This window comes from Caballeronia sp. ATUFL_M2_KS44 (assembly GCF_023630965.1).
Lineage (GTDB): Bacteria > Pseudomonadota > Gammaproteobacteria > Burkholderiales > Burkholderiaceae > Caballeronia > Caballeronia concitans.
This window is the reverse complement of the sequence record NZ_JALQEA010000016.1, coordinates 57,326-113,924: the sequence shown is the minus strand read 5'-3', so window position 1 is coordinate 113,924 and position 56,599 is coordinate 57,326. Positions and strand designations below refer to the sequence as shown.

Genomic DNA, 56,599 nt, shown 5'->3' with positions numbered 1-56,599 from the left:
ACGATCTTCAATTCGCCGTCGAAGGTCTCGACGAGCGCGGACAGGCTTTCGACCCAGTCGCCGTCGTTGCAATACAGCATGCCGTCGATGTCGCGGATTTCCGCCTTGTGGATATGACCGCACACGACGCCGTCGCAGCCGCGGCGGCGCGCTTCATCGGTCATCACGCGTTCGAACTGCGAAATGAAGTTGACCGCGTTCTTCACTTGATGCTTCAGGTACTGCGAGAGCGACCAGTAATTGAAGCCGAGCTTCGTGCGCACGCGATTGAACCAGCGGTTGAGCAGCAGGATCGCGGTGTACGCGGTGTCGCCGAGATAGGCGAGCCACTTTGCGTGCTGAATGACGCCGTCGAAGAGATCGCCGTGCACGATCCACAGGCGCTTGCCCGCGAGCGTCGTGTGGAACGCTTCGCCGCGCACGTGGATGTCGCCGAACGCGAGATCGCAGAACTGGCGCGCGGCTTCGTCGTGATTGCCGGGGATGTAGACGACCTGCGTGCCCTTGCGCGCCTTGCGCAGGATTTTCTGCACGACGTCGTTGTGCGCCTGCGGCCAGAACCAGCCTTTGCGCAACTGCCATCCGTCGATGATGTCGCCGACGAGATACAGATAATCCGAGTCGTGGTGCCGCAGAAAATCGAGCAGATAGGACGCCTGGCATCCGCCGGAGCCTAGGTGGATGTCGGACAGCCAGATCGCCCGATAGCGATGCGGGCCGTCCGCGGAATCGCCTTCAGTGACCGGGTCGGACGTTTCGGGCGGACTGGACGGCAGCGTGACGCCGGTGCTGCGAAACCAGTAGGCCGGGGAGGGATCGATGGCCGGCGTGACAGACGAGTTCGAGGGCATTGGCTCGCGCATCGGGTTTTGGTATGCGCATTGCGCCACGCGGCCGTGACCGAGCCGTGACAGTCACGAGAAGTTCTTATTACGCGGGATTTTTGCCGACGGCCGCCTGCGCCGCGACGATGCGCGTGCCGGCGAGACGATCGTGCAGAAACTGGCGCGCCGGATCGAGAAAGACGGCGGCGGCCCAGAGCGCCACCCACGCCGCGAACACGACGAGCGTTTGCGGCACGGCGAGCGAGAGGAGCGGATGCAGCGCGAGCGGCGGCAGGAACCACAGCCACGCGAGCGCGTAGCGGGCGAGGGCGCGGCCGGGTTTGACCGGCTGGCCGTGGGCATCGACGACCTTGAGGCGCCAGGTTTTCATCGGCAGGGTCTGGCCGCCGTGGGTCCAGAACCACACGAAGTACGCGGCGAGCACGACGCCGATCCACGACATCAGCAGATTGTGATGCGTGAGGCCGTCGCGCTGCTGCGTGAGCGTGCTGAAGAGATAACCGGCGAGGAACACCACGCCGAACAGGATGACGCCTTCGTAGACCATCGTCGCGAGACGGCGGCGCAGCGCGGGCGCGTGAAGCGGCGGGACGGCGGCGGGGGCGTTCACTCGGGCGCGCTCACGATCCGTCACGATCCGTTGTACATCGACGGCGCTTGCTGCGGGGAAACGGGAATCGGCGTGGCGGGAACGATGCTGGCCGCGTTCGGGATGGCCGGCTGCGACGGCATGGCCGGCACCGACGCCCCCGCGCCCGGTTCACCGCCCGCGCGCGCGGGGCCGTGGCCTTGCTCGCGCGCGGTCACGAGGCGGTTGATGTCCTTCACTTCGGTCTTGCCGGTCGGCGGCGCGCTCACGACGGTCGGGCGGCGATTGTGCTCGCTCGCGGCGAGCTTTTTCTTCTGCTCTTCCGGCAGCTTCTGATAGGCGTCCCACGCCCGCTCGCGCTTGTCCAGCGGCACGGACTTCGACACCTGATAGTTTTCCCGCGCGACCTTGCGTTCGTCGGGCGTCATGCGAACCCACTCCTGCATCCGCTGTTGCAGGCGCTTCTGCGCTTCCGGCGACATCCGGTGATACCGCGACGCGATCTTCAGCCACTTCTGCTTGCGTTCGTCGCTGAAGGAATCCCACTGCGTGGCGAACGGCGCGAGCGCGACGCGCTGCGCCTCCGTCAGCCGGCTCCACGAAAGCGGATTCGACGACAGCGCGGCGAGCGGCAGGATTTCGGTATCCGCGCCGGTACTGGCGCCGATGGGCGCAGCGGCGGATGCAGGCGCGGCGGCGGGGGACGAATAGAAGCGCGGATAAGTGGCGGCGAACGCGACCAGACCCGCAATCGCGCAGCCGAAAACAATCGCGAGACCGCGCTTGTAACTCACCCGAAAATTCCCCCGCTCCGTTGTTGCTTGTTGACTGATGCTTAGTGATTGCGCGTCAGATACGCGTTGAAGCCGTGATCGAGATAGGCGTCGAGCGGCAGGCTGTCGCTCATCATGGCAGCGTCGATGTCGGCGAGTTCGGCCTTGCGCTGCTGGTCTTCCCAGTACGCGACGCCCGCGAGCGCGACGGCCAGCGCCACCACCGGCCAGGCCAGCCCGAAGCCGCCGAGCCGTGCGAAGAGGCTCTTGCGGGCGCGCGGGTCGTCGCCGGGATCGCCCGCGCCGCCCAGACCGCCTGCCGCGCCAGCGAACGCCGGCGTGAATGCGGGTGTGAACGCGGCGACGGCCACTTTCTCGGGCTTCTTGCGCGCAATGGCCGCGCGGCGCGCGAGCGCGAGGCGGTCGGCGGCTGCGGCGGGAATGTTCGACGTGCTTTCGTCGAGCGCGCGCACGACCTTCAGCGCGAACTCGTTTTCGTTTGTTTCAAGAGCGGAACTCATAGCGTGATCCCTTTGGCTTTCAGGGCTTGCGCGAGTGCGTGCGTGGCGCGTGAACAGTGCGTCTTCACGCTACCCTCGGAGCAGCCCATCGCGGCGGCCGTCTCGGCGACATCCATATCTTCCCAGTAACGCATGAGAAAAGCTTCTCGTTGACGCGCCGGTAACTTCTGGATTTCCGCGTCGATCAGGTTCAGCACCTGTTCACGCTCCAGCCTGTTTTCGCTGCTCTCGCTGCCGGTGCCGCTTTCCGCCTCGAAAGTTTCGAGCGGATCGAATTCGTCGTCGTCCGCGCTGCCGAACGACGAGAACAGGCTCACCCAGGTGTTGCGCACCTTCTGACGGCGAAAGTAGTCGTGCGTCGCATTCTGAAGGATACGCTGGAACAAAAGCGGAAGCTCGGCGGGAGGACGGTCGCCGTACTTTTCCGCGAGCTTGATCATGGCGTCCTGGACGATGTCGAGCGCCGCGTCGTCATCGCGCACGGTGTAGACGGTCTGTTTGAACGCGCGTCTTTCGACGCCCGCCAGAAAGTCGGCGAGTTCCTTGTCTGATGCCATCCGTTGGGGACCCGGCGCAACGAATTTGCGTCGAAAGAGATTATGGAGTTGCAGGGAAACCTGCGGATGCTAGCAAATTTTCGCCGTCCCCGGAAACAGCCGGAGCAATTTGTTGCGCCGGGACGGTGCTCTTTTTCGCCAGTCGGCTTGCGCGGCCGGCGGTTTTTCAGCGCGACGCCAGCCCTGCGGACAATCGTCAGGAAAATTTTCGCTTGACCCGTTTCGCAAAATCGGGATATCTTTTCCGACTCGCATCATAAAGTGAAATGTCTGCTTTGAGGCGAGCCCAAGAAGCACGCCTGTCAAACCAAGACGCGCCGCTTGAACCCGAGCCACAAGCCCGGCAGAGAGCACCCGATCAATTTTTTGCCGAAAATTCGAAAGGTGATGAATGAATATGCCCAGCGCGGAATTCTCCACGTCGGATACCACTCCTCCCCACGACGCTGACTCCATCGGCGGCACCGTGCTCATGCGCGCGCTCGCCGACGAGAACGTCGAGTTCATCTGGGGCTATCCCGGCGGCTCGGTACTCTACATCTACGACGAGCTGTACAAGCAGGACCAGATCCAGCACATTCTCGTGCGCCACGAGCAGGCCGCCGTGCACGCTGCCGACGCGTATTCGCGTTCGACCGGCAAAGTCGGCGTGTGCCTCGTGACTTCGGGTCCGGGCGTCACCAATGCCGTCACCGGCATCGCCACGGCCTACATGGATTCCATTCCGCTCGTCGTCATCAGCGGCCAGGTGCCCACTGCGGCCATCGGCCTCGACGCGTTCCAGGAATGCGACACCGTCGGCATCACGCGTCCGTGCGTGAAGCACAACTTCCTCGTGAAGGACGTGCGCGATCTCGCCGCCACCATCAAGAAAGCGTTCTACATTGCCCGGACAGGCCGTCCCGGCCCCGTGCTGATCGACATTCCGAAGGACGTGTCGAAGGCGCCGTGCCAGTACGAGCCGATCAAGAGCGTGTCGCTGCGTTCGTACAACCCGGTCACGAAAGGCCATTCGGGCCAGATCCGCAAGGCGGTGCAACTGCTCTTGTCGGCGAAGCGCCCGTACATCTACACGGGCGGCGGCATCATCCTCGCGGATGCGTCGCGCGAGCTGAACCAGTTCGCCGATCTGCTCGGCTATCCCGTCACCAACACGCTGATGGGCCTCGGCGGCTACCGCGCGAGCGACAAGAAGTTCCTCGGCATGCTCGGCATGCACGGCACGTACGAAGCCAACATGGCGATGCAGAACTGCGACGTGCTGATCGCGATCGGCGCGCGTTTCGACGACCGCGTGATCGGCGACCCGAAGCATTTCGCGTCGTCGCCGCGCAAGATCATCCACATCGACGTCGATCCGTCGTCCATTTCCAAGCGCGTGAAGGTGGATATCCCCATCGTCGGCGACGTGAAGGAAGTGCTGAAGGAACTGATCGAGCAGCTTCAGCACGCCGAGCACGGCCCGGACGCCGAGGCGCTCAAGACGTGGTGGACCGACATCGAGGGCTGGCGCTCGAAAGACTGCCTGGCGTACGACCGCAAGAGCGAGATCATCAAGCCGCAGTACGTCGTCGAAAAGCTCGCGGAGCTGACCGACGGCAACGCGTTCGTCTGCTCGGACGTCGGCCAGCACCAGATGTGGGCGGCGCAGTTCTATCCGTTCAACAAGCCGCGCCGCTGGATCAACTCGGGCGGTCTCGGCACGATGGGCTTCGGCCTGCCGGCCGCGATGGGCGTGAAGATGGCCTATCCGGACGACGACGTCGTCTGCATCACGGGCGAAGGTTCCATCCAGATGTGCATCCAGGAACTGTCGACGTGCAAGCAGTACAACACGCCCGTCAAGATCATCTCGCTGAACAACCGCTATCTCGGCATGGTTCGCCAGTGGCAGCAGATCGAATACAAGAAGCGTTACTCCAGTTCGTACATGGACGCGCTGCCTGATTTCGTGAAGCTCGCGGAAGCGTACGGCCATGTCGGCATTCGCGTCGAAAAGACGGCGGACGTCGAGCCGGCGCTGAAGGAAGCGCTGCGCCTGAAGGATCGCACCGTGTTTCTCGACTTCCAGACCGATCCCACCGAAAACGTATTCCCGATGGTGCAAGCCGGTAAAGGCATCACGGAAATGCTGCTCGGATCTGAGGATCTATAACGCGGCTTTGTCTCGCGAGGCTCGCGCGCGCCTGTCTTCAAAAAGGACACGTGCTGCGCGCGGGTTTTTCGGATGAATGCCAACTGGACATACTCGGGAAAAACACATGAAACACATCATCTCCGTTTTGCTGGAAAACGAGCCGGGCGCGTTATCGCGTGTCGTCGGACTCTTTTCCGCGCGCGGCTATAACATCGAAACGCTGACGGTGGCGCCGACGGAAGACAGCTCGCTGTCGCGGCTCACCATCGTCTCCATTGGCTCGGACGACGTGATCGAACAGATCACGAAGCACCTGAACCGCCTGATCGAGGTGGTGAAAGTGGTCGACCTGACAGAGGGCGCCCACATCGAGCGCGAGCTGATGCTCATCAAGGTAAGGGCGGTCGGCAAGGAACGCGAAGAAATGAAGCGGATGGCGGATATCTTCCGCGGCCGCATCATCGACGTGACCGAAAAGACCTACACGATGGAACTGACGGGCGCCTCCGACAAGCTCGACGCGTTCATTCAGGCGCTCGACGCCACGGCGATCCTCGAGACGGTTCGCACGGGCAGCTCCGGCATCGGCCGGGGCGAGCGCATCCTCAAGGTGTAGGACCACACGCGATTCCAGATTCATTGCATCACGCAAAACCACAACCCCGATTCAGGACCCAGCAAGGAACCACCATGAAAGTTTTCTACGACAAAGACGCCGACCTCTCCCTCATCAAGGGCAAGCAAGTGACCATCATCGGCTATGGCTCGCAAGGCCATGCGCACGCGCTGAACCTGAAGGAAAGCGGCGTGAACGTGACGGTCGGCCTGCGTAAGGGCGGCGCATCGTGGAGCAAGGCCGAGAACGCCGGCCTGCCGGTCAAGGAAGTGGCCGAAGCCGTGAAGGGCGCCGACGTCGTGATGATGCTGCTGCCCGACGAGCAGATCGCCGAGGTGTACAAGAACGAAGTGCACGCGAACATCAAGAACGGCGCAGCGCTCGCGTTCGCGCACGGCTTCAATGTTCACTACGGCCAGGTGATCCCGCGTGCCGATCTGGACGTCATCATGATCGCGCCGAAGGCGCCGGGCCACACGGTTCGCAACACGTACAGCCAGGGCGGCGGCGTGCCGCACCTGATCGCGGTCGCGCAAGACAAGTCGGGCTCCGCGCGCGACGTGGCGCTTTCGTATGCAGCGGCGAACGGCGGCGGCCGTGCCGGCATCATCGAAACGAACTTCCGTGAAGAAACCGAAACCGACTTGTTCGGCGAGCAAGCGGTTCTGTGCGGCGGCACCGTCGATCTGATCAAGGCCGGCTTCGAAACGCTGGTCGAAGCGGGCTACGCGCCGGAAATGGCGTACTTCGAGTGCCTGCACGAACTGAAGCTGATCGTCGACCTGATCTATGAGGGCGGCATCGCCAACATGAACTACTCGATCTCGAACAACGCCGAGTACGGCGAGTACGTGACGGGGCCGCGCATCGTCACGGAAGAGACGAAGAAGGCGATGAAGGCCGTGCTGAAGGACATCCAGACCGGCGAGTACGCGAAGAGCTTCATCATCGAGAACCGCGCGGGTGCGCCGACGCTGCAATCGCGCCGCCGCCTGACGTCGGAGCATCAGATCGAGCAAGTGGGCGAAAAGCTCCGCGCGATGATGCCGTGGATCGCGAAGAACAAGCTCGTGGACCAGGCAAAGAACTAAGGTCTGCGCGTCACGTTTTTTGCTTCGCTAAAAGCCGCCCGGAAGCCGCTGTGCGCCGGGCGGCTTTTGCTATCCTACGGTTTTTAAAAAACACAGAACACGTTCATGAACTATCCTCATCCGATCATTGCCCGCGAAGGCTGGCCGTTCATCGCCATCGCGGCCGTCGTTGCCATTCTCGTGCAGGCGATCGGCGGCTTCGGCTTCGCCTGGATCTTCTGGCTGATCGTGATCTTCGTCGTCCAGTTTTTCCGCGATCCGCCGCGTCCCATTCCCACTCAGGCCAACGCGGTGCTGTGTCCGGCCGACGGGCGCATCGTCGCGGTCGAAACCGCGCACGATCCGTACGCGGGCCGCGAAGCGCTCAAGATCAGCGTGTTCATGAACGTGTTCAACGTGCACTCGCAGCGTTCGCCTGTGGACGGCGCGATCACCAAGGTCCAGTACTTTCCCGGCGCGTATCTGAATGCGGCGGTCGACAAGGCGTCCACGGAAAACGAGCGCAACGCGATCGTGCTGCAGACGGCGGCGGGGCATACGGTGACGTCGGTGCAGATCGCGGGTCTGATCGCGCGACGCATTCTTTGCTACGTGCACGCCGGCGAGCCGCTCACGCGCGGTCAGCGCTACGGCTTCATCCGTTTCGGCTCGCGCGTCGACGTGTATCTGCCGGTCGGAAGCCGGCCGCGCGTGTCGATCGGCGAGAAGGTGTCCGCCTCGTCGACCATCCTCGCCGAGTTCGCGGAATAACGCGGGGGTTTCGATGGCGGCATTCAAGACGCGCCGTAACCGGGCGAACGCGACGCCACCGCGCGCGTTTCGCCGCAACAAGGCCATTCAGGACGTCGGCGTCGTGGAGACGCGGCGCGCGAAGCGGCAGCAGTTCCTGAAGAAGCGCGGCATCTATCTGCTGCCGAACGCGTTCACCACGGCCGCGCTGTTCTGCGGCTTCTTCGCCGTCGTCCAGGCAATGAACGTGCGGTTCGAGATCGCGGCCATCGCCATTTTCGTCGCGATGGTGCTCGACGGCATGGACGGCCGCGTCGCCCGCATGACGCACACGCAGAGCGCGTTCGGCGAGCAGTTCGATAGCCTGTCCGACATGGTGTCGTTCGGCGTCGCGCCGGCGCTCGTGATGTACGAATGGGTGCTGAAGGACCTCGGGCGCTGGGGCTGGCTCGCGGCGTTCGTCTATTGCTCGGGCGCGGCGCTGCGGCTCGCGCGTTTCAATACGAACGTCGGCGTGGTCGACAAGCGTTACTTCCAGGGCTTGCCTTCGCCGGCCGCGGCTGCGCTGATCGCCGGTTTCGTGTGGCTCGCAACCGATAACCGCGTGCCGCTCAAGCTCGTGTGGCTGCCGTGGGTCGCGTTCGCGCTGACGATTTACGCGGGCGTCACGATGGTATCGAACGCGCCGTTCTACAGCGGCAAGGCGCTCGACGTGCGGTATCGCGTGCCGTTCGCGGGCGTGCTGCTGATCGTGGTGGCGTTCGTGCTCGTTTCGTCCGATCCGCCGGTCATGCTCTTTTGCCTGTTCGTGCTGTATGGCTTCTCGGGATACGTCTGGTGGGCTTACATGGCGATACGCGGCAGGCCGAACCCCGCGCGCAGTTCGCAACGGGATCACTAAAGCGCATTGTTCGATGCAAAAGCGGCGGGGCGCAAAGTCCCGCCGCTTTTTTTATCCCCGCGCAATATCCGATCAAGCCGATCAACCCGCCTCCAGCACGCCATTGCGCACGCGCACATGCTGGCCCTGCGCGAACGGCGGCTGCTGCTTGTACGTGAAGTAGCGCGTCTTGCCGTTTTCCATCCGCACGCGCACGGAATAGTCGGTTTCGCTGCGAATGTGCTTTTCCACCGAGTTGCCCGCGAGGCCGCCGCCGAGCGCGCCGAGCAGCGTCATCGCGGTGCGGCCACCGCCGCGTCCGAATTGATTGCCGACGACACCGCCCGCCACCGCGCCGCCCACCGCGCCGATGCCGGTGCCGTGCCCCTCGCGGCGCACGGCGGAAATTGCTTCGACGGTGCCGCAAGTCGAACAGTAAGCGGCTTTGGGCGGCGGCTGTTGCGCGTAGGAAGGCTGCACGGGCGCTTGCTGAACAGGCTGCGGCGCGGTTTGCTGAACCGGTTGAGGCGCCGTTTGCTGTGCCACCTGCTGCGTTGGCGCGGGAACAGCCGGACTGACGACCGGCTGCTGCTGCGCGACCGCTGCGGTTTGAGTTTGCGGACTCTGCGCGGACGTGCTCGACGCGCCCGGAAACAGCCCGGTGATCGCGGCTGTCGCGGCGAGACTCGCGACGATGACCGCGCCCGCCGCCGTCGCGATGAGCGGATGCAGACGCCGCTGCGGCGGCTGGCCCGCGCCAGGCGACGGCGAGGGCGAAAATTTGTTGGTCCCGTTATCCATTTCGAACCTCCGTTCGAGGCGAACTGCCGACTACGTTTTATTTTGATCGAAACGCCTGATCGGCGCTTTTTCGAGTTGTAACGACCGTTTTCAAAGAGTCAGAAGCACATCCGGTGCCACCCCGGACGCGGCGCGGCCTTTTCGGGAAGTACTTTCGGTACAGAGACACAGCCAGAAACAAAAAAAGCGCGCCCCGAAGGACGCGCTTTATCGCTACCAAGACCGAGCCTTCGCTCAGTCTTCGCGCCGCAGATGCGGGAACAGGATCACATCGCGGATGCTCGGGCTGTCGGTCAAGAGCATCACCAGACGGTCGATGCCGATGCCGCAACCGCCCGTCGGCGGCATGCCGTATTCGAGCGCGCGGATGTAGTCGGCGTCGAAATACATGGCTTCTTCGTCGCCCGCGTCTTTCTGATCGACCTGCTTCTGGAAGCGCGCGGCCTGATCTTCCGGATCGTTCAATTCCGAGAAGCCGTTCGCGATCTCGCGCCCCGTGATGAACAGTTCGAAGCGCTCCGTGATGCCCGGCACGCTGTCCGATTCACGCGCGAGCGGCGACACTTCGATCGGGTAATCGACGATATACGTCGGTTCCCACAATTGCGATTCCGCCGTCTCTTCGAACAGCGCCAGTTGCAGCGCGCCGATGCCGGCGTTCAGGAAAGCGGGCTGCGCGGTATCGACGCCGAACTTCTTGAGTTCCGCGCGCATGAACACGCCGTCGTTCAACTGCTCGTCGGTGTAATTCGGCGCGTATTTCTGAATCGCCTGATTGATCGTCAGACGATGGAAGGGCTTGCCCAAGTCAAGTTCGCGCCCCTGATACGTGATGGTCGCGGTGCCGAGCGCATCGATCGCGGCTTGGCGGATCAGTTGCTCGGTGAAGTCCATGAGCCACTGGTAATCGGTGTAGGCTGCGTAGAACTCCATCATCGTGAATTCCGGATTGTGACGCGGCGACACGCCTTCGTTCCGGAAATTGCGATTGATCTCGAACACGCGCTCGAAGCCGCCGACGATCAGCCGCTTCAGATAAAGCTCCGGCGCGATGCGCAGGAACATCTGCATGTCGAGCGCGTTGTGATGCGTGACGAAAGGCTTGGCCGCCGCGCCGCCGGGAATCGGGTGCAGCATCGGCGTTTCGACTTCCATGAAGTTCGCGTGCGCCATGAAGTTGCGGATCGACGTGACCGCCTTCGTGCGCGCCATGAACGTCTTGCGCGATTCCGGCGTGACGATCAGATCGACGTAACGCTGGCGATAGCGCATTTCCTGATCGGCGAGGCCGTGGAACTTGTCCGGCAGCGGACGCAGCGCCTTCGAGAGCAGACGCAGTTCCGTGCAGCGCACCGACAGTTCGCCCTTGTTCGTGCGGAACAGCACGCCGCGCGCCGCGACGATATCGCCCAGATCCCACTTCTTGAACGCTTCGTAAGTGTCCGCGCCGACGTCGGCGGGCGTCACGAAGAACTGAATCTGGCCGCTGCCGTCCTGAACCGTGGCGAAGCTCGCCTTGCCCATCACGCGCTTGAGCATCATGCGGCCGGCGAGCGCGACGGGCAGGGGATTCGCTTCGAGCGCTTCCTTGTCGATGTCGGCGTATTCGCCTTGCAGCGCGGCCGCCTGATGCGTCGGGCGGAAGTCGTTCGGATAAGCGACGCCTTGCTCACGCAGCGAGCGCAGCTTGTCGCGGCGCTCGGCGATGATCTGGTTGTCTTCCAGTTCGGGAGCGGCGCTCGGTTGAGTCGGTTCGGTCATGATGATTCTTGGATTTTGATGCGAGGCGGATGCGCGATGAGTCGAAACGAATTGCGCGGATACCGGAGCCGATATCCGCGCCGGCGGTTTAAACGCCCTGTTTCAGGCTCGCGCTGATGAAGTCGTCGAGGTCGCCGTCGAGCACGGCGCGCGTGTTGCTCATTTCCACGCTGGTGCGCAGGTCCTTCACGCGGCTCTGGTCGAGCACGTAGGAACGGATCTGATGGCCCCAGCCCACGTCGGTCTTGCTCGATTCGAGCTTGTCCTGTTCGGCCTGGCGCTTGCGCATCTCGAATTCGTAGAGACGCGCCTTCAGCATCTGCATGGCTTCCGCGCGATTGCGGTGCTGCGAGCGGTCGTTCTGGCACTGCACGACGATGCCGGTCGGCGCGTGCGTGAGACGCACGGCGGAATCCGTCTTGTTGATGTGCTGGCCGCCCGCGCCCGACGCGCGATACGTGTCCGTGCGGATATCGGCGGGATTGATTTCGATTTCGATCGAATCGTCGATTTCCGGATACACGAACACCGACGAGAACGACGTATGACGCCCGCCCGACGAGTCGAACGGCGATTTGCGCACGAGGCGGTGAATGCCCGTTTCGGTGCGCAGATAGCCGTACGCGTATTCGCCTTCGACCTTGATCGTCGCGCTCTTGATGCCCGCGACATCGCCTTCGGATTCTTCGAGCACTTCGGTCTTGAAGCCCTTGCGCTCGCAGTAGCGGAGGTACTGGCGCAGCAGCATGGACGCCCAGTCGCACGCTTCGGTGCCGCCCGCGCCCGCCTGAATGTCGATGAAGCAGTTGTTCGGATCGGCCGGGTTCGAGAACATCCGGCGGAATTCCATGTCTTCGACGCGCAGACGCAGCGCATCGGCGTCGGATTCGCAGGCGACGAGCGTGTCTTCGTCGGCTTCCTCGCGCGCCATGTCGAACAGATCCTGCGCGTCGCGCAGGTCGTTGCCGAGCGCGGTGAGCGTGGTCACGACGCCGTCGAGCAGCTTCTTCTCACGGCCGAGCGCCTGGGCGTTTTTCGAATCGTTCCAGACGTTCGGGTCTTCGAGTTCCTTGTTGACTTCGGCTAGACGCGCGGACTTGGCGTCGTAGTCAAAGATACCCCCGTAGCTCGCCCGCGCGGCGGCGCAGGTCGGCCAGAAGGCTTTCGATCGCGTTGAGACGTTCTGCTTCCATTGTCGATCTTCGGCTTCGTAAAAAGGTGCAATTATAGCCGATCGACGCCTTACGCCCGCCTGCAAACGCGCACGCGGAACGCGCGCCGGTGCAAGCGGCGCGGGTCTTTTCAACGGGCGCGCGCCGGCGCCTCGCGCAGCGCTTCGAGCGCCGCGATGTGCTTCGCGGACTCTTCGGGCGTCGCGCCGATTTTCGGGTTGCGGAAAATCTCTTCGATTTGCCGTGCGCCGACGTAAGTCCGCAATTTCGAATACAGCGTGCCCGCGACCGATGTTCTGCCTTGCTTGAGACAACTCAGGCAAAGATCGATGAAATCGATGGTGAGCACCGAACTTTGCCGGGCGTTTTGCGCGAAGAAAATCAGATCGTCGTCTTCGACATGGCGATGCATATTGAAAACGCCGTGAAATCCGAAGGTGCGCTCGCGCGGCCGGGCGAATTCGGCGGAAAACCGGTCGGCGATATGCTCCGGCGCGAAACGAATGCCGTATTCCGCCTCCAGCATCGGGCGATATGTCCGGCAGATCAGTTCGTCTTCGACAATTTCCGAATGCGGCGTGAATCGTTCGTCGCTGGCGATAATCTGAAGAAGCCGCCTGGAGCGCAACGTGAAACCGCCGTTTCCGACCGCCATGCCGTCACGATGATTCGGCCAGCGCGCGCCGATGTAATCGTACGCGAGGAAATCTTCCGACCAGGCGGACGGATTGGCGACGAATCCGTCCCATTGAACGAGCAGTACCCAGGGCGTCGATATGTATTCGAGGAGTTGCCTCATGACGAAGACGCTATATTCTTCCCGGGATTTGATGCGCGGTATCAGACCGATGCGCACATTGGCATCGATTCGTTCGTCGGTCAGGAGAATCGTGTCGCCAAACAGGCAATGCCTTCTCGAAATATCCAGCGCACGGGCCGCGAGCACGGGATTCAGGCAGTCCACTGCGCAAAGCGTGATATTGCGCAGGTTGATTTTTTCATTATTCATCGACAAGCAAGAGCATAGGCATCCGCAATCGCGTGATTATATTTGCGCAGACGGGACATTCGCGGTGAGATTCGCGAAAATGAGAATTGACTGATTCGTGTCAATCAATTCTCGTATGCAATGCTTTTGGCCGATCGTTTCGCCGATGCAATTACGCCGCGTGCTCGACGATCAATTGCACGCGCGCCACGCCATTCCACGAATCGCTGACGAGCCGGTACGCGACGGTCGCGCGCGGCGGCAGCGGATCGACGTGATTGAACCAGATCGCATTGAAGCGCTGCCGTCCGCGCAACAGCGACAGCTTCAGATGTTTCTCCTTCACGAGCGCCTGCGAGGCGACTTCGAACTCGCCGGAGAACGTCGGCGCCGGAAAGCCCTGGCCCCAGACGGCGGCATCGAGCAGTTCCACGAATTGCGGCGTGAAATACGCGTCCTCCAGCTCGCCGTCCGTTTCGACGGTGCGCGCGAGCGCGTCGGCGGTGAGCCATTCGCGGCCCACGCGCTCGAACGCGTCCGTGAAGCGCGCGATATCGGCGGTGGCGAGCGTCAGGCCCGCCGCCATCGCGTGGCCGCCGAACTTGTGGATGAGGCCGGGCTCGCGCTTGCTGATCAGATCGACGGCGTCGCGCAGATGGAAGCCCGGAATCGAGCGGCCGGAGCCTTTGCAGAGCGATCCGCTGTCGTCGGCGTGCGCGAACGTGAACGACGGCCGATGAAACCGCTCCTTCAGCCGCCCGGCGACGATGCCGATCACGCCCTGATGCCAGCCCGGATCGAAGAGCGTGAGCGTCGCGCGCTCGCCGGGCTGGAAGCTCTGCAATTCCGCGAGCGCCTGTTGCTGCATGCCGGCTTCGATTTCGCGCCGCTCGCGATTCATCGAATCGAGTTGCTGCGCGAGTTCCCACGCGCGGCCAATGTCGTCGGTCGTCAAACATTCGATGCCGAGCGACATGTCCGAGAGCCGTCCCGCCGCGTTCAGCCGCGGCCCCAGCGCGAAGCCGAGATCGAAGCCGGATGCCGCGCGCGCATCGCGGCCCGCCGCGCGAAAGAGCGCCGCGATGCCCGGCTGCATGCGTCCCGCGCGAATCCGCTTCAAGCCTTGCGCGACGAGAATCCGGTTGTTCGCATCGAGCTTCACGACATCCGCGACGGTGCCGAGCGCGACGAGATCGAGCAGGCCGTCCAGACGCGGCTCCGGCGCGTTCTCGTAAGCGCCGCGCCGGCGCAACTCGGCGCGCAGCGCGAGCAGCACGTAAAACATGACGCCCACGCCCGCGATGCACTTGCTCGGAAACGCGCAGCCCGGCTGGTTCGGATTGACGATCGCGCGCGCGGCGGGCAGTTCGTCGCCGGGCAGGTGATGATCGGTTACGAGCACGTCGATCCCGAGCGCATTCGCCGCCGCGACGCCCTCGACGCTGGTAATGCCGTTATCGACGGTGATCAGCAGTTCGGGCAGTCCGAGCGGCGAGCGCGCGGCCAGTTCGACGATTTCCGGCGTCAGTCCGTAGCCGTATTCGAAGCGATTCGGCACCAGATAGTCGATGCTCGCGCCGAACATCCGCAAGCCGCGCACGGCGACGGCGCAGGCGGTCGCGCCGTCGCAGTCGTAATCGGCGACGACCAGCATGCGCTTGTTCGCGGCGAGCGCATCGGCGAGCACGACGGCGGCATCGTCGCAACCTTTCAGGCCGACGGGCGCGTGCAGGCGCTTGAATTCGGTCTCGATTTCGTCGGGCGACGTGACGCCGCGCGCCGCGTAGAGCCGCGCGATCACGGGATGCAGGCCGTGGCGCATCAGCGCTTCGGCGTCGGCGGGGGAGGAGGCGCGCGTTACGATTCGCGTCATTCGGGGTTCGCCTTTATTCGATGCTTTATTCGATGAAAAGCGCCGCGATCGGCCGGCGGCGCCAGAACTTGCGCAAGTCGGCGCGCGTGACGGAGAGCGTGACCGAGCCGGTGTCGCCGCAGAGCGTGAGGCCGAAGCGCCTGAGCGATCCGTTCGAGAGCGCGTTCAGCGCGGGCGCGAACCAGTCGTTCGCGAGCGCCTTCAGCGATGCGTTCCAGCGCGCCCAGTCTTGCTCGATGAAGGGCGCCGAGAACGGATCCAGTTCGACGAGCGCGGCGCCTTCCTCGTTTCCATTCGACACGTTCGCAAGCGCGGCGAAACTTTCCGGCGGCCTTTCGGGCGCGATGCCCGCGGCAAGAGCAAGCCCGCGCGTCGCGGCGGCATCCGACATCACGCGCGCGAACGGGCTCGTCACCGGGCGCATCGCGCCTTGTGCGTGCAGCCAGATGGAATTGATCGCGGGCAGTCCGCGCGACTCGCGTTCGACGTTGAGCGGATGCTCGAACCACGCCATCTGCACTTCGTTCTGCAGCTTCATCCACGCGCGCGAGCGCTCGCCGGTGCGGGCTTCGTGCGGCAGCCAGATTTCGATGTTGCGCCCCGTCGCGCGCAATGGCGACGCGCCCGCGAGCGCGCCGAGCGCTTCGCCGGACACGTACCAGCGCAGCGGCGTGGGCGCTTGCAGCACGATGCCGAGATCTTCGATGACCGGCCGCGCCGTTTCCAGCAACGCGCGCGCTTCCTCGGTGCGCACGCCGAGCGTGGCGGGATCGATCAGCACGAGATGATCGTGCGCGATCCGCACGTGGACCGGCTCGATGCAGGCCCAGAGCGCATCGCCGGGCGTGCCGCCATCGGCGAGCAGCATGAAGGGAGCGAGCGGGGCGTCGTCGGCGTGGCGCTCGCCCGCGCTCGATGCGACCGCGCCGAAGCGTTGCGCGGTCCAGCGTTCGTGCGGCAGCGTGCGCTGAAAGTCTTCGCCGATCACGCGTTCTTCGAGCGTGGCGCGGGCGAGCAGTCTGTCGAGCGCCGCGCTTTCCAGCCCGTGCAATGCGGTGGCGGCGTCCGCGGCCGAGGGCAGCGCGAACGGCAGCAGAAGATGAAGGTCGGGAACGGGCATGATGGTCGGCATTGTAGGGCAAAGCGTGGGGCTGGATCGGGCGCGCGCCGCGCGAGTTTGTCCTTCGAAATGGCCGTTCGGGAGCCGGCCGAATGGCTAACGCGCGCGGCCGGCTGTTACGGCGCATTCGCCACCTATGGCAAACTTTCGCAAATTTCGGCCATGCGTTGCATCGGCGAGATGACTCTCCGGCCGCAACAAAGCGCAACAAGGCGCAACACCCACGAGCAACACCAACGCAGCACTCGCAGAAGAAAGGATTCGCTTGAAACTTCCGTACGAATGGCAGATTGGCTGGCGCTACACACGCGCCAGCAAACGCACCACAGGCAACGGCTTCATCTCCTTCATCGCGCTCGTGTCGATGGCGGGCATCGCGCTCGGCGTCGCTGCGCTGATCGTCGTGTTGTCGGTCATGAACGGCTTCCAGAAGGAAGTGCGCGACCGCATGCTGTCGGTGCTCGCGCACGTCGAGATTTTTTCGCCGACCGGCTCGATGCCCAACTGGCAACTGACCGCGCAGGAAGCGCGCCGCAATCCGGAAGTGATCGGCGCGGCGCCTTATGTCGAGGCGCAGGCGCTGCTCACGCGGCAAGGCGCGGTGAGCGGCGTCGCGCTGCGCGGCGTGGAGCCGTCGCTGGAGCCGCAAGTGTCGGATATCGGCAAGGAAATGCGCGCGGGCAAGCTCGCGGATCTCGTGCCGGGCGAATTCGGCATCGTGCTCGGCGGCGATCTCGCGACGAATCTCGGCGTGATGACCGGCGACAAGATCACGCTCGTCGCGCCCGAAGGCACCATCACGCCGGCGGGCATGATGCCGCGCCTGAAGCAGTTCACGGTCGTCGGCATCTTCGAATCGGGACACTACGAATACGACTCGACGCTCGCGCTCATTTCGATGCGCGACGCCGAAGCGCTTTTCCGCCTGCCCGCGCCGACCGGCGTGCGCCTGCGCCTGAAAGACATGCAGCGCGCGCCCGAAGTCGCGCGGCAACTGTCGCACACGCTGTCCGGCGATCTTTATATCCGCGACTGGACGCAGCAGAACAAGACGTGGTTCTCCGCCGTGCAGATCGAAAAGCGCATGATGTTCATCATCCTCACGCTGATCATCGCGGTGGCGGCGTTCAATCTGGTGTCGTCGCTCGTGATGACCGTCACCGACAAGCAGGCCGATATCGCCATTCTTCGCACGCTCGGCGCGCAGCCCGGCTCGATCATGAAGATATTCGTGGTGCAGGGCGTGACCATCGGCTTCATCGGCACGGCGCTCGGCGTGTCGCTCGGCTGCCTGATCGCGTGGAGCATTCCGTGGCTCGTGCCGATGATCGAGCACCTGCTCGGCGTGCAATTCCTGCCGCCTTCGGTTTACTTCATCAGCGAGTTGCCGTCGGAGCTCGTGCCGGCGGATGTCGCGAAGATCGGCGTCATCGCGTTCCTGCTTTCGTCGCTCGCCACGCTCTATCCGAGCTGGCGCGGCGCGAAGGTCCGTCCGGCGGAGGCGCTGCGCTATGAGTGACATGATTCCAGACAACAACATCGTGCTGCACGCAACGGCGATTTCGAAGACCTTCGTGCAGGGCGGCTTCAACGTGCAGGTGCTCGACAACGCGCAACTCGAAGTGCGGCGCGGCGAGAAGCTCGCGATCGTCGGCGCGTCCGGCTCCGGCAAGAGCACGCTTTTGCATGTGCTCGGCGGGCTCGACGAACCGAGCGCGGGCAAGGTCTCGCTGCTCGGCAAGCCTTTCACTGAACTGAAGGAAAAGGAGCGCAACGAGCTGCGCAATCGCGCGCTCGGCTTCGTCTATCAGTTCCATCATCTGCTGCCGGAATTCACCGCGCTCGATAACGTCGCGATGCCGCTGCGCATCCGCCGCATGTCCGAGGACGCCGCCCGCCACGAAGCGATGGGCATGCTGGAGCGCGTGGGCATCGGGCATCGCGCGAAGCATCGGCCGGGCGCGCTGTCGGGCGGCGAACGGCAGCGCGTGGCGATCGCGCGGGCGCTGGTCACGCGTCCGGCGTGCGTGCTTGCCGACGAACCCACCGGCAATCTCGACGGCGGCACCGCCGATACCGTCTTCAACCTGATGCTCGAACTGTCGCAGACGCTGGAGACGAGCTTCGTGATCGTCACGCACGATCCCGATCTCGCCGCGCGCTGCGACCGCATCATGCGTCTGCGCGACGGCGTGCTGCACGAAGAGCCGTCGGTGCCGGTCTGAAGCGGCGGACCGCGGAGAACGCCATGTGGATCGATACGCACTGTCATCTCGATGCCTCGGAGTTCGACGCGGACCGCGACGACGTCGCCCGCGCCGCGTTCGATGCGAGCGTGCGGCGCATCGTGATTCCGGGCGTCGAGCGCGCGAACTTCGATACGGTGCGCGCGCTCGCGCATCGCGTGGAAGGCGGCGCGTATGCCCTTGGCATCCATCCGCTTTTCACGCCGCGCGCCACCGACGACGACCTCCACGTGCTGCGCGAACAGATCGCCGCGAGCCTCGACGATCCGCGTTTTGTCGGCATCGGCGAAATCGGGCTGGATTATTTCGTGCCGACGCTCGACGACGCGCGCCAGCAGTTCTTCTACTTCGAGCAACTGAAGCTCGCGCGTGAATTCCGTCTGCCGGTCATTTGCCACGTGCGCAAGTCGCAGGACAAGGTGCTGAAGGGCTTGCGCGTGCACGACATTCATTGCGGCATCGCGCATGCGTTCAACGGCAGCTTCCAGCAGGCCCAAGCATTCATCGCGCAGGGCATGCATCTCGGCTTCGGCGGCAATCTCACTTTCGAGCGCGCGCGGCAGATCAGGCGGCTTGCGGCGGAACTTCCGCTCGATGCGATCGTGCTCGAAACCGATGCGCCCGATATCGCGCCTGCCTGGCGCTACAAGGGACGCAATACGCCGGATCAGGTCGCGGGCATCGCGAAGGTGCTGGCGGAGTTGCGCGGCATCGACGAAAACGCGCTTTCCATAGGCACAACGGCTAACGCTCACGCGGCGCTGCCCCGGCTCGCGCTCGCTTCTGCATAATCGTCGGCAAGTTGCATTTGATTCGGATGGCTAACGTTATTCGAAGCGGATGCGTTCGCGTCGACGATGGAAGAGGAAAGCGTGCGTGCGGTGTTGCTGGGGTTTGCGTTGGGCGTCTGGTGGCTGCAGCAACAGACGGATTTGCCGGGCTGGCGCGGCTGGGGAACGTGCTTCCTGATTTTCTGCGTCGCGGTCATGGCGGGGCGTCGTTATGGCGTCGGCGTGTTCGTGCTGGCGGCGATCGTCGCGGGATTCGCGTATGCGGCGTTGCGCGCCGAAGTGCGCTTGCGGCCGCATCTGCCGGTCGAATATGAGCAGCGCGATATCGAACTGAGCGGCTTCGTGCGCGGATTGCCGGAGCCGCAAGAGCAGGGCACGCGCTTCCTGTTCGAGGTCGAAGCGAACGGCGCGGGGCTGCGCGACTTTCCGCGAATCGTTCGGCTGCTTTGGGCGCCCGCCGCGCCGCTCGTTCCGCCTGTGCTTCGCGCGGGCCAGCGCTGGACGCTGACCGCGCGGCTCAAGCGCCCGCATGCCAATGCCAATTTCCTGTTGCGCGATGGCGAAGTGAGTCTGCTCGAGCAAGGCATTCGCGCGACGGGATCGGTGTCGCTCGTGCGTGCGCCGCGCAGGCTTCCTGGCGATGCCATCGGTCCGCGCATTGCCATCGACCGGTGGCGGGCGCGTATCCGCGATCGCATCGAAACCGTGCTCGGCGATGCGCCGCATCGCGGGATCATCGTCGCGCTGGCGGTGGGCGCGCAGGCATCCGTCAGCGACGACGACTGGGCCGTCATGCGCGCGACCGGCACGAGTCATCTCGTCGCGATCTCGGGGCTTCATATCGGATTCGTCGCGGGACTGGCGGCGCTGGCTTGCGGCTTCGTGTGGCGGCGCATTGCGTGGCGCGGCTTGCCGGGGCCGCTCTGGATGGCCACGCCGAAGGTCGCGGCGTTTGGCGCGGCATCGTTCGCGGCGGTGTATGCCGCGCTCGCCGGCTTCAACGTGCCCGCGCAGCGCACGTTGTGGATGCTGCTGGTGTTCGCCGTCGCGTATGTCTGCGGGCGGCGGCCGGCGTCGTCGCTCGTGCTCGCGTGGGCGCTCGCGCTCGTGCTGATCGTCGATCCGTGGGCGGCGACATCGCCCGGATTCTGGCTGTCCTTCTGCGCGGTGGCGGCGATTTTGCACGCGATCGCGGCGTACGGCAGGCGGGCGTCGAAAGCGCGGCCGGATGATGACGATGATTGGCTGGCAGGCCTCGAAGCGCGCGATCCGGTATTGCCGGACGAAGTCGAGAGCGCATCGAATCAAGCCGTGCGACCCGCCGCTGCAACGCCGAAGCGAAAACGCCTTGCATCGGCAATGCGTCGCGCGGCGTTCAAGCTGCACGCTCACGTCAAATCGAGCGCCCGCGTTCAATACGCCGTCACGCTCGCGCTCGCGCCGCTGACTGCTTACTGGTTCTCGCAAATCCCGCTGATCGGCCCGCTCGCCAATGCATTCGCCATTCCGTGGACGAGCTTCGTCGTCACGCCCGCGACGCTCGCCGGCCTGATCCTGCCCGCGCCCGTCGATGCACCCGCGTTCCGCCTCGCGCATGCCGCGCTTTCCGTTCTCTGCGATGCCCTCGCGCGCCTGGCCGACGCCGCCCCCGCGTGGTCCCTCTGGCATCTGCCGCAGCCGACGCCGTTCGCGCTCGTGGCCGCGCTCGCCGGAAGCGCGTGGGCGCTCGCGCCGCGCGGCTGGCCGTTGCGTTTCGCCGCGCCGCTGACCTGGCTGCCGCTGCTTGCGGCCGCGCCGCACGTCACGCCGCACGGCGCATTTCGCATCACCGCGCTCGATATCGGCCAGGGTTCGGCGCTCGTCGTCGAAACAGAGAAGCACGCGCTGCTCTTCGACGCCGGCCCCGGCCCCGAATCGACGCACGCCGGCGAGCGCATCGTCGCACCGTATCTGCTCGCCGCGGGCCTGCTTTCGCTCGATGCGCTCGTCATCAGCCATTCCGATTCCGACCATTCGGGCGGCGCGCCGGCGGTGCTGCAATCGATCGGCGTGCGGCAACTGCTCGCGTCGCTGCCCTCAGGCGACGCGCTCTGGTCCAACGCCCGCAAGCGCGGCAGCGACACTCTGCGCTGCACGGCGGGCCAGCGCTGGACATGGGATGGCGTCGATTTCCGCGTGCTCTGGCCGGACGCCGGCCCGCTGACGGGCAAGCCGAATCATCAGGCCTGCGTGCTCAGGGTGACGAACGCAGCGGGTCGCGTCGCGCTCTTCACCGCCGACATCGAAGCCGATGTCGAACGCACACTTCTCGCGCGCGAGCCATCCGCGTTGCGCGCGGATGTCCTCATCGTTCCGCATCACGGCAGCCGCACGTCATCAACCGAGCCTTTCCTCGATTCCGTCGGGCCGCTCGCCGCGGTATTTCAGGTAGGCTATCGCAACCGTTTTCATCATCCGAACCCGACGGTGTACGCGCGCTATCGCATGCGGGGCATCGCGCTCACGCGCAGCGACGAAGATGGCGCGGCGCGCATCGACATGGGTTCGGACATCGTGCTCGAACGCTTCCGGCAAACGCACGCACGCTACTGGATGAGCCAATAAGAAAGGAGCCGCTTGAAGGACATCATCCATTTCTCGCACGCGAACGGCTTTCCTGCGTCGACGTATCGCACGGTATTCGCCGAACTCGCCGACGACTACGACATCCGCAGCATCGAACGATACGGCCACGATCCGCGCTTTCCGGTGACGCGCGACTGGCCGAATCTCGTCGACGAACTCGTCGACGACATGAGCCGTCACCGCGAAGCAGCGGGCGGCGCGCATCCGAAAGTGTGGCTCGTCGGGCATTCGCTCGGCGGCTATCTGTCGCTCATGGCGGCGATCAAGCGCCCGCAGTGGGTGAAGGGCGTCGTCATGCTGGATTCGCCGGTCATCGCGGGCTGGCGCAGCGGCCTTCTGCGCGCGATGCAGCGAACCGGGCTCGACGAACGCCTGTCGCCCGCCGCCGCGACGAAAAAGCGGCGCACGCGCTGGGCGAGCCGCGACGAAGCGTGGCGTCATTTCCGCGCAAAAGCCGCGTTCGCGCGATGGGACGAGCGAATGCTCTCGGATTACATCGACTTCGGCATGCCTTCGACGCACGCCGACGGCACGCGCACGCTCGCCTTCGACCGGCAAGTCGAATACCTCATCTACCGCACGCTGCCGCATACGCTCGGCGCGCGGCTCGCGCACGGCGCGCCGGTGCCGGTCGGATTCGTCGCGGGCACGCATTCGACGGAAGTGCGGCAGGTCGGACTCGCGATGACGCGGCGCATCGCGGGCGAGCACGTGGAGTGGATCGAAGGCAGTCATCTCTTTCCGATGGAGCGGCCCATCGAGACGGCGCGCGCGGTGCGGCGGCTCATCGTCGCCATGCAGCGATGACGCCGAATAAGGCCGGACGCAGTCGGCAAAATAGCGTCAAAAGAAGCGCGCGAGATACGGGTTTCCACCGGTCGGGCGATAGGTCGCGGACGGCCTTTACGGTATAATCCGTTTTTCCCGCGAGCATCTAGCGATGACCAAATATGTATTCGTCACCGGCGGCGTAGTTTCTTCCCTCGGCAAGGGTATTGCCGCCGCCTCCCTCGCCGCGATCCTCGAATCGCGCGGTCTGAAAGTCACCCTCCTCAAGCTCGATCCCTACATCAACGTCGACCCCGGCACGATGTCCCCGTTTCAGCACGGCGAAGTGTTCGTGACGGAAGACGGCGCGGAGACCGACCTCGACCTCGGCCATTACGAGCGCTTCATCAGCACGAAGATGCGCAAGGCCAACAACTTCACCACGGGCCAGATCTACGAATCGGTGATCCGCAAGGAACGCCGCGGCGAGTATCTCGGCAAGACGGTGCAGGTCATTCCGCACATCACCAACGAAATCCAGGCGTTCGTCGAGCGCGGCGCGGCTGCGGCCACGTGCGGCCAGCCGGATGTCGCGATCGTCGAGATCGGCGGCACGGTGGGCGACATCGAATCGCTGCCGTTCCTCGAAGCCGCGCGTCAGATGAGCCTGCGCATGGGCCGCAACAGCGCGTGCTTCGTGCACCTGACGCTCGTGCCGTTCATCGCCACTGCCGGCGAACTCAAGACCAAGCCGACGCAGCACAGCGTGCAGAAGCTGCGCGAAATCGGTATCTATCCGAACGTGCTGCTGTGCCGCGCTGACCGCCCGATTCCCGACGACGAGCGCGCCAAGATCTCGATGTTCTCGAACGTGCCCGAAGACGCGGTCATTTCCGTGTGGGACGCGGACAGCATCTACAAGATTCCGCAGATGCTCAACGACCAGCATCTCGACGACATCATCTGCGAAGCACTGAAGCTCTCGCCGCCGCCGGCCGACCTGAAAATGTGGTCGGACCTCGTCGAGAAGCTCGAGAATCCGAAGAACGAAGTGACCATCGGCATGGTCGGCAAGTATGTCGAGCTGACCGAGTCGTACAAGTCGCTGATCGAGGCGCTGCGCCACGCGGCCATTCATACGTCGACGAAGGTCAACATCGAATATCTCGATTCCGAGCAGATCGAAGCCGAAGGCACGGGCGCGCTGGAGCACCTCGACGCCGTGCTGGTGCCGGGCGGTTTCGGTCGGCGCGGCACGGAAGGCAAGATCAAGGCCATCCGCTATGCGCGCGAATCGAAGACGCCGTATCTCGGCATCTGCCTCGGCATGCAGCTCGCGGTCATCGAATTCGCGCGTGACGTCGCCGGTCTCGCCGACGCCAACAGCACCGAGTTCGATTCCGACACCACGAATCCCGTCGTCGCGCTCATCACCGAGTGGTACGACCGTGCGGGCCGTATCGAAAAGCGCACCGAAGAATCGGACCTCGGCGGCACCATGCGCCTCGGCTCGCAAAAGTGCCCGATCAAGCCCGGCACCATGGCCGAGCGCATCTACGGCACGGATGTGAACGAGCGTCATCGTCACCGTTATGAAGTGAATAACCGTTTCGTGCCGCAACTCGAGGCGGGCGGGCTTATCATCAGCGCGCGTACGCCGAGCGAGGATCTGCCCGAAATGATGGAATTGCCGCAATCGCTGCATCCGTGGTTCGTCGGCGTGCAGTTCCACCCCGAGTTCACCTCGACGCCGCGCGACGGGCATCCGCTCTTCAAGGCGTTCGTCGAAGCGGCGCGCGACCATTCGCTCGCAGCGGGCGACGCGAAGGGCAGTGCAAACGTCGCCGCAACGGCAGGAGCGCAGGCATGAAGCTGTGTCATTTCGAAGCGGGGCTCGACCAGCCGTTCTTTCTGATAGCGGGCACGTGCGTCGTCGAATCGGAGCAGATGACCATCGACGTCGCCGGGCGGCTGAAGGAAATCACGTCGAAGCTCGGCGTGCCGTTCATCTACAAGTCGTCCTACGACAAGGCGAACCGCAGTTCGGGCAAGTCGTTTCGCGGCCTCGGCATGGACGAAGGCTTGCGCATCCTCGGCGAAGTGAAAAAGCAGCTCGGCGTGCCCGTTCTCACGGACGTGCATGCCGAACATGAGATCGAGGCGGTCGCATCGGTCGTGGACGTGCTGCAGACGCCCGCGTTCCTGTGCCGCCAGACCGATTTCATCCACGCGTGCGCGCGCTCGGGCAAGCCGGTCAACATCAAGAAGGGCCAGTTTCTCGCGCCGCACGACATGAAGAACGTGATCGACAAGGCGCGCGACGCCGCGCGTGAAGCGGGTCTGTCGGAAGACCGTTTCATGGCGTGCGAGCGCGGCGTGTCGTTCGGCTATAACAATCTCGTGTCCGATATGCGTGCGCTCGCGATCATGCGCGAAACGAACGCGCCGGTAGTATTCGACGCGACGCATTCCGTGCAGTTGCCGGGCGGGCAGGGGACGAGTTCCGGCGGCCAGCGCGAGTTCGTGCCGGTGCTGGCGCGCGCGGCGGTGGCCACGGGCGTCGCGGGGCTTTTCATGGAGACGCATCCGGACCCCGCATGCGCGAAGTCGGACGGTCCGAACGCGGTGCCGCTGCATCGCATGGAAGCGCTGCTCAAAACGCTCGTCGCGCTCGATCGCGCGGTGAAGAGCGGCCCGTTCCTCGAGAACGACTTCAACTGAGCAACGGGCGGGCGCCTCGCGGTCGGCGTCCGCCGTCGGAAGAACAGAACAAGAAGGGTCGCGTGAAGTGAGACGCGAACCGGGCAGCCGTCAGAAGGTCTGAGCGAAGCCAATGAAGCGCGCATCACCGCTTCATCGTGACCGACAGAATTCATCGTCAATTTGAGGAAACCATGAGTGCTATCGTAGATATCATCGGCCGCGAGATTCTCGATTCGCGAGGCAATCCCACCGTCGAGTGCGACGTACTGCTCGAATCGGGCACGATGGGCCGCGCCGCGGTGCCGTCGGGCGCCTCCACCGGATCGCGCGAAGCCATCGAACTGCGCGACGACGAAGCCGGCCGTTACGGCGGCAAGGGCGTGCTGAAAGCGGTTGAACACATCAACACCGAGATTTCCGAAGCCATCATGGGCCTCGACGCTTCGGAGCAGGCCTTCCTCGACAAGACCCTGCTCGAGCTCGACGGCACCGACAACAAGTCGCGCCTCGGCGCAAACGCGCTGCTCGCCGTGTCGATGGCGGTCGCCAAGGCCGCTGCGGAAGAAGCCGGCCTGCCGCTGTATCGCTACTTCGGCGGCTCGGGCGCGATGCAACTGCCGGTGCCGATGATGAACATCGTCAACGGCGGCGCGCACGCGAACAACAGCCTGGACATCCAGGAATTCATGATCGTGCCGGTGAGCCAGCCGACGTTCCGCGAAGCGCTGCGTTGCGGCGCGGAAGTGTTCCATGCGCTCAAGAAGATTCTGTCGGATCGCGGCATGAGCACGGCGGTCGGCGACGAGGGCGGCTTCGCGCCGAACTTCGGCAGCAACGACGAGTGCCTGTCCACCATTCTGCAAGCAATCGAGAAGGCGGGGTATCGCGCGGGTGAAGACGTGCTGCTCGCGCTCGATTGCGCGGCGAGCGAGTTCTACCACGACGGCAAGTACCAGCTCGCGGGCGAAGGCCTGCAGCTTTCGTCGGGCGAATTCACCGACTATCTCGCGACGCTCGCCGACAAGTTCCCGATCGTCTCGATCGAAGACGGCATGCACGAAAGCGACTGGGACGGCTGGAAGACGCTGACCGATCGCTTGGGCAAGAAAGTGCAGCTCGTCGGCGACGACCTGTTCGTGACCAACACGCGCATCCTGAAGGAAGGCATCGAGCGCGGCATCGCGAACTCGATCCTCATCAAGATCAACCAGATCGGCACGCTGACGGAAACCTTCGCGGCTATCGAAATGGCGAAGCGCGCGTGCTACACGGCGGTCATCTCGCACCGCTCGGGCGAAACGGAAGATTCGACCATCGCGGATATCGCCGTCGGCCTGAACGCCGGTCAGATCAAGACCGGTTCGCTGTCGCGCAGCGATCGCATCTCGAAGTACAACCAGTTGCTGCGTATCGAAGAAGACCTCGGCGATATCGCAAGCTATCCCGGCAAGTCGGCGTTCTACAACTTGCGCTAAAGCTTTTGCCGCTTTAGTCGATAAGGACGTTAGCTTTATTTTTTGGCCGCCGCCCGGCTTCGGTAATCACTGAAGCCGCCCGGCGGCGCTTATCTCGGCTACTCGAATGCGGCTCGTAACTGTCGTTCTGGTCTTGTTGCTGGCGCTGATCCAATACCCGCTCTGGTGGGGACACGGCGGCTGGCTGCGCGTGCACGAATTGCAGCAGCAACTCGCGCAGCAGACCGACAAGAACACGAACCTGAAACTGCGCAACGAGCGCGTGCAAGGCGAAGTGCAGGACCTGCAAGCCGGCACGGCCGCCGTCGAGGAACGCGCGCGCTATGAAATGGGCATGGTGAAGGACAGCGAGGTCTTCGTGCAGTTCGTCTCGCCCAATTCCACGGCGCCGGTCAATTCGGCGAACACGCCCGGCATGAACGGTTCGACGCGCGGACAGGTATCGGCGGCGCCGCTGCGCGTGGTGCCGAATCCGGTATCGCGTTCGAAGCAGGAATTGCGCGATCTCGATCGCAAGGCGCGCAAGGACAAGGCCCAGGAGGCGAAGAAGAAGCCGGGCGCGGCGCAGTGACGTCGTGGGACCAGTAGATGCAAAAAAAATGGCGCAGTCATCGACTGCGCCATTTTTTTGTTCTGCCGAAACGTTACCAGCCCGTTCCGAAACCGATGCCCGTTCCCCAGTAAGGACCGCCCCAGCCGCCGCTCGAATAGCCGCCGTACACGCTGACGGGCGGCGTGTAGTAGCCGGACATCATCTTCGCATTGTTGCCGACAGTCGCCGCTTGCTGCGATTCGGCCAGCGCCTGCTTGTCGATCTGGTTGTAGCGCTCCATTTGCTGCTCGGGCGTAAGCGTCTGTTGCACATTCGTCGATGTGCTCGGCAGCCGGCTATAGATGGGCGACGGACCGGGCGGATCCATCACGCAGCCCGCGACGAGCAGCCCAGCGGCCACGCCGGACGACAGTTTCAACAGGAACGGGACGTTTTTCATTTGCGACCTCCAGCCGGTCGGACAACTAAACAAAGTTCCATCATAGCGCGCGGCAGCTTCTGCGAACCACGCGCGCCGGATCGTCCGTTCAGGCGACCCGGCATACGCCCGGCACGCTCGACACCGCGCGCACCAAGGCTTCGACGGTGTTCAGTGCCGCTGGCCGGACGCGGGGCTTACGCCCTGTGAGAGCTCTTTTGCGACAAAAAGTTGCGCAACGTCCACCGGGTCGAACTCGTAGCGCTGATTGCAAAATTCGCAATGCACCTCGACAGCTCCGCGTTCGTCGATCACGCTGTCCACTTCCTCGCGGCCGAGCATCTTCAGCATGCCGCCGACCTTTTCGCGCGAGCACGTGCACTGGAAGCGCGCGGGCGCAGGCTCGAAGTGCTGCACGTTCTCTTGCCAGAACAGGCGGCGAAACACCGTTTCCGGCTCTTCCTTCAGCAATTCTTCCGTCGATAGCGTGCTGCCGAGATGACACACGCGCTGCCACGTATCGGCGTCGTGTTCGCCCGGATGCGGGACGATGCCGCCATCGCCCGGCAGCTTCTGCAGCAGCACGCCGACGGCGCGGTCGGTGTCGGCCGCGAGCCACATGCGCGTGTCGAGCTGCTCGGAGTGATGCATGTAATGTTCCAGCACTTCGGCCATCGACGAGAGCGGCCCATGCTCGCCCGACAGCGGCACGATGCCCTGATACGGCTGCTGGCCGGGCTTCTTGTCGGCAGGATCGAGCGTGATGACGCAGCGGCCGTGGCCGTCGCGATTCAGCAGGTCGGCGAGCGACATGTCGCTGTCGAGTTCGCCTTCCGCGCCTTCGGCGAGCTTGGCCGTCGCGCGCAGCGAGAGGTTCGAATTGCACTGCACGACCAGCATCTTCACGGGGCCATCGCCATAAATCTGCATGACGAGCGTGCCGTCGAACTTGAGGTTCGCGGACAAGAGCGCGCACGCGGCCATCATTTCGCCGAGCACGTTGCGCACGGCGGCCGGATAAGCGCGGCGCGCGAGCACTTCCTGCCACGTGTTGCGCAGCGAGACGATTTCGCCGCGCACGGGCGCCGCGTTGAACATGAATTTTTGCAACTGGTCGTTCACAACTCTTCCTTGGGTTTGAAGCGGAACGTGCGACGCCGCGTCTTGCGCAGCGCCGCCGTTCAGCCGATGCGCACGAGCTGCGCCTTATAGTATTCGCGCCGGTCGGCATAACTTGCCGTGGCCGCGCGCATGCGGGCGATGTCCGCTTCGCCGATTTCGCGTACCGCCTTCGCGGGCGCGCCGAGAATCAGCGTGTTGTCGGGAAAAACCTTGCCTTCGGTGACGATCGCGCCCGCGCCAACCAGACAATTGCGGCCGATTACCGCACCATTCAAGACCACCGCCTGAATTCCGATCAGCGAGCCTTCGCCGATGGTGCAGCCGTGCAGCATCGCCTGATGGCCGACGGTGACGTCGTTCGCAATGGTCAGGGGAAAGCCCGGGTCGGCATGAAGCACCGCGCCTTCCTGCACATTGCTGCCGCGCCCGACGACGATCGGTTCGTTGTCGCCGCGCAGCGCCGCGCCGAACCAGACGCTCGCGTTTTCTTCGAGCGTGACCTGGCCGATGATCGTCGCGCTATCCGCGAGAAATACGCTTTCGTGGATGGTGGGGGCGTCGTCGCCGAGTTTGTAGATTGCCACGGTGTCTCCTCAGGTTTCTCGTTCGGTCTTCGATGTGGAATGCCGGCCGCGCGGCGCTACAATGCGCGCCTCGCGCCGCCCCGGATCGTCGCGCGTTTTGCGTTGTCCGCCGGGTTTAACATTTTAGCCGTTTGCGGGATTACGCCGCCGGACGCGCTTTTTTAGCGCTTTGTCTGCTTTTTTCATCGACATTGCCATGCCGAACGTTTTTTCATCGTCCGATATCGATTCCGCTCCGCTGCCGCCGTGCGTCCGCCTCGCCGCATTGACGATCCTGCGCAAGCGCGATCCGGCGTCCAAAGCGGCGCACGCGCGTGCGCTGTACGACAGCGTGCAGGCGGGCGAATCGCGCATCGATCCGGCGCTCGTGCTGCCCGATCCCGGCGACTTGCCCGGACGCCCCGCGCGGCCGGAACTCGTGGAACCGTCGTCGCTGAAACGCCGCGGCATGCAGTCTGAAGCGGGGCGCGCGGTGCTGCTGCACGCGCTGGCGCACATCGAATTCAACGCGATCAACCTCGCGCTCGACGCCGTCTGGCGTTTCCCGTCGATGCCCGCCGGCTTCTACATCGACTGGCTGAAGGTGGCGGCGGAAGAGGCGCATCACTTCTCGCTCTTGAGCGCGCGCCTCGCGGATTTCGGCCACGCATACGGCGATTTCCCCGCGCACGACGGCCTCTGGGAAATGGCGCAGCGCACGCGCGGCGACGTGCTCGCGCGCATGGCGCTCGTGCCGCGCACGCTCGAAGCGCGCGGCCTCGACGCCTCGCCGCCCATTCGCAAGCGGCTCGCGCAGGCGGGCGATCACGCGTCCGCCGCGATCCTCGACGTGATTCTCCGCGATGAAATCGGCCACGTGCTGATCGGCAATCGCTGGTTCCGGTCTCTGTGCGGCGACGCTTCGCTGGATCCGCACACGACCTACGAGCGTCTCGCCGAGCAATATCACGCGCCGAAGCTGCGCGGCCCGTTCAACTTCGACGCGCGCCGCGACGCGGGTTTCGACGAAGCCGAGCTTCGCGCGCTCGCCGGACTCGACGATTCCGCCTGACGCGTCGCCGCGATGCCCAGTCGCCGCTATACTCGAACGATCATCCTTTTTTACGATTGAGGCGGGACGATGAAAGAATCGCGCTCCGAGTTCGTCGATGCGCGCGGCGTGCGGCTGCACGTGCGCCGCTGGGGTTCGCCCGACGCGCCCATGCTCTTCATGCTGCACGGCTGGATGGACGTGGCCGCGTCGTTCCAGTTCGTCGTCGATGCGCTCGCCGGCGACTGGCAAGTGCTCGCGCCCGACGCGCGCGGCTTCGGCCTGTCGGACTGTCCCGTCGCGCAACGGGGCGGCGGGCATTACTACTTTCCCGACTATCTCGCCGATCTCGACGCGCTGCTCGATCATTACGCGCCCGCCGGCCAGGTGAATCTCGTCGGGCACAGCATGGGCGCGAACGTGTCGATGCATTACGCGGGCGTGCGGCCCGAGCGCGTGCGGCGCGTCGTCGATCTGGAAGGGTTCGGGCTGCCGGCGGCGCGTGCGGCGCAGTCGCCGGGCGCGATCGCACGATGGCTCGACGAACTGCGCGTGCCGCCGTTCCTGCGCAGCTACGCGTCGCTCGATGAAGTCGCCGATCGGCTGATCAAGACGAATCCGCGATTGGCGCGCTCGCGGGCGCGTTTTCTCGCGGAACACTGGTCGCGCCGGGAAGCGGACGGCGCGTTTCATCTGCTCGCCGACCCGGCACACAAGCTGCGCAGCCCAACGTTGTATCGCCTCGACGAAGTGACGGCGGTCTGGTCGCGCGTGCAGGCGAAAGTGCTGCACGTCGAGGCCGAAGCGTCGCCGACGCTCGCGCGCTTCGCCGCGGACATGCCCATCGCCGAATTCAAGGCGCGCTTTTCCGCGTTCGCCGACTGGCGCGAGGAAATCGTGAGCGGCGCGGGACACATGATCCATCACGATCAGCCCGAGCGCGTGGCTGCGTTGATCGAGTCGTTCTGCGCGTGAACGGGCCGGAGCGACGTTTGCCGCCCTTAAAGTAAAATCACGACCATGAACCCGACTGCCATCAACGCCGATCTGCATTGCCATTCCACCGTGTCCGACGGCCAGCTTTCGCCTGCCGACGTGGCGGCGCGCGCGCACGCGGGCGGCGTCGCGGTGTGGTCGCTGACGGAACACGACCAGCTGGGCGGCCAGCGCGAAGCGCGTGCGGCCGCCGAGGCGCTCGGCATGCGCTATCTCGCGGGCGTCGAGATTTCGGTGACGTGGGCGGGGCGCACGGTGCACGTCGTCGGCATGAACGTCGATCCCGAGAACGAAGAGTTGTCGAACGGGCTCGCATCGACGCGCAACGGACGCGCGGCACGCGGCGTCGCGATCGGCGAAGCGCTCGCGGCGGTCGGCATTCCGAACGCCCACGAAGGCGCGCTGCGCTACACCGACGATCCCGACATGATTTCGCGCACGCACTTCGCGCGCTTTCTGGTGGACGCGGGCTATGCGCAAAGCACGTCCGACGTTTTCGCGCGCTATCTCGGCGACGGCAAGCCGGGCTTCGTCGGGCATCGCTGGGCGAAGCTCGCGGACGCCATGCGATGGATTCGCAACGCGGGCGGCGAGCCGATCATCGCGCATCCGGGGCGCTACGATTACACGCCGGTCGAATTCGCCGCGCTGTTCGACGAATTCATCCAGCTGGGCGGAAAGGCCATCGAGGTCGTCACCGGTAGCCATACGCCGGACCAGTATCGCGAGTACGCGGATGTCGCGCGCAAATACGGTTTCGAGGCGTCGCGCGGCTCGGACTTTCACGCGCCGGGAGAAGGGCGCATCGATCTCGGTCAGCTTCCGCCGCTGCCGCCGGACCTGAAGCCCGTGTGGGAGCGCTGGCTGTAAGGGCTGGCTGTTAGGGCTGACTGTAAGCGCCGGCGCGCATGCTCCTTGCGTCTCATGGCGCACGCGCGGGCGCAGCGAACCCGCGAACCCGCGAACACGATCCGAACAAGAAGGCGTCGCCATGTCCCAATTCTTTCGCATTCATCCGGACAATCCGCAGCCGCGGCTCATCAATCAGGCGGTGCAGATCATTCGCGACGGCGGCATCGTCGCGCTGCCGACCGATTCGAGCTACGCGCTTGCCTGCCATCTCGACGACAAGGACGCCGTCGAGCGCCTGCGGCGCATTCGCGGTATCGACGACAAGCAACTGCTGTCGCTGCTCGTGCGCGATCTGTCGGAGCTGGCCAACTTCGCCATGGTCGATAACCGGCAATACCGGCTGATCAAATCGGTGACGCCGGGGCCGTACGTGTTCGTTCTCCAGGCGACGAAGGAAGTGCCGCGCAGGCTGTCGCACCCGTCGCGCAAGACGATCGGGCTGCGGGTGCCGGATCACGCCATCACGCTGGCGCTCTTGGAAGCGCTCGGCGAACCGCTGCTTGCATCGACGCTGATCCTGCCGCCCGACACCGAGCCGCTCAACGACGCCGAGGAAATCCGCGAGCGGCTGGAAAAACACATCGAACTCGTGATCGATTCGGGCGCGTGTCCGGCGGAGCCGTCGACGGTGATCGATCTCTCCACGGGCGAGCCGGTGCTCGTGCGCGCGGGGCGGGGCAGCCTGGAGCCGTTCGGGCTGGCGGCGTAAGCTTGCCGCCAACGGGCGAATCATCGCGAAAGGGCCGGCAGAAGCGCGCCTGATGACGGCATTCCGCTTGATACAATATCGCCCCATGGATCCCTCTCTGATACAAACCATCGCGGTCTACGCGCTTCCGGTGATCTTCGCGATCACGCTGCACGAGGCCGCGCATGGCTACGCCGCGCGCCTGCTCGGCGACAACACGGCCTACGTGCTCGGCCGCGTTTCCATGAATCCGATGCGCCACATCGACCCGATCGGAACCATCGTGATTCCGATCGTGTTGTATTTCGTCACGAGCGGCGCGTTCATGTTCGGCTACGCGAAGCCCGTGCCGGTCGCTTTCGGCAATCTGCGCAACCCGCGCTGGGGCAGCCTGTGGGTCGCGGCCGCCGGTCCCGGCAGCAACTTCGTGCAGGCGCTCGTGTGGGGCGTGATCGCGGTGCTGCTCGCGGCCTTCAATGTCGACGAAGCGTTTCTCACGCGCATGGCCGCGGCGGGCGTCGGCGTGAATCTCGTGCTCGGCGTGCTCAATCTCTTTCCGCTGCCGCCGCTCGACGGCGGGCGCGTGCTGATGGCGCTCCTGCCCGTGCGCGCGTCGATTGCGTTCGCGAAGCTCGAACCCTACGGTTTCTTCATCGTGATGGCGCTCGTCGTGACGGGCGTGCTCACGCGCTTCTGGCTGAGCCCGCTCGTGAACGTCGGTTACGCGGCGGTATCGGCCATTCTGAATCCTTTCGCTTCATTATTTCCATAACATCATGTTCCCTGACCGTATCTTCTCCGGCATGCGGCCCACCGGATCGCTGCACCTCGGCCACTATCACGGCGTGCTGAAAAACTGGGTGCGGCTTCAATCCGAATACCCGTGCTTCTTCGCGGTCGTCGACTGGCACGCGCTCACCACGCACTACGAGACGCCCGAGGTCATCGAGAAAAACGTCTGGGAAGTGCTGATCGACTGGCTGGCATCGGGCATCGACCCGGCGCAGGCGACGCTCTTCATCCAGAGCCGCGTGCCCGAGCATGCGGAACTGTCGCTGCTGCTCGGCATGGGCACGCCGCTCGGCTGGCTCGAACGCGTGCCGACCTACAAGGAACAGATCGAGAAGCTGAAGGAGAAGGATCTCTCGACGTACGGCTTCCTGGGTTATCCGGTGCTGATGGCGGCGGACATTCTGCTGTATCGCGCGTCGCTGGTGCCGGTGGGCGAGGATCAGGTGCCGCACGTCGAGATGACGCGCGAGATCGCGCGCCGCTTCAACTATCTCTACGGCAAGGAGCCGGATTTCGAGGAGAAGGCGCTCGACGCCGCCAAGAAGCTCGGCGGCAAGCGCGCGAAGCTGTATCACGAGTTGCGCGTCGCGTATCAGCAGGAAGGCGACGCCGAAGCCCTCGAACAAGCCCGCGCGATGCTGCAGGAATCGCAGAGCCTGTCGATGAGCGATCGCGAGCGCCTTTTCGGCTATCTCGAGGGCGCGCGCAAGATCATTCTCGTCGAGCCGCAGGTGCTGCTGACGGAAGCGTCGCGCATGCCGGGCCTCGATGGCCAGAAGATGTCGAAGTCGTATGGCAACACCATCGGCTTGCGCGAAGACGCCGAGACCATCACGAAGAAGGTCCGCACGATGCCGACCGACCCCGCGCGCGTGCGCCGCACCGATCCGGGCGATCCGGACAAGTGCCCGGTGTGGCAACTGCATCAGGTCTATACCGACGAAGCCACGCACGAGTGGGTGCAGAAGGGCTGCCGCAGCGCGGGCATCGGTTGCCTGGACTGCAAGCAGCCGGTGATCGAAGGCATTCTGCGCGAGCAGCAGCCGATGCTCGAACGCGCGCAGAAGTACATGGACGACCCGTCGCTGTTGCGCGCGATCGTCGCCGATGGTTGCGACAAGGCGCGCAAATTTGCCGTCGAAACCATGCGCGACGTGCGCGAGGCAATGGGCCTCTCGTACAACTAATGGAAGCCGGCATTCCGAGCGCATGGGTCACGCGCTGGGCGCATCTCGTCGCGCCCGGTGCGCCGGTGCTCGATGTCGCATCGGGCGGCGGGCGGCACGCGCGCTGGCTCGCGGCGCGCGGTCATGCGGTGCTCGCCGTCGATCGCGATGCCGGCGCGCTCGCGTCGATGTCCGCGTGCGAGGGCATCGAGACGCTCGCGGCGGATATCGAAGGCGCACCGTGGCCGTTGCCCGCCGATCACACGTTCGCGGCGGTGGTCGTCACGAACTATCTGCATCGCCCGCTGTTCGGGCATCTGATCGACGCGCTCGCGCCCGGCGGCGTGCTGATTTACGAGACGTTTGCTGTCGGCAACGAAAGCGTCGGCAAGCCTTCCAATCCGGCGTTTCTGCTCAAGCCCGGCGAGTTGCTGGAAGTGGTGCGCGGGCGTCTTCGCGTGATCGCGTACGAAGACGGTTTTCTCGAAGCGCCGCGCGTCGCCTTCGTGCAGCGCATCTGCGCGATCCGCGAAGCGGCGGCGTCCGACGCGTCCGACGCGTTCCGAAATGCACTCACGATTGGTAACACACCCCCGGGTCCGCCGCGTTACGATTTGGCCGGCTAATCCGCTACAATCGCGTAATATCGCTTTTTGCGATTAAATTTACGATTAAATTCATAGAGTTTCATGACAAACGGAACTAGCAGCGGAACCAGCGGTACCAGCGGCGGCATCCAGATCCGTGGCAGCATTCCTGCCATCGTCACTCCGATGCACGAGGACGGCAGTCTCGATCTGGCGGCGTTTCGAAAGCTGATCGACTGGCACGTCGAACAAGGCTCGAACGGGCTGGTCGTCGTGGGCACGAGCGGCGAATCGGCCACGCTGTCGGTCGAAGAGCACGTCCTGATGGTGCAAACCGCGGTCGAGCACACCGCGAAGCGCATTCCGATCATCGCGGGCGCGGGCGCGAATTCGACGGCGGAAGCCATCGAACTCTCGAAGCACGCGAAAGAGGTCGGCGCCGATGCCACGCTGCAAGTCGTGCCGTATTACAACAAGCCGACGCAGGAAGGCATGTATCGCCATTTCCGCGCGATCGCGGAAGCCGTCGACCTGCCCGTGATTCTCTACAACGTGCCGGGCCGCACCGTTGCCGACATGAGCAATGAGACCATCCTGCGTCTCGCTGACGTGCCGGGCATCATCGGCGTGAAGGAAGCGACCGGCAACATCGATCGCGCGGCGTATCTCATCAAGCACGCGCCCGCGAACTTCGCGATCCTCTCCGGCGACGATCCCACGGCCATCGCGCTGATGCTGCTGGGCGGTCACGGCAACATCTCGGTGACGGCGAACGTCGCGCCGAAGCAGATGAGCGAACTGTGCCGCGCCGCGATTGCCGGCGACGCCGTCACCGCTCGCCGCATCCACCTGGGTCTCCTGGAACTGCACAAGCAACTGTTCTGCGAGTCGAATCCCATTCCGGCGAAGTGGGCGCTGCAGGCGCTCGGCCACATGGAAGGCGGCATTCGTCTGCCGCTCACGCCGCTCGATGCGCGCTATCACGACGTCGTGCGTGGCGCGCTGCGCGACGCCGGGCTTCTCGCCTGATCGGGCGCGGCGGCGCGAATCGCGGCTCTCGCGATGAACCGAAGAGGAGCGCGCCGCTGCAACATGATCGACACGAAGAGCCAACCATCAATCGCCGTTCATTGGCCTCGATGACCCGCGCGCACCACGCGCGGGCCCGACGCGGGGCAATGCGTTTTCAGCCGTTATCTGCAGCAAAGAAGGACCTCATGAAACATTCCGCTCTTCTTACCCAAGCCAAACGCCTGAGCGTGCTGTCGCTGGGCGCCGGCGTCATCTTCTCGCTTGCGGGCTGCGAAACGCTGAACGACTGGCTCGCGCCCGATCGCGTCAACTACAAGGCGGCTGAAACCGCGCCCGCGCTCAATGTGCCGTCCGATTTGAGCGCGGCCGACATCAGCCAGCGCTACGCCGCGCCGCCGCCGATCAACACGCTGGGCGGCGCCGCCCAGCGCAACGCCACGCCCGCCGGCAACCTGACGCTCGGCGTGCCGACGGCGCAAGACCCGTACGGCATGCACGTCGAAAGCGATGGCGACCGCCGCTGGCTCGTCGTCGATGGCCGCACGCCGGACCAGATCTGGCCGCAATTGCAGGAGTTCTGGACCGAGAACGGCTTCACGCTGAAGACCGATTCCGCGCAGACCGGCATCATGGCGACCGACTGGGCCGAGAACCGCGCGAACATTCCGGACGACTGGTTCCGCAAGAGCGTCGGCAAGCTGATCGATTTCGCGTATTCGTCCGGCACGCGCGACATGTTCCGCACGCAGGTGGATCGCGCATCGGACGGCTCGACGGACATCTCCGTCACGCATAGCGCAATGGAAGAAGTGCTGACGGGTCAGGACAAGACGTCGTCGCGCTGGGAGACGCGTCCGCGCAATCCGGCGCTCGAAGCCGCGTTCCTCGCCAAGATGATGCAGAAGTTCGGCCTCACCGAAGACCAGTCGAAGCAGCTGATCGCGCAGGCGCGGCCGGCGGGCGCGAAGGTGGCGGTGGAGCAGACGGCGGGCACGTCGACGCTCGATCTCGCGGAGCCGTTCGATCGCGCCTGGCTGCGCGTGGGCCTCGCGCTCGATCGCACCAATTTCACGGTCGACAATCGCGATCGCGAGAAGGGCATCTACTACGTGCATTATTCGGACTCCATGGCGGAGCTGAAGAAGGAAGGCCTCTTCGGCAAGCTGTTCTCGAGCAATACGCCGCGACCGACGCGCCAGTTCCTCGTGAACGTGCGTCCGAAGGCGGATGCGGTGACGCAGGTCGCCGTCGTCGATGCGAACGGCCAGCCGGACAACTCGTCCGATGCGCAGCGCATCGTGTCGTTGCTGCACGCGCAGTTGAACTAGGCGGGCGGCGCAAGCGATTGTGAGATTCGCCAGTCTCGGCAGCGGTAGCGAAGGCAATGCATTGCTCGTGGAAGCAACGAGCGGCGCGACCACCACGCGCGTGCTGCTCGATTGCGGTTTTTCCGCGAAGGAAGTGGAGCGTCGTCTGCTTCGCCTCGGCACGAGCGCCGAGCAGCTCGACGCCATTCTCATCACGCATGAACACACGGACCATATCGGCAGCGCGCTGACGCTGGCGCGCAAGTGGTCCATTCCGCTGTACACGAGCTGGGGCACCGCGAAAGCCGTGGGCGCGGACGAAGGCAAGGTCGATCTGCGCGTGCTGTGGGGCGATGAAAGCGTCGCCATCGGCAATGTCAGCGTGCTGCCTTATACCGTTCCCCACGATGCCCGCGAGCCGCTGCAATACGTCTTCTCCGACGGCGCAAAGCGTCTAGGCGTACTGACCGATGTGGGCGTTGCGACGCCGCACATCACGAGCGTATTGAGCGGCTGCGACGCGCTCGTGCTCGAATCCAACCACGACATCGCGATGCTTGCCGCGAGCCGCTATCCGGCTTCGTTGAAGGCGCGCATCGGCGGGACACATGGCCATTTGAACAACGATGCGGCGGCTGCGATTCTCGCGTCGCTGGATCGTTCGAAGCTGCGTCATCTGGTGGCGGCGCACCTCAGTCAGCAGAACAACCTGCCGCATCTGGCTCAGGCGGCACTGGCGGCGGTGCTGGGAGCATCGGCGATGGATGTCGTCGTGGCGACGCAAGCGGAAGGCTTCGACTGGCTCACGCTTTGATCGCAACGTCGAAACGTACGCATCACAAATAGAAAGAAAGGAAGCACAAAAAAACCGGCCCAAGAGCCGGTTTTTTTGTTTCAGGCCGCATTGAGCGGCCTGTGCCAGGCTTGACGCGCTGGCGTAAGCACCCGAAGGCCTTACTGGCTTGCGCCCGATGCCGGAGCAGCAGCCGAAGCAGCAGCGTCCGAAGCAGCGCCAGCAGCCGAAGCTGCGTCGCTTGCAGCGGCCGAAGCGCTCGATGCAGCAGCGTTAGCGTCCGAAGCGGCAGCAGCCGGAGCCGAAGCAGCCGACGTATCGCTTGCAGCGCTCGGAGCAGCCGTATCGCTAGACTTGTTGCATGCAGCCAGAGCAACAGCAGCCAACAGGGATGCTACGAGGAGGGATTTCTTCATGATCACGTCCTTTTATGGTTAAAGGTAAGCAACAGCGCAAAGTACCGGTAATGTGTGCTCCAACACCGACCTGGGCCGCTGTGGAGCCTCACAATTCTTTTTGGTGTGAGACCAACTACGGCTTGGCCGGAAATTATAGGCACTTTCGTCACGACCGTCGATAAATGAGGGGACGGTACGTTGTCTTTCTCATACAAACTTTCGTATTGCGGAACAGCAAAACCGCAGTCATTGTGAACGCTCTCACGCGCTTTCACGCCAAGCGTTTCAGGCCAATGAGTCCGTATGAATCCAGCCCGCACGATACCACTCGTGCAGCAAGGATGTCATTGCCAAATCACCTGTAAGTGTTACAAAGCGTTTCGCCTCCAGACGCCGGGTATCGGCGAGTTCGGGCAGCCACTTTTTAGCCTTTGCGGATAACGCGTCGGCTTCGCCATTAACGAAATACGAGTGCGTGTTGTAGAGCAAAATCGTCTTTCTATCTAGCCTGATACCCGTCTTTTTCGCACGCTCCACAAATTTTTGCTCATTTAGCGTGCGAGTCGGGGAATCGAATACCACATTCGCTTTCGGTTCGCTCAAGTAAGTGCCCAGAAACTCGGCGATATCCTTATCAGTCCAGTTGACGTTTGCAAGGATCGCGCCAACCCGTTCGACGAGAAGCGACGGCAGCGCGGCGGGCGTATCGACGGGCGGCTGCGCGGGATCGCGATAACGCGTGTCTGCCTTGCCCGGCGCTTTGTCGCCGGTGCGCTCGGCCAGGTGATACAGGAACTGCGCCGTCAGTTCGTGCGCGGAGGGCGCACGAAAGCCGATGGAGCATGTCATGCACTCGCCTTCGGCAACGCCGTCATGCGCGATGTGCGGCGGCAGATAAAGCATGTCGCCCGGTTCGAGCACCCATTCCTCTTCCGCCTCGAAGTGCTGTAAAACTTTCAACGGCAAACCGGGTTTTAGCGAAAGATCGCGCTGCGCGCCGATGCGCCAGCGGCGCTTGCCATGCACCTGCAGCAGGAACACGTCGTAAGAGTCGAAATGCGGGCCGACGCCGCCGCCGTCCGTCGCGTAGGAGATCATGAGATCGTCGAGACGCGCGTCGGGGATGAAGCGGAAGAGGTTCATCAGCGCATGCGCACGATCGTCATGCAGGTTCACGCCTTGCACGAGCAGCGTCCATTCACGCTTTTTCACCGATGGCAGTTCGTCCGGCGCGAACGGTCCATGCTCCAGATTCCATGTATTGCGAAAATGTGTGATGAGGCGCGATTCGGCGTCGTCGGAATCGGCGAGTTCGAAGAGTTCGTCGCGCGAAAGCGGTGCCGAGATGCCGGGCACCGCCTGACGGATCAGCAGCGGCTTTTTCTGCCAGTAGCGCCGCATGAACTGTCGCGGCGTGCGGTTGCCCAACAAGGGCGACACTTCATCGGGAAGCGGCGCGCGGGAAGGTAAGGAATGGTTGTTTTGAGGCAAAGGAGTAACGTCTGAGGGCTGCTGACGCATCGTATAATCGAGGCTTGTATCTTGGAGGATTCAATGAAAATTGCGAAAGACACTGTCGTTTCGGTCGCGTACAAGCTATCGGATGCGCAAGGCAATCTGATCGAGGAAAGCGACGAGCCGATGGTCTATCTGCACGGCGGCTATGATGGCACGTTCCCCAAGATCGAGGAAGCGCTGGACGGTCGCGAGCCCGGCTATGAAACGCTGATCCAGCTCGAACCGCAGGACGCGTTCGGCGAATACGATCCCGAACTCGTGAAGATCGAAGAGCGCAGCCGTTTTCCCGAGCCGCTCGAAGTGGGCATGCAATTCGAAGGGTCGCCCGAAGACAGCGACGACGAACTCGACACGCTCATCTACACGGTGACGGACGTCGCGGAAGACAAGGTCGTGCTCGACGGCAATCATCCGCTCGCGGGCATGGCGCTGCGTTTCGCGTTGTCGGTGCAGGAAGTGCGCACGGCGACCGAAGACGAGATCGAGCATCAGCACGCGCATGGCGCGGATGGCCTGCACATCGCGGATGAAGACGAAGACGACGACGATGAAGGCGAGCCGCGCACGAATTCGGGTCCGACGCTGCACTGAGCGTGCGTCGAACTTCGTAGCAGGCGGGCAATAAAAAGCGCAGCGCAAGGCTGCGCTTTTTTATTGCGCGCGACCGTTCGGGTTTGCCGCGCCGCCCGGCTGCACGCCCGACGCCGGTGACGACGGCACCGGAAGGATGGGCGGCAGCGCCTGCGGCGGCGTGAGAATGGGCGGCACACCGGATGCCGGCTGCACGAGCGATGGCGCCGGCGGCAGCGCGTCGGGCAGATCGTGTCGCAGCGGCGCGGCCGGTGTCGATGTCGGCGCCGGGTAGTTCATCGCATTCGGGACATACGGCGCGGGCGCTTCGATTTGCGGTTCGCCGGAATCGCGTCGGCGCGCGTCGTTCGGGCCGCGAGCGTCACGGATATCGCGCACATCGCGTGTATCACGCACGCGCAAGCGGAAAGGCGGACGCCATCCCGCGCCGCTCGACACTTCCAGCCATTGCGATTGCGGCTTCTTGAGCGCAAGCGCCACACGCGTCAGGTTCGTGACGATGAGACCCTTGTCGTTGCGCAGCGGCTGATCGATATGAAAGCCGTTCGCATCGGGCGCCTCGGTTCGATGAATCACGATGACCGGTCCGCGAAACGTCTCCGCCGCCTTCACGAGACTGCGCTTCAGTTCGAGAAAACCGTCGCGCAGTTGCGTCGAGCGGGAAAAACGCAGCCACGCGAAGCGGTCGCGCCGTTCGTAACGCGCGAAGTCGGGATCGCCCTGAAGAAGGATGACGAGCGCGCGCTGCCCCGAGCGTCGCGCGGATTCGGCGGCATGCTCCAGCCAGAACGTCGTCGCGACGGCGCGGTCTTCGAACTCGCCGTTGCGCCCGCCGGCGGTCAGGTAATGATTGTTCGGGCCCGGCGCATTGAGGCCGATGAACGCGACGCCTTGCGCCTGCCATCGCACGATTTCGCGAAACGGCCGAAAGCGCGCGACGTCGCTTTCGCGCGATAGCGTGAGCGGTTCCTGTCCGAGCGAATTCGCGTCCGGATAGAAGAGCTGGCGGACGAAATCGAGCCGCTCGACGGGATCGTAAGCGCCGGTGTGCCCGAGGCCGCAATCGGCCCAGTCGTGCTGGCCGAGCAGCAGCACGAGCGGCGCGCGCGAGGTGTCCAGCAGATCGCGGCGCGACTGGTACACGCTATCGCGGCAAGCCTCCGCGCTGCCTTTGACGTTGCCGTCGTAGACGATGAACGCGATGTCGCGGTCGCGGCCGATCGCATCGAGCATCTGACGCACGGGCGCTTCGTCGGCGGGGCGGGTGAGCGCATCCGCGATGACGGCGAAGGTGAGCGTGTCGTTGTTCTGCGCGTGCGCGCCGAAGCACGCGATGCCTGGCAGCGCCGCCAGCACCGCGTGCAAGGCCGCGGCCGCGAAGCGGGATCGGCTGCGCGCGACCATGCGCTCAACGTGACGAATCCGGCGCGGACGTCGCCAGTTCATGTAGTTCGTAGAGCAGATCGAGTGCATCGCGCGGACGCAGGTCGTTCGGATCGAGCGCGCGCAGCTTTTCGAGCGCGGGATGTTCCGGTGCGTCGGACTTCGCTTGGTCGGCTTCGTCGGTCGGATCTTCGAACGCGTACGGCGGACTCGCGAAGAGGTCGAACTGCGCGGTCGGCTGGCCGATGGACTGTTGCTCCAGATGCACGAGATGCTTGCGCGCCGCGCGGATCACCGCCCCCGGCACGCCCGCGAGTTGCGCGACCTGCAGGCCGTAGCTCTGATTCGCCGGACCTTCGCTGACGGCATGCAGGAACACGATGCCGTGATCGTGCTCCACCGCCGACAAGTGCACGTTCGCCGCCTGCGGAAACTCCGAAGGCAGTTGCGTGAGTTCGAAGTAATGCGTGGCGAAAAGCGTGTAGCAGTTGTTGTGCGACAGCAGATGCCGCGCGATGGCCCACGCGAGCGCGAGGCCATCGAACGTGGAAGTGCCGCGCCCGATTTCATCCATCAGCACGAGGCTCGATGCCGTCGCGTCGTTGAGAATAGCCGCCGCTTCGGTCATCTCGACCATGAAGGTCGAGCGGCCGCCGGCGAGGTCATCCGCTGCGCCGATGCGCGTGAAAATGCGATCCAGCTTGCCGAAGCGCGCGCGCCTGGCCGGCACGTAGCTGCCGACGTACGCCATCAGCGCGATCAACGCCGTCTGCCGCATGAACGTGGATTTACCGCCCATGTTCGGGCCGGTGATGAGCAACAGCTTGCGCTCGTGGCTCAGACAGCAATCGTTCGCGATGAACTGCTCCACCTGCGCCTCGACGACCGGATGCCGTCCCTGTTCGATATCGATGCCCGCGTCGGCTGCGAACTCGGGCGCGACCCAGTCGAGCGCGCGGGCGCGTTCAGCAAATGCGCCGAGCAGATCGAGCTCGGCGAGCGCGCTCGCGACGCGCTGACAATCCGCGATGAAGGGCAAGAGGTTCTGCAGCAGCGCGTCGTACAGCGCGCGTTCGCGGGCGAGCGCGCGTTCCTGCGCGGACAGCGCCTTGTCCTCGAACGCCTTCAGTTCCGGCGTGATATAGCGTTCGGCGTTCTTCAGCGTCTGCCGGCGGCGATAGTCGTCCGGCACCTTGTCGGTCTGGCCGCGCGTGACTTCGATATAGAAACCGTGCACCTTGTTGTATTCGACGCGCAAATTCGCAATGCCCGTGCGCGTGCGCTCGCGCGCTTCGAGATCGATCAGAAACTGGTCGCAGTTCTCCGAAATGTCGCGCAGTTCGTCGAGGTCGGCGTCGTAGCCGCGCGCGATCACGCCGCCGTCGCGAATCAGCGCCGCCGGCTCGGGCGCGATGGCGCTCGTCAGCAGATGCAGGCATTCGCCGGGCGGCTCGAGCGCTTCGCCGATGCGCGCGAGCGCGGCAGTCTGCGCGGGCATCGCGGCGACGAGCGCCTGGAGATCGGGCAGGGCGGCGAAGGTATCGCGCAGGCTCGACAGATCGCGCGGACGCGCCGAGAGCAGCGCGAGCCGCCCCGTGATGCGCTCGATATCGGAGATCTTGCGCAATGCGGTGCGCAGCGCGTCGAGCCCGGTGGACGACGGCGCGTCCAGCAGCGCGCCGATGGCTTGCTGACGCGTCCGCGCAATCGACGCATCGCGCGGCGGATGATGCAGCCAGTGCCGCAAAAGGCGGCTGCCCATGGTCGTGCAGCAGGTATCGAGCAGCGAGCACAGCGTGGGCGATTCGGTGCCGCGCAGCGTCTCCGTGAGTTCGAGATTGCGACGCGTCGCGGGATCGAGCCCGATGTACTCCGATTCGTATTCGACCTTCAGGCTGCGCACGTGGCGCAATTGCTGCCCTTGCGTCGCCGCTGCGTACAGCAGCAGCGCGCCCGCCGCGCCGCACGCGCAGGTGAGCGATTCGCCGCCGAACCCGTCTAGGCTCGCGACATCGAGCTGTTCGCGCAGGCGCGCGGTGCCGGAGCCGACATCGAAATGCCAGGCCGGCACGCGCGTGGTCGCGGCGAGCTGCGCGACGCCGAACGTGGCGCGCATGTCCGTGACGGTATCCGCGATGAGCGTTTCCGACGGACGGATGCGCTCCAGCGCCGCCGCCACCTGCTCGGGCGCGACTTCCGCGAGCCTGAGCGCGCCGCTCGCGAGATTGAGCCACGCGAGGCCGACGTTCGTCACCACGCCGCGACGGTTATGCGCGGGGCATAGCGCGAGCAGATAGACATCGTTCTTGTCGGAGAGCAGGGCGGCGTCGGTCAGCGTGCCGGGCGTCACCACGCGCACGACCTTGCGTTCGACCGGTCCTTTCGATGTCGCCGGATCGCCGATCTGCTCGCAAATCGCCACCGATTCACCGAGCTTCACGAGCTTGGCCAGATATTGCTCGCACGCATGATGCGGCACGCCCGCCATGCGGATGGGATTGCCGCCCGACGCGCCGCGCTGCGTGAGCGTGAGATCGAGCAGGCGCGCGGCTTTCTCGGCATCGTCGAAAAACAGCTCGTAAAAATCGCCCATGCGATAAAAAACGAGCGTGCCGGGATGCTCCGACTTGATGCGAAGGTACTGCTGCATCATCGGAGTGTGCTGCGAGAAGTCCGCCGGAAGCGCGGCCGCGGCCGGGGCGGAAGGAGAGTCGGGAGTTGCCGTGTGATTGCCCATCTTGCGTGCGGTAATAGCGAATGGACCGAACGCGACGCGCGTTCAGCCGCGAATCAGCCGATAGTGCAAGAGTTTAACCTGCGCAGGTTGAGGGGCGGAGACGGCCAGAAGGAATAGGCCGAGTGCAAAAACGAAAGGGGCCACCCTGTGGTGGCCCCGTCCTGCGGCTACAGCGCCTGCCGATCAGGAGCGTCCCGCCAGGAAGCCGACGAGCAGCGCGAGGCCCGCGACCGCGCCGAGCGTATGCCACGGCTTGTCGTGCACGAAGTCATCGGCGTAGCCCGCTGCGTCGCCGATCCGGCCGCTGATCGCCGAGCCCGCGCCGTCCATCTGCGAGCGCGCGTATTTGAGCTTCGACTGCAATTGCTTGCGCAGCTTGTCGGCGTCGATGTCCTTGGCGCCCTGGAGCGAGCTTTCCAGATCGTCGAGAAGGCTACGCAACTGGTCGCTGGCCGAATCGACGACATCGCCCGCACCGCGCACCGCGCGCTGGCCGACGTCGGCTGCGCCATTGATCTTGCTCTCGAGCGTCGAACGTGTGAACAATCCCATTTTCATGCTCCTTTATTGACGTGCCGAAGAATGGCGGCGCACACGCGTGATGCCCATGCCTGTTACGCGCGCCGCCTCGTGCGCATCATGCGCCTTTCGTCCTCTTGCGTTCACTGCTGTTACGACTTCGACTCGTCCGCCATCGTTCCCTCCCTTTTGTCGCGAATCGGGCGGCGCGAGGCGATGAACCGGACACCAGGCGCGAGCAAGGATCATTCCTCGACGAGCGCGCCGAGGTCGACTTCGCGTTCGTTGCGCGTGTGGCGGCGCATGGCGAGCGCCATGATGCCGCAGACGAAAGTGCCGAATATCACGATGATCCACTGTACCGGCACCTTCTCCGTCAAAAGCAGCGCGTAGGAGCCGAGCATGGCGAGCACGGCGAGATTCTGGTTGAAATTCTGCACGGCGATGGAATGGCCCGCCGACAGCAGCGTCGCGCCGCGATGCTGAAGAATCGCGTTCATCGGCACGATGAAAAAGCCCGACAATCCGCCGAGCGCGATCATCAGCGGATAGGCCATCAGGATGTACGCCGGCATGAAAACCGGACCGACGTGCACGCCCGCGCCCGACGGGAACAGATCCTTGTTGTAGAACGCCATGGCGACGGCGACCGCGCCGATCAGCACGCCGACCGGCAGCACCTTGAGCGACTGCCTGAGCGCGATCCACGCCGATGCCGCCGCCGCGCCCAGCGCGATGCCCACGCCCGTCACGCCCTGCAGCACCGCGGCTTTCGAGAGCGATAAGCCCAGATTCGCATCGGCCCATTTGAGCACGAGCAGTTGCAGCGTGACGGCGGCGCCCCACAGCAGCGTCGTGACCCACAGCGCGATTTGCGCGAGCTTGTCGCTCCACAGCACCTTGAAGCAGTGCGAGAAGTCGTGGACGAGGCGCGTCGGCTGCGTGAGCAGGTTCGGATAGCGCGCGCCGGTATCGGGGATGAACACGTTGATGACGGCCGCCGACGCGTAGATCACCATCACGGCGAACATCGCGGCATGCGCGGCGCTGCTGACGAGCGGTATGTGCGCGTGATCGACCCATCGGCCGACGACCTGGCTCACGAGCGCGCCGCCGATCACGGTGCCGAGAATCGTCGAGCCGACCGTCGCGGATTCGAGCCATGCGTTCGCGGTAATCAGCTTCTCCGCCGGCAGCAGTTCCGTGAGGATGCCGTACTTCGCGGGCGAGTACGCGGCCGCGCCGAGGCCGACCACGCCGTACGCGATCATCGGATGCACGCCCGCGATCATCAGCGCGCAGCCGGCCGCCTTGAGCGCGTTGGAGACGAACATGACGTGGCGCTTCTGGATGGCGTCGGCGAATGCACCGACGAAGGGCGCGAGCACCACGTACGACACGGTGAAGAAGATCTGCAGCAGCGGCGTGACCCACGGCGCGGAATGCACGACGGCGAGCATCGCGATGGCCGCGATCAAGAGCGCGTTATCCGCGAGCGACGAGACGAACTGCGCGGCGATGATCGTGTAGAAGCCTTTTTTCATGTCGGGCTGGATGCGCGCGGCGGGAAGGAAAACGGCTGAAACGGCTGAAACGGCGGCGGTCCTCTCGACCGGATTGCCGAAAAGCGCGCTCTGCGATGAGAGGCGACAGCGAACTGTAGCGGAGCCGGGCGTCGATTGCAGAGCACGCGCCGCGCCCGGAGGAAGGTTGGAAGAAGCGAGGCGCCGGTGCGCCCCGCTGTGCCGCGTGCGTCGCGTTATTCGCCCGTCAGGCGCGTGCGCGAGTACATGTCGAGAATCTTGACCATCTGCGCGTAGACCTTCGGGTTCGCCGCGACGATTTCGTTCTTGAACAGGAAGTCCGATTCGCCGGTGTAATTGCCGACGAGCCCGCCCGCTTCGGTGACGATCAGGCTGCCCGCCGCCACATCCCACGGATGGATGCCCTGCTCGAAGAAGCCGTCGAGACGACCGGCCGCGACGTTCGCGAGATCGAGCGCAGCCGCGCCGGGGCGACGCAGGCCCGCGCACGACAGCGTCATTTCGCTGAAGAGGCGCATGTAGGCGTTGAGGCCCTGGCCGTCGCGGAACGGGAAGCCCGTGCCGACGAGCGCATCCGACAGGCGATCCAGCTTGCCGACGCGAATGCGGCGCTCGTTCAGATACGCGCCGCGTCCGCGCGATGCGGTGAAGAGATCGTTGCGCGTCGGGTCATAGACGACGGCTTGCGTGACGATGCCCCGGTGCACGAGCGCGATCGACACGCAGTAATACGGGAAGCCGTGGATGAAGTTGGTGGTGCCGTCGAGCGGATCGATGATCCATTGATACTCGGACTCGCGCTCGTCCGAGCCGGATTCTTCGGCGAGGATGGAATGGTCGGGATAGGCGGTGCGCAGCGTCTCGATGATGGCGGCTTCGGACGCCTTGTCGACTTCCGTCACGAAGTCGTTGTGCTGTTTCTTGCTGACCAGGACGCGATCCAGGTCGAGCGACGCGCGGTTGATGATCTGTCCGGCGCGGCGCGCGGCCTTGACAGCGATATTGAGCATCGGTTGCATGAGCGAAATCCTTTGATCGCCACGCGCGCTATGCAATGGCGCGGGCGATGAAGTTGGCGACAACGACTATGTCGACGAAAGACGAATTGAATAAGAGCGGGGCGCTCGCAGACGGTTTCGGAAAAAAACGGTCACGGCGCACGAACGCGCCATTTTACCCGAAGCCGGCCGTTTCCGACTGCGGCGGCCGGTCCCGGTGCTTCGCGATAAGATAGCCGGTTACCCGCTTCCCCAAACCTTCAAGCAGAATCCGCGCCTTGGAATCCAACGAACTTTCTTTTTCCGCCGACGGCTTCGCGTCCACGCGCTTCGTTCTCGTCGAGCCGAGTCACCCGGGCAACGTCGGCGCGGCGGCGCGCGCGCTCAAGACGATGGGCTTCGCGCGCCTCGTGCTCGTCGCGCCGCGCGTGCCGAACGTCAAGGACGAGCCGGAAGCCGTCGCGATGGCTTCCGGCGCCGACGACGTCCTCGCTTCGGCGCAAGTCGTCGAATCGCTCGCGGATGCGCTCGTCGGCGTGCACTGGTCCGTCGCGCTGACGGCGCGCATGCGCGAATACGGCCCGCCGCAGATGCCGCCTCGCGAGCTGGCGCAGCGCGCGCCCGGATTCGCGCGGGACGGCGATATCGCGCTCGTGTTCGGCAACGAGCGCACCGGCCTTTCCAACGCCGATGTCGAGCGATGCAGCGCGCTCGCCCATATCCCGGCGAATCCGGCATACAGCTCGCTGAATCTCGCGCAGGCGGTGCAGGTGCTCGCGTACGAATTGCGCCTCGCGTTTCACGAAGCCGCGCCCGAAGCGGCGGCCGTGGCATCGGCGGGGCAGAGCGCATCGAGCGATGAAATCGAAGGCATGTACACGCACCTCGAAGAGGCGCTCGTCGCGCTCGAATTTCTCGATCCCGCCAATCCGAAGAAGCTGATGTCGCGCGTGCGGCGGCTTTTCGCGCGTTCGGGGCTGGAGCGCGAGGAAGTGAACATCCTGCGCGGCATCGCGAAGCACATTCTCCTGCGCGACAGGAAGGGCTGACGCAGACCGCGCTGCCAGCGGGGGCATCGGACGCGGCGCGCGCGAGCGTCCTACAATCGGCGAAAACGAGCGCGCCGTGATAAGCATTGCGTTTTTCGTGCTTACGCGGCGACCATAAAAACCGCGTCGATCCCCCAATTCCCGACCGAGAGTCCGACATGTTCGACCGAATCCGCGAAGACATCGCCGCCATCCGTGAGCGCGATCCCGCCGCCCGCAGCGTCTGGGAAGTCGTCACGTGTTATCCGGGACTGCATGCGATCGTCCTGCATCGCTTCGCGCACGCGTGCTGGCGGCGCGGCTGGCGCTGGCTCGGGCGTTTCGTGTCGCAGATGGCGCGGTTTCTGACCGGCATCGAGATTCATCCGGGCGCGACGCTCGGACGGCGCGTGTTCATCGATCACGGCATGGGCGTCGTGATCGGCGAGACGGCGGAAATCGGCGACGACTGCACGATCTATCAGGGCGTGACGCTCGGCGGCACGTCGCTCGCGCGCGGCGCGAAGCGGCACCCGACGCTCGAGCGCGGCGTGATCGTCGGCGCGGGCGCGAAGGTGCTCGGCAGCTTCACCGTCGGCGCGGAGGCGAAGATCGGCTCGAACGCGGTCGTCGTGAAGCCGGTGCCGGCGGGCGGCACGGCGGTGGGCAATCCGGCGCGCATCGTAATGCCCGCGGTGCCGAAGCCGAAAGTCGATGCCCGCGAAGGCTTCTGCGCCTACGGCATCACGCCGAGCGCGGACGATCCCGTGTCGCTCGCGATTCACGGCCTGATCGATCACGCGTCGACGCAGTCGCAGCGCACCGATGAGATCGTCGCGGCGCTGGAGCGGCTCGGAGCACGCGTCGAGGCGCTGCACGGCGCGGACGGCGCGGCGCTCGTCGATCTCAAGCGTCTCTGCACCGCGATGGACGGCCAGCCGCGCGACGCCGAACGCCAGCTATAAGGGCAGCGCGCGCACGCCGCCGGCATCGACGCGAAGATAGCCGCCGCGCGGCGCGTCGATATCGAGTTCCCAATCCGGCAGCACCCAGCGCACGCCGTCGGCTTCGCGATGCATCGCCGGGCGATGCGTGTGTCCGTGGATCATCGTATGCGTGCGGCTCTTGGCGAACAGCGACGCGACGGCCTCGCGCGTCACGTCGTATTTCGGCGATGCGCCGTTCGTCCGCGCGCCTTCGCTCGTCATGCGCATGCGCTGCCCGATGGCGAGCCGCGACTTGAGCGGCAACGCAAGGAACAGCCGTTGCGCGAGCGGGTTGCGCGCGAAGCGGCGAAAACGCTGATAGCCGGGATCGGCGGTGCAGAGTGCGTCGCCGTGGGCGAGCACCATGCGCGTGCCGAACGCGGTCATCGTGAACGGATCGGGCAGGGGCATCGCGCCGGCTTCCTTCATGAAGCGCTTGCCCAGCAGAAAGTCGCGATTGCCGTGCATCACATAAAGCCCGATGCCGCGCTCGGACAGCGTGTGCATCCGCTTCGTCATGCGGCGCGCGAAGCGTCCGCGTTCGTCGGTGCAGGCGGGATCGAGCACGTCGTCGCCGACCCAGAATTCGAAGAGATCGCCGAGGATGAAAACCGAGTCGGCATCGTTCGCCGTGACCTCGATGAAATGCTCGAACGCGGCGACCGTGTTCGGAATCGCCTCGCTCAAGTGCAGGTCCGAAATGAAAAACAGCGGGCGCGCGTCATGCGCTGCGCCCGCTGCTTCCCGTCCTGCGTCGTGCCTTGCCTCGTGGCTGAAAGGCGGCGTATCGATCATGCGATGCGCGTTCTAGACCACGACGGCCTTTTCGATCACGACGTCGTCGACCGGCACGTCCTGATGGAAGCCCTTCGAGCCCGTCTTGACCTTCTTGATCTTCTCGACGACATCCATGCCTTCGACGACGCGGCCGAACACGGTGTAGCCCCAGCCCTGCGGCGTCGGCGACGAATGGTTCAGGAAGTCGTTGTCCTTCACGTTGATGAAGAACTGCGCGGTCGCCGAATGCGGATCGTTCGTGCGCGCCATCGCGATCGTGCCGTTGTCGTTCGTGAGGCCGTTGTTCGCTTCGTTGTTGATCGGCGCGTCGGTCGGCTTTTGCGTCATGCCCGGCTCGAAGCCGCCGCCCTGGATCATGAAGCCGTCGATCACGCGGTGGAACACCGTGTTGTCGTAGTGGCCCTTCTTCACGTAGTTGAGGAAGTTCTCGACCGTCTTCGGTGCTTTTTCGGCGTCGAGTTCGAGCTTGATGACGCCGTGGTTCGTATGCAGTTCGACCATGTGTTTTCTCCGGTGTGTTGAGTGAGCGGCGCGCGAATGCCCGCCGCCTGGGATGTTCGCGTTACTGGGACACCACGGTTGCCGACTCGATCACGGTCGGCTTTTGCGGCACGTCGGCCATCGGGCCGCGCGTGGTGGTCGGGCTGGCTTCGATCTTCTTCACGACGTCCATGCCCGCGACGACCTTGCCGAATACCGCATAGCCGTTGCCGTCCGGGTTCGGATAGTCGAGGCCCGCATTATCGACCGTATTGATGAAGAACTGGGCCGTGGCCGAGTTCGGATCGCTCGTGCGCGCCATCGAAATGGTGCCGGTGGCGTTCTTCAGGCCGCTGCGGCTTTCGAGCGGAATCGGCGCGCGCGTCGGCTTCTCCGCGAAGCTCGTGCTGTAGCCGCCGCCCTGGATCATGAAGCCCGGAATCACGCGATGAAAAATCGTGCCGCTGTACTGTCCGGACTTCACGTAGGCGAGAAAGTTCTCAACGGTCTTCGGCGCCTTCTCGGGATAAAGCTCGACGCGGATGTCGCCTTGCGAAGTCTTAATGAGCACGTTCGGATGCGCGGCCTGCGCGGGTTGCCCGGGTTGAGCAAAGGCGGGGGCGGTCGCGATCAGGGCGGCGCCGGAAAGCGCCAACATCAGCAATTTCATGAAGGTTCGATCCTCGGGTGATGAATGCAAAGCGTCAGGCGCGACGGCCGGGCAGCGCGCCAGCCGCCGCGCGAAGGCTACAGCTTACCGCCTGCGCGCGCCGGTTCGTGCCGATTCGTCTCACGGCTGCTGCGGATTCGGCGCGACATAGGGCGCGACATACGGCGAAGTCGGCAACGGGCCGCTCGGTCCGCCGAACGGCGAGTAGCTGTCGGGCGAGGGCATCGTCGATGAATTCGCGCCGTTCGCGGGCGCCCATTCATCCGATGCCCCACGCGGCGCCGATGCCGCCTGCGCGCCGGACGCCGCGCCCGCGGCGCGTTTCTTCGGAGGCGGCGGCGTGATGATGTTCTGAATGCCCGCGATGCGCTGGCGCGTGAGCGGGCTCGTCGAGCCGAGCGATTGCGCGCGCCGGTACGATTCGCTCGCGAGCCGCAGATACAGGTCGCCGAGATTGTCGTAGGCGAGCGCATAGCCGGGGTTCGCCTTCACGGCCGTTTCCAGCGCGACGCGCGCGTCTTCGTAGCGGCCCTTCTTCGCATAGAGCGCGGCGAGGTTGTTGTACGGCTCGGGCAGTTCGGGATACGCCTGCGTCAGCTCGGTGAACGCGTTGATGGCGTCGTCGTCGCGATTCAGGCGCGCGAGCACGGTCGCACGCTTGAACTTCGCCTGCACGTCGCGCGGGTTCGCGGCGATGCGCGCGTCGAGTTGCGTGAGCGCGCCGTTCCAGTCCTTGCTGGCGATGGACGCATCGATCTGCGGCGTGCCGTCCGCCGTCGCCGCCGACACCTGCGCGAGCGCCGCCGTCGATGCGCCGAAGCATGCAGCCGCGCCGATGATGGCGACAGCGGCGGCGCGCGAAAGCGTCGCGTGAACGGCGTTGCGGGAACGGACGATGGCCGGCAGGCGAAGAACTTGCGAAGGCATGCGCGCTTGAGCGTGAGTCACTTGGAATCGGGTCAAGGAATGGAGCGGGAAGAGAGTTGGAGCGAAGCGCAGGAAGCGCAGCGAGCGCAACGCGGAACGCGAGAGACGATGAAAAGCAGGGGCTTCAGCCTGGCTCGCAGCATGACCGGCAACGCCCGTCGTGCGGCCGCTTGGAGATTTCATAGGCTCAAGTCCGAGTGTTATACTCCGACCCATTCTAACAAAAGGTCCGCCCGTTCCGCGCACGCGCCTTGCATACCATGTTTGCCCGTGGTCACGCGCTGCCGAAGCCGGACTCTCTTTTGCCACTCGTGGCCGTCTCCGTCCTGGTCGACTGACCGTCGTGTTCGCGCTCGCGTGTGCGTCTTATCCGTTCCCGCCAGCATCGAGCATGTCACTCCGTCGGCAACGCACGGTTGTTTCCGGCACACGCACTGTCCTCTATGAATTCGCTGCGCATCTACAACACGCTCGCGCGTGACAAGCAACCCTTCACGCCGCTTCGCCCCGGCGAGGTACGCATGTACGTCTGCGGAATGACCGTCTATGACTACTGTCACATCGGTCATGCACGCGTGATGGTCGTGTTCGATGTCGTCCAGCGATGGCTGCGCACGATCGGCTACAAGGTCACGTACGTGCAGAACATCACGGACGTCGACGACAAGATCATTCGCCGCGCCGTCGAGAACAACGAGCCGATCAAGGCGCTCACGGGGCGCTTCATTCAGGCGATGCACGAAGACGCCGACGCGCTCGGCATCCAGCGTCCCGACCTCGAGCCGCGCGCGACCGACTTTATCCCGCAGATGCTCGGCATGATCGATGCATTGCAGGCGAACGGCTATGCGTATCACGCGAAGGACGGCGACGTGAACTACGCGGTGCGCAAGTTCGCGGGCTACGGCAAGCTCTCGGGCAAGTCGCTCGAAGATTTGCGCGCGGGCGAACGCGTGGCCGCGAACGACGCCAAGGAAGATCCGCTCGACTTCGTGCTGTGGAAGCATTCGAAGGAAGGCGAGCCGGCGGATTCCGGCTGGGACTCGAAGTGGGGACGCGGCCGTCCGGGTTGGCATATCGAATGTTCGGCGATGGCCTGCAGTTTGCTCGGCGAACAGTTCGACATTCACGGCGGCGGTCAGGACCTGCAGTTCCCGCATCACGAGAACGAGATCGCGCAGAGCGAAGGCGCGACGGGCAAGACCTTCGTGAACTACTGGATGCATAACGGCTTCGTGCAGATCGACAGTGAAAAGATGTCGAAGTCGCTCGGCAACTTCTTCACGATCCGCGAAGTCCTCGAAAAATTTGATGCGGAAGTCGTGCGCTTCTTTATCGTACGGGCACACTATCGGTCGCCGCTGAACTACAGCGACGTGCATATCGACGATGCAAGAAACGCGTTGACTCGCCTATATACGGCGCTGAAAGATGTCGAGCCGGACAATCAGCAACTTGACTGGAATGAGGCGAACGCGCAGCGTTTCCAGTCTGCGATGAATGACGACTTCAACACGCCGGTGGCCGTGTCCGTGCTGTTCGATCTCGCAAGCGAAGTGAACCGCACGCGCGAGCCTGCGCTCGCTCGCCAGCTCAAAGGTCTCGCGGGCGTGCTCGGGCTTCTCGGGCGCGAGCCGCGCGTGTTCCTGCAGCAGGCAGCGGGCACGGCAGCGTCAGACGGACTGTCGCCGCAGGAGATCGAAGCGAAGATCGCCGAGCGCATCGCCGCCAAGCAGGCGAAGAACTATGCCGAAGCAGACCGGATTCGCGCGCAATTGCTCGAAGCCGGAATCGCGCTTGAAGACAAACCGGGTGGGTCGACCGAATGGCGCCGCGTTTGATCGCGAACCTTCGAACCCTCTGATCGACTCGCCAGGCAGGAGGCAAGATGGCAACGGCCAGGAAGACGCCGGTCAAGCGACCCGCGTCAGGAAGCGCCGCGTCGCCCGCAGCGAAGCGTGCGCGCGGTGCGCAAGCGGAATCGACGACGCAGAAGACCAATGGTGCAATTCAGACGACGGCTCGCAAGACCGCGCTCAAACGCGCGACCGCCACGCGGGCGGCTCAGAAGCGGATTGCGGGCGACGGCCTGAACGGCGCGCGTCGCGGCAACGGCGAAGATGTGTCCGCTCGCGCATCGAAGGCGCGCACGGTGGAAGCGGAAGCGTTGCCCGCGAAGGGCAATGGCCGCGCCGCCACGGGCGATGCCGCGAACGCACAGACGCTCGTCGCCGATAAAGAGCACGGCGAAGTGGTGCGCAAGTCGCGCGTCGTCACCGCCGATGCCGAGGTGTCCGTGCAGGTCGGCGGTCTCACGCGCGAAGCCGTGCGTCCCGATTACTGGGACAAGGCGTGCGCGGACCTGATGAAGCGCGACCGCATCCTCAAGAAGCTGATCCCGAAATTCGGACAGATTCATCTCGTCAATCTCGGCGATCCTTTCTCGACGCTCGCGCGCTCCGTCGCCGGCCAGCAGATTTCGGTGAAGGCCGCGCAAGCCATCTGGGAACGCGTGAAGACCGCGTGTCCCGAAGTCGTGCCCGCGCACTTCATCAAGCTCGGGCCGGAGAAGCTGCAGGCGTGCGGATTGTCGAAGCGCAAGACCGAATACATTCTCGATCTCGCGCAGCATTTCGTTTCCGGCGCGCTGCATGTGGATACCTGGGCATCGATGGACGACGAAGCCGTCATCGCCGAACTCACGCAGATACGCGGCATCGGCCGATGGACGGCGGAGATGTTCCTCATCTTCAATCTGTCGCGCCCGGACGTTTTGCCGCTCGACGACCTCGGGCTGATCCAGGCCATCAGCGTGAATTACTTCAGCGGCGAACCGGTCACCCGCAGCGAGGCGCGTGAAGTCGCGGCGAACTGGGAACCGTGGCGCACGGTCGCGACGTGGTACATGTGGCGCAGCCTCAACCCCATTCCCGCAGACCACTGATTTCGCACAACAATTGCCGGGCTATCGTTGATTTATA

General features: G+C 64.5%; 55 protein-coding genes (1 of these 55 only partly in view). 29 read left to right on the top strand and 26 right to left on the bottom strand.

From position 1 onward, the window contains the following. From NCR39_RS08860 to NCR39_RS08835, 6 genes are all read right to left on the bottom strand, one after another. Positions 1–851: the 5' portion of a UDP-2,3-diacylglucosamine diphosphatase gene (locus NCR39_RS08860; RefSeq protein WP_040051503.1), read on the bottom strand. It extends 61 nt beyond the left edge of the window; 851 of the gene's 912 nt are visible here — the first part of the coding sequence; it begins with the start codon at positions 849–851; its stop codon lies off the left edge, out of view. A gap of 79 nt (positions 852–930) precedes the next feature. Then, complete coding sequence (locus tag NCR39_RS08855; RefSeq protein WP_250451854.1) at positions 931–1,455, bottom strand: RDD family protein; 525 nt, start codon at positions 1,453–1,455, stop codon at positions 931–933. Positions 1,456–1,475: 20 nt separating this feature from the next. Continuing rightward, complete coding sequence (locus NCR39_RS08850) at positions 1,476–2,228, bottom strand: DUF3106 domain-containing protein (RefSeq protein ID WP_250451853.1); 753 nt, start codon at positions 2,226–2,228, stop codon at positions 1,476–1,478. Positions 2,229–2,269: 41 nt separating this feature from the next. After that, positions 2,270–2,728 carry a DUF3619 family protein gene (locus NCR39_RS08845; RefSeq protein WP_250451852.1) on the bottom strand — a complete coding sequence of 153 codons (459 nt, stop codon included), beginning with the start codon at positions 2,726–2,728 and terminating at the stop codon, positions 2,270–2,272. Further along, positions 2,725–3,285 carry an RNA polymerase sigma factor gene (locus tag NCR39_RS08840; RefSeq protein WP_040051507.1) on the bottom strand — a complete coding sequence of 187 codons (561 nt, stop codon included), beginning with the start codon at positions 3,283–3,285 and terminating at the stop codon, positions 2,725–2,727. Before NCR39_RS08840 ends, NCR39_RS08845 begins: the two co-directional genes overlap by 4 nt. Before the next feature lie 69 nt (positions 3,286–3,354). Further along, on the bottom strand, positions 3,355–3,705 hold the full coding sequence (locus tag NCR39_RS08835) for a hypothetical protein (RefSeq protein WP_250451851.1): 351 nt from the start codon (positions 3,703–3,705) through the stop codon (positions 3,355–3,357). Here NCR39_RS08835 and NCR39_RS08830 point away from each other — a divergent pair. From NCR39_RS08830 to pssA, 5 genes are all read left to right on the top strand, one after another. After that, positions 3,677–5,440: an acetolactate synthase 3 catalytic subunit gene (locus tag NCR39_RS08830; RefSeq protein WP_250451850.1), complete on the top strand. Its 1,764-nt coding sequence runs from the start codon at positions 3,677–3,679 to the stop codon at positions 5,438–5,440. The genes NCR39_RS08835 and NCR39_RS08830 overlap by 29 nt on opposite strands. A gap of 106 nt (positions 5,441–5,546) precedes the next feature. After that, positions 5,547–6,038 carry an acetolactate synthase small subunit gene (gene ilvN, locus NCR39_RS08825; protein WP_008341906.1) on the top strand — a complete coding sequence of 164 codons (492 nt, stop codon included), beginning with the start codon at positions 5,547–5,549 and terminating at the stop codon, positions 6,036–6,038. A 74-nt stretch (positions 6,039–6,112) separates the two neighbouring features. Continuing rightward, on the top strand, positions 6,113–7,129 hold the full coding sequence (ilvC, locus tag NCR39_RS08820) for a ketol-acid reductoisomerase (RefSeq protein WP_040051509.1): 1,017 nt from the start codon (positions 6,113–6,115) through the stop codon (positions 7,127–7,129). A gap of 105 nt (positions 7,130–7,234) precedes the next feature. After that, positions 7,235–7,879: a phosphatidylserine decarboxylase gene (locus NCR39_RS08815; RefSeq protein ID WP_040051510.1), complete on the top strand. Its 645-nt coding sequence runs from the start codon at positions 7,235–7,237 to the stop codon at positions 7,877–7,879. 13 nt (positions 7,880–7,892) lie between these two features. Further along, complete coding sequence (gene pssA, locus NCR39_RS08810) at positions 7,893–8,759, top strand: CDP-diacylglycerol--serine O-phosphatidyltransferase (RefSeq protein ID WP_250451849.1); 867 nt, start codon at positions 7,893–7,895, stop codon at positions 8,757–8,759. Positions 8,760–8,840: 81 nt separating this feature from the next. Here the strand turns inward: pssA and NCR39_RS08805 are convergent, their stop codons facing one another. The 6 genes from NCR39_RS08805 to NCR39_RS08780 form a co-directional block, all read right to left on the bottom strand. Further along, positions 8,841–9,539: a glycine zipper 2TM domain-containing protein gene (locus NCR39_RS08805; RefSeq protein WP_250451848.1), complete on the bottom strand. Its 699-nt coding sequence runs from the start codon at positions 9,537–9,539 to the stop codon at positions 8,841–8,843. 234 nt (positions 9,540–9,773) lie between these two features. Continuing rightward, positions 9,774–11,300, bottom strand: coding sequence for a lysine--tRNA ligase (lysS, locus tag NCR39_RS08800; RefSeq protein WP_250451847.1), 1,527 nt, complete (start codon positions 11,298–11,300; stop codon positions 9,774–9,776). Between the two features lie 88 nt (positions 11,301–11,388). Continuing rightward, positions 11,389–12,493, bottom strand: a protein-coding gene (gene prfB, locus NCR39_RS08795; protein WP_250451846.1) for a peptide chain release factor 2 whose coding sequence is annotated in 2 segments (ribosomal slippage) — positions 11,389–12,420 and positions 12,422–12,493 — 1,104 coding nt in all. Because the reading frame shifts where the segments join, the coding sequence is not laid out codon by codon here. A gap of 109 nt (positions 12,494–12,602) precedes the next feature. Next, positions 12,603–13,271: a DUF5672 family protein gene (locus NCR39_RS29760; protein WP_350029665.1), complete on the bottom strand. Its 669-nt coding sequence runs from the start codon at positions 13,269–13,271 to the stop codon at positions 12,603–12,605. A gap of 361 nt (positions 13,272–13,632) precedes the next feature. Then, entirely contained in the window at positions 13,633–15,333 is a 1,701-nt protein-coding gene (recJ, locus tag NCR39_RS08785; RefSeq protein WP_250451844.1) for a single-stranded-DNA-specific exonuclease RecJ, read from the bottom strand. Positions 15,334–15,358: 25 nt separating this feature from the next. Further along, on the bottom strand, positions 15,359–16,465 hold the full coding sequence (locus NCR39_RS08780) for a regulator (protein WP_250451843.1): 1,107 nt from the start codon (positions 16,463–16,465) through the stop codon (positions 15,359–15,361). A gap of 253 nt (positions 16,466–16,718) precedes the next feature. Between NCR39_RS08780 and NCR39_RS08775 the strand changes: the two genes are divergently transcribed. From NCR39_RS08775 to ftsB, 9 genes are all read left to right on the top strand, one after another. Further along, a complete protein-coding gene (locus NCR39_RS08775) occupies positions 16,719–17,972 on the top strand; it encodes a lipoprotein-releasing ABC transporter permease subunit (RefSeq protein WP_250451842.1) in 1,254 nt (417 codons plus the stop codon). Then, a complete protein-coding gene (gene lolD / locus NCR39_RS08770) occupies positions 17,965–18,678 on the top strand; it encodes a lipoprotein-releasing ABC transporter ATP-binding protein LolD (RefSeq protein WP_250451841.1) in 714 nt (237 codons plus the stop codon). Before NCR39_RS08775 ends, lolD begins: the two co-directional genes overlap by 8 nt. A 23-nt stretch (positions 18,679–18,701) precedes the next feature. Further along, entirely contained in the window at positions 18,702–19,490 is a 789-nt protein-coding gene (locus NCR39_RS08765; RefSeq protein ID WP_250451840.1) for a TatD family hydrolase, read from the top strand. Between the two features lie 66 nt (positions 19,491–19,556). Continuing rightward, entirely contained in the window at positions 19,557–22,094 is a 2,538-nt protein-coding gene (locus tag NCR39_RS08760; protein ID WP_250451839.1) for a ComEC/Rec2 family competence protein, read from the top strand. 12 nt (positions 22,095–22,106) lie between these two features. Next, the gene (locus tag NCR39_RS08755) at positions 22,107–22,922 is read left to right on the top strand and encodes an alpha/beta fold hydrolase (protein ID WP_250451838.1); all 816 of its coding nucleotides are present in this window, start codon (positions 22,107–22,109) and stop codon (positions 22,920–22,922) included. A gap of 133 nt (positions 22,923–23,055) precedes the next feature. Next, positions 23,056–24,753, top strand: a complete 1,698-nt coding sequence (gene pyrG, locus NCR39_RS08750) for a CTP synthase (RefSeq protein WP_250451837.1) — start codon at positions 23,056–23,058, stop codon at positions 24,751–24,753. Then, positions 24,750–25,604, top strand: a complete 855-nt coding sequence (gene kdsA, locus NCR39_RS08745; RefSeq protein WP_250451836.1) for a 3-deoxy-8-phosphooctulonate synthase — start codon at positions 24,750–24,752, stop codon at positions 25,602–25,604. The genes pyrG and kdsA overlap by 4 nt, the downstream gene beginning before the upstream one ends. 173 nt (positions 25,605–25,777) lie before the next feature. Then, a complete protein-coding gene (gene eno, locus NCR39_RS08740; protein WP_250451835.1) occupies positions 25,778–27,061 on the top strand; it encodes a phosphopyruvate hydratase in 1,284 nt (427 codons plus the stop codon). A gap of 106 nt (positions 27,062–27,167) precedes the next feature. After that, the gene (gene ftsB, locus NCR39_RS08735) at positions 27,168–27,632 is read left to right on the top strand and encodes a cell division protein FtsB (RefSeq protein WP_250451834.1); all 465 of its coding nucleotides are present in this window, start codon (positions 27,168–27,170) and stop codon (positions 27,630–27,632) included. A gap of 73 nt (positions 27,633–27,705) precedes the next feature. Here the strand turns inward: ftsB and NCR39_RS08730 are convergent, their stop codons facing one another. From NCR39_RS08730 to NCR39_RS08720, 3 genes are all read right to left on the bottom strand, one after another. Beyond that, positions 27,706–28,053 (bottom strand): hypothetical protein, encoded by a 348-nt coding sequence (locus tag NCR39_RS08730; RefSeq protein ID WP_250451833.1) that lies wholly within the window; start codon positions 28,051–28,053, stop codon positions 27,706–27,708. A 150-nt stretch (positions 28,054–28,203) separates the two neighbouring features. Then, complete coding sequence (gene hslO / locus NCR39_RS08725) at positions 28,204–29,154, bottom strand: Hsp33 family molecular chaperone HslO (protein ID WP_250451832.1); 951 nt, start codon at positions 29,152–29,154, stop codon at positions 28,204–28,206. Positions 29,155–29,213: 59 nt separating this feature from the next. Further along, positions 29,214–29,738 (bottom strand): gamma carbonic anhydrase family protein, encoded by a 525-nt coding sequence (locus NCR39_RS08720; protein WP_040051525.1) that lies wholly within the window; start codon positions 29,736–29,738, stop codon positions 29,214–29,216. Between the two features lie 196 nt (positions 29,739–29,934). Here NCR39_RS08720 and NCR39_RS08715 point away from each other — a divergent pair, with 196 nt between their 5' ends. From NCR39_RS08715 to NCR39_RS08670, 10 genes are all read left to right on the top strand, one after another. Beyond that, positions 29,935–30,789 carry a ferritin-like domain-containing protein gene (locus NCR39_RS08715; protein ID WP_250451831.1) on the top strand — a complete coding sequence of 285 codons (855 nt, stop codon included), beginning with the start codon at positions 29,935–29,937 and terminating at the stop codon, positions 30,787–30,789. Between the two features lie 69 nt (positions 30,790–30,858). Next, on the top strand, positions 30,859–31,743 hold the full coding sequence (locus tag NCR39_RS08710; protein WP_250451830.1) for an alpha/beta fold hydrolase: 885 nt from the start codon (positions 30,859–30,861) through the stop codon (positions 31,741–31,743). A 45-nt stretch (positions 31,744–31,788) separates the two neighbouring features. After that, positions 31,789–32,634 carry a 3',5'-nucleoside bisphosphate phosphatase gene (locus tag NCR39_RS08705; RefSeq protein ID WP_250451829.1) on the top strand — a complete coding sequence of 282 codons (846 nt, stop codon included), beginning with the start codon at positions 31,789–31,791 and terminating at the stop codon, positions 32,632–32,634. Between the two features lie 121 nt (positions 32,635–32,755). Continuing rightward, positions 32,756–33,385 (top strand): L-threonylcarbamoyladenylate synthase, encoded by a 630-nt coding sequence (locus NCR39_RS08700; protein ID WP_250451828.1) that lies wholly within the window; start codon positions 32,756–32,758, stop codon positions 33,383–33,385. An 85-nt stretch (positions 33,386–33,470) separates the two neighbouring features. Further along, complete coding sequence (locus tag NCR39_RS08695) at positions 33,471–34,136, top strand: site-2 protease family protein (RefSeq protein WP_250451827.1); 666 nt, start codon at positions 33,471–33,473, stop codon at positions 34,134–34,136. A gap of 4 nt (positions 34,137–34,140) precedes the next feature. Further along, positions 34,141–35,343: a tryptophan--tRNA ligase gene (locus NCR39_RS08690; protein ID WP_250451826.1), complete on the top strand. Its 1,203-nt coding sequence runs from the start codon at positions 34,141–34,143 to the stop codon at positions 35,341–35,343. Then, on the top strand, positions 35,343–35,948 hold the full coding sequence (locus NCR39_RS08685) for a class I SAM-dependent methyltransferase (RefSeq protein WP_250451825.1): 606 nt from the start codon (positions 35,343–35,345) through the stop codon (positions 35,946–35,948). The genes NCR39_RS08690 and NCR39_RS08685 overlap by 1 nt, the downstream gene beginning before the upstream one ends. A gap of 63 nt (positions 35,949–36,011) precedes the next feature. Then, a complete protein-coding gene (dapA, locus tag NCR39_RS08680) occupies positions 36,012–36,938 on the top strand; it encodes a 4-hydroxy-tetrahydrodipicolinate synthase (RefSeq protein ID WP_250451824.1) in 927 nt (308 codons plus the stop codon). A gap of 188 nt (positions 36,939–37,126) precedes the next feature. After that, positions 37,127–38,269: an NlpB/DapX family lipoprotein gene (gene bamC / locus NCR39_RS08675; RefSeq protein ID WP_250451823.1), complete on the top strand. Its 1,143-nt coding sequence runs from the start codon at positions 37,127–37,129 to the stop codon at positions 38,267–38,269. A 19-nt stretch (positions 38,270–38,288) separates the two neighbouring features. Continuing rightward, entirely contained in the window at positions 38,289–39,062 is a 774-nt protein-coding gene (locus NCR39_RS08670) for an MBL fold metallo-hydrolase (protein ID WP_250451822.1), read from the top strand. Between the two features lie 140 nt (positions 39,063–39,202). Here the strand turns inward: NCR39_RS08670 and NCR39_RS08665 are convergent, their stop codons facing one another. After that, positions 39,203–39,457 (bottom strand): hypothetical protein, encoded by a 255-nt coding sequence (locus NCR39_RS08665; RefSeq protein ID WP_084592983.1) that lies wholly within the window; start codon positions 39,455–39,457, stop codon positions 39,203–39,205. A 267-nt stretch (positions 39,458–39,724) separates the two neighbouring features. Continuing rightward, positions 39,725–40,960, bottom strand: a complete 1,236-nt coding sequence (locus NCR39_RS08660; RefSeq protein WP_250451821.1) for a cupin domain-containing protein — start codon at positions 40,958–40,960, stop codon at positions 39,725–39,727. Positions 40,961–40,993: 33 nt separating this feature from the next. On the opposite strand from NCR39_RS08660, the gene NCR39_RS08655 reads away from it, so the two are divergent. Further along, positions 40,994–41,548 carry an FKBP-type peptidyl-prolyl cis-trans isomerase gene (locus tag NCR39_RS08655; protein WP_250451820.1) on the top strand — a complete coding sequence of 185 codons (555 nt, stop codon included), beginning with the start codon at positions 40,994–40,996 and terminating at the stop codon, positions 41,546–41,548. 60 nt (positions 41,549–41,608) lie between these two features. On the opposite strand, the gene NCR39_RS08650 is transcribed toward NCR39_RS08655, so the two are convergent. From NCR39_RS08650 to NCR39_RS08630, 5 genes are all read right to left on the bottom strand, one after another. Next, a complete protein-coding gene (locus NCR39_RS08650) occupies positions 41,609–42,994 on the bottom strand; it encodes a hypothetical protein (RefSeq protein ID WP_250451819.1) in 1,386 nt (461 codons plus the stop codon). Continuing rightward, the gene (gene mutS / locus NCR39_RS08645) at positions 42,957–45,584 is read right to left on the bottom strand and encodes a DNA mismatch repair protein MutS (protein WP_250451818.1); all 2,628 of its coding nucleotides are present in this window, start codon (positions 45,582–45,584) and stop codon (positions 42,957–42,959) included. The genes NCR39_RS08650 and mutS overlap by 38 nt, the downstream gene beginning before the upstream one ends. 267 nt (positions 45,585–45,851) lie before the next feature. Continuing rightward, the gene (locus NCR39_RS08640; protein ID WP_250451817.1) at positions 45,852–46,220 is read right to left on the bottom strand and encodes an ElaB/YgaM/YqjD family protein; all 369 of its coding nucleotides are present in this window, start codon (positions 46,218–46,220) and stop codon (positions 45,852–45,854) included. Between the two features lie 212 nt (positions 46,221–46,432). Next, the gene (gene lplT / locus NCR39_RS08635; RefSeq protein WP_250451816.1) at positions 46,433–47,731 is read right to left on the bottom strand and encodes a lysophospholipid transporter LplT; all 1,299 of its coding nucleotides are present in this window, start codon (positions 47,729–47,731) and stop codon (positions 46,433–46,435) included. 215 nt (positions 47,732–47,946) lie between these two features. Next, positions 47,947–48,750 (bottom strand): inositol monophosphatase family protein, encoded by an 804-nt coding sequence (locus NCR39_RS08630; RefSeq protein ID WP_250451815.1) that lies wholly within the window; start codon positions 48,748–48,750, stop codon positions 47,947–47,949. A gap of 257 nt (positions 48,751–49,007) precedes the next feature. Between NCR39_RS08630 and NCR39_RS08625 the strand changes: the two genes are divergently transcribed. Continuing rightward, the gene (locus tag NCR39_RS08625) at positions 49,008–49,778 is read left to right on the top strand and encodes an RNA methyltransferase (protein WP_250451814.1); all 771 of its coding nucleotides are present in this window, start codon (positions 49,008–49,010) and stop codon (positions 49,776–49,778) included. A gap of 158 nt (positions 49,779–49,936) precedes the next feature. Further along, positions 49,937–50,722: a serine O-acetyltransferase gene (cysE, locus tag NCR39_RS08620; protein ID WP_250451813.1), complete on the top strand. Its 786-nt coding sequence runs from the start codon at positions 49,937–49,939 to the stop codon at positions 50,720–50,722. Here cysE and NCR39_RS08615 read toward each other — a convergent pair. The 4 genes from NCR39_RS08615 to NCR39_RS08600 all read right to left on the bottom strand — a co-directional run bounded on the left by NCR39_RS08615 (position 50,717) and on the right by NCR39_RS08600 (position 53,618). Further along, positions 50,717–51,538 (bottom strand): UDP-2,3-diacylglucosamine diphosphatase, encoded by an 822-nt coding sequence (locus NCR39_RS08615; protein WP_250451812.1) that lies wholly within the window; start codon positions 51,536–51,538, stop codon positions 50,717–50,719. The genes cysE and NCR39_RS08615 overlap by 6 nt on opposite strands. 12 nt (positions 51,539–51,550) lie before the next feature. After that, positions 51,551–52,042 carry a peptidylprolyl isomerase gene (locus NCR39_RS08610; RefSeq protein ID WP_040051542.1) on the bottom strand — a complete coding sequence of 164 codons (492 nt, stop codon included), beginning with the start codon at positions 52,040–52,042 and terminating at the stop codon, positions 51,551–51,553. A 61-nt stretch (positions 52,043–52,103) separates the two neighbouring features. Continuing rightward, on the bottom strand, positions 52,104–52,691 hold the full coding sequence (locus NCR39_RS08605; RefSeq protein WP_250451811.1) for a peptidylprolyl isomerase: 588 nt from the start codon (positions 52,689–52,691) through the stop codon (positions 52,104–52,106). A gap of 120 nt (positions 52,692–52,811) precedes the next feature. After that, positions 52,812–53,618 carry a tetratricopeptide repeat protein gene (locus NCR39_RS08600; RefSeq protein ID WP_250451810.1) on the bottom strand — a complete coding sequence of 269 codons (807 nt, stop codon included), beginning with the start codon at positions 53,616–53,618 and terminating at the stop codon, positions 52,812–52,814. 443 nt (positions 53,619–54,061) lie between these two features. Between NCR39_RS08600 and cysS the strand changes: the two genes are divergently transcribed. Beyond that, positions 54,062–55,459 (top strand): cysteine--tRNA ligase, encoded by a 1,398-nt coding sequence (cysS, locus tag NCR39_RS08595; RefSeq protein ID WP_250451809.1) that lies wholly within the window; start codon positions 54,062–54,064, stop codon positions 55,457–55,459. A 47-nt stretch (positions 55,460–55,506) separates the two neighbouring features. Beyond that, positions 55,507–56,562, top strand: coding sequence for a DNA-3-methyladenine glycosylase family protein (locus NCR39_RS08590; RefSeq protein WP_250451808.1), 1,056 nt, complete (start codon positions 55,507–55,509; stop codon positions 56,560–56,562). The last annotated feature ends 37 nt before the right edge of the window (positions 56,563–56,599 follow it).

What these genes read in the sequence shown, in the direction of transcription:
- NCR39_RS08815 (WP_040051510.1), top strand. Translation starts at nt 7,235, where the DNA reads ATGAACTATCCTCATCCGATCATTGCCCGCGAAGGCTGGCCGTTCATC.
- NCR39_RS08765 (WP_250451840.1), top strand. Translation starts at nt 18,702, where the DNA reads ATGTGGATCGATACGCACTGTCATCTCGATGCCTCGGAGTTCGACGCG.
- pyrG (WP_250451837.1), top strand. Translation starts at nt 23,056, where the DNA reads ATGACCAAATATGTATTCGTCACCGGCGGCGTAGTTTCTTCCCTCGGC.
- NCR39_RS08655 (WP_250451820.1), top strand. Translation starts at nt 40,994, where the DNA reads ATGAAAATTGCGAAAGACACTGTCGTTTCGGTCGCGTACAAGCTATCG.
- NCR39_RS08780 (WP_250451843.1), bottom strand. Translation starts at nt 16,465, where the DNA reads ATGCCGACCATCATGCCCGTTCCCGACCTTCATCTTCTGCTGCCGTTC.
- NCR39_RS08760 (WP_250451839.1), top strand. Translation starts at nt 19,557, where the DNA reads ATGGAAGAGGAAAGCGTGCGTGCGGTGTTGCTGGGGTTTGCGTTGGGC.
- NCR39_RS08710 (WP_250451830.1), top strand. Translation starts at nt 30,859, where the DNA reads ATGAAAGAATCGCGCTCCGAGTTCGTCGATGCGCGCGGCGTGCGGCTG.
- NCR39_RS08695 (WP_250451827.1), top strand. Translation starts at nt 33,471, where the DNA reads ATGGATCCCTCTCTGATACAAACCATCGCGGTCTACGCGCTTCCGGTG.
- NCR39_RS08640 (WP_250451817.1), bottom strand. Translation starts at nt 46,220, where the DNA reads ATGGGATTGTTCACACGTTCGACGCTCGAGAGCAAGATCAATGGCGCA.
- lplT (WP_250451816.1), bottom strand. Translation starts at nt 47,731, where the DNA reads ATGAAAAAAGGCTTCTACACGATCATCGCCGCGCAGTTCGTCTCGTCG.
- NCR39_RS08660 (WP_250451821.1), bottom strand. Translation starts at nt 40,960, where the DNA reads ATGCGTCAGCAGCCCTCAGACGTTACTCCTTTGCCTCAAAACAACCAT.
- NCR39_RS08600 (WP_250451810.1), bottom strand. Translation starts at nt 53,618, where the DNA reads ATGCCTTCGCAAGTTCTTCGCCTGCCGGCCATCGTCCGTTCCCGCAAC.
- mutS (WP_250451818.1), bottom strand. Translation starts at nt 45,584, where the DNA reads ATGATGCAGCAGTACCTTCGCATCAAGTCGGAGCATCCCGGCACGCTC.
- NCR39_RS08685 (WP_250451825.1), top strand. Translation starts at nt 35,343, where the DNA reads ATGGAAGCCGGCATTCCGAGCGCATGGGTCACGCGCTGGGCGCATCTC.
- NCR39_RS08665 (WP_084592983.1), bottom strand. Translation starts at nt 39,457, where the DNA reads ATGAAGAAATCCCTCCTCGTAGCATCCCTGTTGGCTGCTGTTGCTCTG.
- ilvN (WP_008341906.1), top strand. Translation starts at nt 5,547, where the DNA reads ATGAAACACATCATCTCCGTTTTGCTGGAAAACGAGCCGGGCGCGTTA.
- NCR39_RS08605 (WP_250451811.1), bottom strand. Translation starts at nt 52,691, where the DNA reads ATGAAATTGCTGATGTTGGCGCTTTCCGGCGCCGCCCTGATCGCGACC.
- cysE (WP_250451813.1), top strand. Translation starts at nt 49,937, where the DNA reads ATGTTCGACCGAATCCGCGAAGACATCGCCGCCATCCGTGAGCGCGAT.
- NCR39_RS08705 (WP_250451829.1), top strand. Translation starts at nt 31,789, where the DNA reads ATGAACCCGACTGCCATCAACGCCGATCTGCATTGCCATTCCACCGTG.
- eno (WP_250451835.1), top strand. Translation starts at nt 25,778, where the DNA reads ATGAGTGCTATCGTAGATATCATCGGCCGCGAGATTCTCGATTCGCGA.
- NCR39_RS08830 (WP_250451850.1), top strand. Translation starts at nt 3,677, where the DNA reads ATGAATATGCCCAGCGCGGAATTCTCCACGTCGGATACCACTCCTCCC.
- NCR39_RS08845 (WP_250451852.1), bottom strand. Translation starts at nt 2,728, where the DNA reads ATGAGTTCCGCTCTTGAAACAAACGAAAACGAGTTCGCGCTGAAGGTC.
- lysS (WP_250451847.1), bottom strand. Translation starts at nt 11,300, where the DNA reads ATGACCGAACCGACTCAACCGAGCGCCGCTCCCGAACTGGAAGACAAC.
- dapA (WP_250451824.1), top strand. Translation starts at nt 36,012, where the DNA reads ATGACAAACGGAACTAGCAGCGGAACCAGCGGTACCAGCGGCGGCATC.
- NCR39_RS08615 (WP_250451812.1), bottom strand. Translation starts at nt 51,538, where the DNA reads ATGATCGATACGCCGCCTTTCAGCCACGAGGCAAGGCACGACGCAGGA.
- NCR39_RS08650 (WP_250451819.1), bottom strand. Translation starts at nt 42,994, where the DNA reads ATGAACTGGCGACGTCCGCGCCGGATTCGTCACGTTGAGCGCATGGTC.
- NCR39_RS08715 (WP_250451831.1), top strand. Translation starts at nt 29,935, where the DNA reads ATGCCGAACGTTTTTTCATCGTCCGATATCGATTCCGCTCCGCTGCCG.
- recJ (WP_250451844.1), bottom strand. Translation starts at nt 15,333, where the DNA reads ATGACGCGAATCGTAACGCGCGCCTCCTCCCCCGCCGACGCCGAAGCG.
- NCR39_RS08590 (WP_250451808.1), top strand. Translation starts at nt 55,507, where the DNA reads ATGGCAACGGCCAGGAAGACGCCGGTCAAGCGACCCGCGTCAGGAAGC.
- bamC (WP_250451823.1), top strand. Translation starts at nt 37,127, where the DNA reads ATGAAACATTCCGCTCTTCTTACCCAAGCCAAACGCCTGAGCGTGCTG.
- lolD (WP_250451841.1), top strand. Translation starts at nt 17,965, where the DNA reads ATGAGTGACATGATTCCAGACAACAACATCGTGCTGCACGCAACGGCG.
- ftsB (WP_250451834.1), top strand. Translation starts at nt 27,168, where the DNA reads ATGCGGCTCGTAACTGTCGTTCTGGTCTTGTTGCTGGCGCTGATCCAA.
- NCR39_RS08630 (WP_250451815.1), bottom strand. Translation starts at nt 48,750, where the DNA reads ATGCAACCGATGCTCAATATCGCTGTCAAGGCCGCGCGCCGCGCCGGA.
- NCR39_RS29760 (WP_350029665.1), bottom strand. Translation starts at nt 13,271, where the DNA reads ATGAGGCAACTCCTCGAATACATATCGACGCCCTGGGTACTGCTCGTT.
- NCR39_RS08840 (WP_040051507.1), bottom strand. Translation starts at nt 3,285, where the DNA reads ATGGCATCAGACAAGGAACTCGCCGACTTTCTGGCGGGCGTCGAAAGA.
- NCR39_RS08730 (WP_250451833.1), bottom strand. Translation starts at nt 28,053, where the DNA reads ATGAAAAACGTCCCGTTCCTGTTGAAACTGTCGTCCGGCGTGGCCGCT.
- kdsA (WP_250451836.1), top strand. Translation starts at nt 24,750, where the DNA reads ATGAAGCTGTGTCATTTCGAAGCGGGGCTCGACCAGCCGTTCTTTCTG.
- NCR39_RS08610 (WP_040051542.1), bottom strand. Translation starts at nt 52,042, where the DNA reads ATGGTCGAACTGCATACGAACCACGGCGTCATCAAGCTCGAACTCGAC.
- NCR39_RS08805 (WP_250451848.1), bottom strand. Translation starts at nt 9,539, where the DNA reads ATGGATAACGGGACCAACAAATTTTCGCCCTCGCCGTCGCCTGGCGCG.
- NCR39_RS08690 (WP_250451826.1), top strand. Translation starts at nt 34,141, where the DNA reads ATGTTCCCTGACCGTATCTTCTCCGGCATGCGGCCCACCGGATCGCTG.
- NCR39_RS08700 (WP_250451828.1), top strand. Translation starts at nt 32,756, where the DNA reads ATGTCCCAATTCTTTCGCATTCATCCGGACAATCCGCAGCCGCGGCTC.
- ilvC (WP_040051509.1), top strand. Translation starts at nt 6,113, where the DNA reads ATGAAAGTTTTCTACGACAAAGACGCCGACCTCTCCCTCATCAAGGGC.
- cysS (WP_250451809.1), top strand. Translation starts at nt 54,062, where the DNA reads ATGAATTCGCTGCGCATCTACAACACGCTCGCGCGTGACAAGCAACCC.
- pssA (WP_250451849.1), top strand. Translation starts at nt 7,893, where the DNA reads ATGGCGGCATTCAAGACGCGCCGTAACCGGGCGAACGCGACGCCACCG.